We start from the raw sequence: 48,924 nt of genomic DNA, 5'->3' as shown, positions 1-48,924 counted from the left end.
GACTTTCAAGCGCGGAGCATGCGCTCCGCTCTATTATTCGGTATTAGCACCGATTTCTCGGTGTTATCCCCATCTATGAGGCAGGTTGCCCACGTGTTACTCACCCGTCCGCCGCTAACTTCCAGAGAGCAAGCTCTCCTTCCGTCCGCTCGACTTGCATGTATTAGGCACGCCGCCAGCGTTCGTCCTGAGCCAGGATCAAACTCTCCAATAAAGTTTGTCTTGCTCATCATTTAAAGTAATTAACGGGATTTTATTATCCCTGACTTACCTGGCTTTTGTTTAGTTTTCAAAGAACATTTAAAGATGTTTTTTGTCCCGTCGCTCGTTTTGGCGACTTTTATAGGATAACATCTTACAAAGAAGATGTCAACCACTTTTTTTAATTCGTTTTTCGCTGTTGTTTTAGCGACAAGTAGTAATATAACATGAATAAAATAGATGGTCAACATCTTTTTTGAAAAAATATGATTGTTTTTTTATCCTATTTCGTAAAACCCATTAAAAGTTAACTGTATAATGCCGATGATAAAGGTTTTTTCCTTTTGTCTCCCGGCGAATAACATGAACTATTCCTTTTTCAATTAAATGCTCTAATAGTACGGTCAGATCAATCGCATACTCAGCAATATCTTCGTGATCCATAAGTTCTGAAAACGTCCATTCTTCTCTCGTTTTTAAAACAGATAATAAATGACTTGCCCCAAGCTTCGTTTTAGAGGCAATGGAAAATTCGCTGGCGAGGAGAATTAATTCAATCCGTTTTTCAATCGATTCATTTCCTGTAATTAATTCTTCATATAACTTATATACTTGTGGTTCAATTAGTTTTACTTGATTCCAAACCGTTACCTCAGGATAATAACCATGTTCGATCACAGCTAACCGTGCCAGATGATGTAAGGCATGAAGAATATTATTAAAAGCATCAAGATATTGCTCAGTTGAAAAAAGCTCTTTCCCCTCGAAAAATCGGCGCAGTAACTTTCCATATTCGATACAAATTTTCTTCGTCCGTTCATGAACCGGGAATTCATTCAATCGTTCGCGCAAGTTTGTAATATATTCGTTACGATTAAATAGAACTTTTCCATTAATGACCCAATCTGCAGCCCTGCGGTTCGTCCCGAGCAACAGCCATTCGTTCAGTTGGAATTCCGTTACAATATGCAATGCCGCAATTTTATCAGCAAATTCATAATGCTTTATGGTCCACGGCTTTTCCTTGCTGTTTTTAACAATGACGAACAAGACACAATCAAAGTTGTCCGTTAAAGGGCTTACCGGTTTATGCTTTTCAATTAGAAGCACACCAAGGGTGTCTTCATTGCTCGCTCTTTCCTGATATAGTGAGCGTAATAAGTCTTCCATGACGTCATCTCCCGTTTTCAAAATCCACTGTCATACATTTCAACGCCAATACATAAAATCCTTTCTTTTTTTCGAAATCCTTTCTTATGATATACTGAAAAAAATAGGAGGGACAGACAAATGATAAGGAATTCGAATAAAATAAATAAAATACGGACGTTTGCACTAAGTCTTGTATTTATCGGAATTATCATTATGTATGCAGGACTTTATTTTAGAACGCATTTTATTATTATGTCACTATTTATGATTATCGGGTTTCTAGCAACCCTTGCAAGTGCCGGCGTTTATCTTTGGATCGGAATGATTTCGATGAAAGCCGTTCAAGTGGTCTGTCCAAACTGCAATAAAGTCACAAAAGTACTTGGACGAGTGGACGCCTGCATGTCATGTAACCAGCCTCTTACATTGGATCAAAGTCTTGATGGGCTCGAATTTGACGAAAAATATAATAAAAAAAGAGCAAAAAAATAAGCTGATCCAGTTCCTACTGGCCCAGCTTATTTACTGTTTCTTGTTTTTTTGGCAATCGGGACACAGGCCGTAGATCTCCATCCGATGATGAGCAATATCAAACCCCGTTACCGATTCGGCCAGTGCCTCCACTTCGTCAAGACCGGGATAGTGGAAGTCAACAATCTTTCCGCAGTTGTCACAAATAATATGATAATGTTCCGTTGTGACACAATCAAACCGGCTTGAAGAATCACCATAAGTTAATTCCTTCACAAGACCTACTTCTTTAAACACACGTAAATTATTATATACGGTCGCAACACTCATATTAGGAAATTTCCCTTCAAGTGCTTTATATATTTCATCAGCCGTCGGATGTGACATTGATTGTATTAAATGTTCCAAAATCGCATGACGTTGTGGCGTTATGCGAACCCCGTACTGCTTTAATGTATCGATTGCTTCATTAATACGCGCGGTAGACATCGCCATGCACCTCTCTTCTAAAAAAAATTCTTACATTATAATATTTATAAATAGTGTACACGTTAAATGCTTATTTTGTCAATAATAGTATGTGATATGTCGCTTTTAATAACCTCTCTCAAGCGGAATAATGTTAATGAAATTTTGTTCTCCATTCCGATATTTTTTCAAATTTTCCTCGAACAATGTTATAGCTCTTTCTTGATACTGAGGAGAGATGCCTGATAGATGTGGTGTCACTGTTACATTTTCCATTTTCCAAAATGGATGATCGAAATGAAGTGGCTCTTTTTTGAACACATCCAGGACGGCGTGAGCAATCATTCCATCCTTTAAAGCTTTTAATAAATCTTCTTCATTTATCGTTGTTCCTCTTCCGATGTTAATAAAAACGGATGAAGCTTTCATTTGCCGGAAATGATCCATTGTTAAAAAGTTGTACGTTTCAGGTGTTGCTGGTAAAACCGAAATTAAAAAATCGCTTTCTTTCAAAAGCTCCGAAAGGGTTTCTTTGTCATAGATTTCATCGATAAAATCCGCTTGATGACCGCTTCTGTTAAATCCGAGAGTTCGCATATGAAACGCTTTAGCAAGCCTGGCGATTTCGCACCCAATCGCACCAGTACCCAATATTCCAATGGTTTTTCCCGAGATTTCTGTCATTTTCACACGCCGATCCCAGATTCTTTCTTGTTCATGCGCGATCAAGACTTTCGTTTGCCGGGCGACTTGAAGCATCATCGCAATCGTATATTCCGCCATCGGCGTTTTATGTATGCCTCTTGCATTTGTTACAAGAATACCTTTTTTACGAATAGCTTCAAAAGGCATTCGATCAAGTCCAGCAGAAATGACCATAATCCATTTTAAGTTGGCCGCTTTTTCAATTAATTCATCTGTTAAGTCTTCCCCATATGTAATTAAAATTTCGGCAGTTAGTAAATGTTCCTCCGCTTCATTCATGCCATTGCAAAATATAAATGTCTCATCAGGGAACTTTTCCGAAAGTTTGTGTCTGATGTCTCTCCTGATTTTTGCAGATGAAAGAATCATTATTTCACCCCATTACGAAATTGTTTTATTTGTATTGTACACCCTTTTGTCCATTTAAAGCATAAAAAAAGAGCAGGAGGAATATCCCGCTCAATTGATTGGAAGAGTTATTGGTACTTTTAAGTTATGCATTTTTTAACCATTCCGTATAGTCATGCGCCTTTGTCGTAAAAAATTTCGTTTAGATCAAAGTATAAGAATTTATGCATGTTTCATACTAAGACGGAATAAAAAAAAGGAGCGAAAGAAATGAATACTGCTAGAGCACAACAGATTATTGAATCACCGAAAGAAATTGAAGTTTTATATAACGGAACTCCCGTTTGGCTGCAATCAGTAGATGAAGCAAAAGAAACAGCGAGAGTATATACAGCAGATCAACCCGATAATGAAATGGATGTACCTGTAAGAGAACTTGTTGAGCATTAAAAAGCCCGGCATAAGCCGGTTTTTTTATTGTAAATTTTCTTTAATGTATTCCAACGCATTGGCAACATGGTCTTTCACTCTTACTTTACGGTATTCCTTCACAAGGTTACCTTCTTTATCAATAATAAACGTAGAACGTTCAATCCCCATATATTCCTTGCCAAAGTTTTTCTTCAATTTCCAAACCCCATACATTTCAGCCAGATGATGGTCTTCATCCGCTAAAAGTAAAAACGGCAACCCATGTTTTGCAATGAATTTTTCATGTGAGCTTAGCGGATCCGGACTAACACCGAGAATAACCGTATCAAGATGTTCAAATTCTTCATGCCGATCTCTAAAATCACAGGCCTCTGTTGTACAACCCGGGGTCATATCTTTCGGGTAAAAATATAGGACAACATTTTTCCCTTTAAAATCAGATAAGGAAACTTCTTTCCCATTACTTGCCTTTGCCGTAAAGCCAGGTGCTTTTTTTCCGGTTTCAACACTCATTTGTATCCCTCCTGCTATTTTTATTGCCTATCATAAGGGTAACCAAACAAGCGGTTTCCTACAACTATTTCATCTTACGGTGGTCAATAACCGATGTAATGACGAAGGCAGCAGGAAGCAAATAGCCTATTAACGCTTCCGTAATGGAAATCCATCGACCAACCCCAAGCGGCGTAATATCTCCATAACCAACGGAAAGCATCGTGACCGCACTAAAATACATCGCCCCCTCCATCATTTTAATTAGCCCACCTTCGAGCATAAAGCCTTTTTCACTTAATACATGGTAATTCATAAACAATAATGAACAATACATTAAACCAAAACCAAGAATGATGTTAATATAAACTAACAGAAGTACAAAAAGATGGTTTAAAGACATCATTTGCTGTTTAATTCCCGGGTGCTGAAATAAGGCATGCAAGCTTTTTACGACAATAAAACCAGAAAAAATGAATAGCATGCTGTAAAAAAAATTGCCCACCGAACCACCTCATTAAAATGCTGTCCAATTGTCCTAACAGTAGTTTATGTTCGATTTCATTGAATTAAGACAGGTCTTGCTCTCACCAGTTCATCAAATAGTGCTACAATACTGATAAAGATAGGAGGAGTTTTATATGAATCGAAAACGGTCAGAAATCTTATATAAAGAAGCATTAGAGCATATTGTTGGCGGAGTGAACAGTCCTTCCCGCTCGTATAAAGCGGTTGGCGGAGGAGCTCCCACATTTATGGAACGGGCTGAAGGGGCTTACTTTTGGGATGTAGATGGGAACAAATACATAGATTATTTAGCGGCGTATGGGCCAATCATTACGGGCCATGCGCATCCTCACATCACAAAAGCAATCACTAAAGCGGCTGAGAATGGCACATTATACGGAACACCGACGGACCTTGAAATTAAATTTGCCAAAATGTTAAAAGAAGCCATTCCTTCGATGGATAAAGTGCGCTTTGTAAACTCAGGAACCGAAGCGGTCATGACGACCATTCGTGTGGCGCGTGCCTATACTGGGAGAGATAAAATCATTAAGTTTGCGGGATGTTATCACGGCCATTCCGATCTTGTTCTCGTTGCCGCAGGTTCTGGTCCTTCTACACTTGGAACACCGGATTCTGCAGGCGTTCCAAAAAGCATCGCCCAGGAAGTTATTACTGTTCCTTTTAACGATATTGATGCTTACCGCGCTGCAATGGAAAAATGGGGCGACCAAGTAGCAGCCGTGCTTGTTGAACCGATTGTCGGCAACTTCGGAATTGTGGAGCCGAAAGAAGGATTTTTAGAAGCCGTTAACGAAATTACCCACAACGCTGGCGCTCTCGTCATTTATGATGAAGTCATTACCGCGTTTCGTTTTACGTACGGCGGAGCCCAGGATCTGCTTGGCATAAAGCCTGATATGACGGCTCTTGGAAAAATTATCGGTGGTGGTCTCCCGATCGGGGCATACGGCGGTCGAAAAGAAATTATGGAAAAGGTTGCACCGCTAGGTCCTGCCTATCAAGCAGGGACAATGGCGGGAAACCCGGCGTCGATCTCTGCGGGAATTGCCTGTCTTGAAGTATTGCAAGAAAAAGGAGTGTATGACCGGCTCGATGCACTTGGCAAAATGTTAGAAGAAGGGATTTTAAATCACGCGAAAAACTATAACATACCGATTACGATCAATCGCTTAAAAGGAGCCTTAACCGTTTATTTTACAAATCAGCCAATTGAAAATTATGAGCAGGCAGAAAACACGGACGGCGAAATGTTCGGTAAATACTTTATGGCAATGCTTGAAGAGGGGATTAACCTTGCCCCTTCTAAGTATGAAGCAATGTTTTTAACGACTGCACATACGGAAAAAGATATCCAGGATACAATTGATGCTGTCGGACGAGCCTTTCAGAAACTTGTATAAACGATTCTTAAAAAGCCGCATGATATTGTGCGGTTTTTTTTCTATATATTACTTGATAATAAACGTAAATCATTGTATATTGTTTCGAGATTATTTAAAAAAGAGGGGAAATCGATTCCTTTATGAAACTTGGAGCTCGAATCATTAAAACGGGAGTAGCAATCGCATTATCGATTTATCTGGCTGTATTTTTCCACCTTCAGCCGCCGGTCTATGCCGCCATTTCGGCAACGTTTGCGATCCAACCTTCTATTTACCGTTCGTATCAAACGATTTTAGACCAGGCACAGGGGAATATCATCGGTGCGGTTTGTGCCATTCTTTTTGTATTGGTGCTTGGCAACCATCCGTTAGTTATCGCTTTAGTCGTCATTGTTGTCATTGTTGTCAACTTAAAGCTTAAACTTGAAAAAACAATTTCATTATCCGTTGTGACCGCGATTGTCATTATGGAAAGCCATACAGGCAGCTTTATATCATTTGCCATCGACCGATTTTTGTTGATTATGCTTGGAGTGGCGGCCGCGTTTTTAGTCAATTTAATTTTCATTCCGCCTAAATATGAAACAAAATTGTTCTACAGCATTTCTGATCAAACCGACGAAATTATCAAATGGATAAGGATCATGATGCGGCATGCGCCCGAACATAGCGTAATTAAGGATGAAATCGGGACTTTTAAAGAAAACAGCATTAAAATCGATCAATTTTATTTGCTGTATAAAGAAGACAGAACTTATTTCAGGAAAAATCAACATAAAAAAGGCCGTAAACTCGTCATTTACCGGCAAATGATTTATACAACAAGAAAAGCATTTGAACTGCTAAAAAGTTTGCATCGGCATGAAAATGAACTGTATCAGATGCCTGATGAACTTCAGCAATTCATCCAAAGCCAGTTGGATTGTTTAACAAATTACCATGAACAAACGTTATTAAAATACACAAATAAAATTCGGATCGATTCTGAACTCCATAAAACCGAGGACTTTTGTGAAAATAAGCATGAGTTGATGGAAGTCTTTATGAAACATTATCATATGCCAAAAAACGAATTGTGGATCCAGCTCTTCCCTGTCTTTGCTTTAATCATTGATTATAGTGACCAGATTGACCATTTAAATCGATTGATCGAAAGCTTTAAAACTTACCATACGTCAGAAAACAAAGTGAAATTAACAAACGCGGAATAATCCAAAAAGCAGCCTCTCCAGGCTGCTTTTTTTAATTTTTCATTCGCGGATCAAGTGCATCACGCAAGCCGTCACCTATTAAGTTAAAGCCAAGAACCGTAAGCATAATGGCTAAACCGGGAAAAAACAACGTCCACGGAGCGTCTGTAAGAAAATCTTTCGAATCAGCCAGCATTTTCCCCCATTCGGGAGTTGGCGCCTGTGCACCGAGACCAAGGAACCCGAGGGCGGCTGCCTCAATAATCGCTGTCGCAATTGCAAGGGAACCCTGGACAATAATGGGCGCCATGCTGTTCGGCAGGACATGGTGAAATAAAATGCGCATATCACTCATCCCAATCGCTCTTGCCGCTGTAATATATTCTTCCTCCTTTACAGATAGGACTCTTGAGCGAATGAGCCGCCCGAAAGTCGGTACGTTAATAATCGCAATGGCAATGAGTGCGTTTTGCAAAGATGGACCGAGTATCGCCACAACGGCAATGGCTAATAAAATGCTCGGAAAGGCTAATAAAATATCAAATATTCGAGAGATGATGCCATCGATCCAACGTCCATAATATCCAGCTACAATTCCTAACAAAGATCCGATGATGATGGAACCTGAAACGGATACAAACCCAACCCATAATGAGATGCGGGCACCATAAATGACACGGGTCAAAATATCCCGGCCAAAGTCATCCGTACCAAACCAATGCTCGCTCGATGGGGCTAAATGTTTGTCCGCTAATTTTTGCCCGTTCATTTCATAAGGAGCGATGCTATCTGCAAATATCGCTAATAAAATAAAAAATACTACAATGCCGAGGCCGAAAAGGGCGATTTTATTTTTCCTAAACGTTTTCCAGGCTTCTTTCCATGGCGAAATCACTTTTTCATTTTCCGGTGTCACTTCCGGGCTGCTAGGAGGGGTATTTGTCGCTAATTCTGCCATCTATCATCTCTCCTATCGATATTTAATACGTGGATCAATGGCTGCATATAACAGGTCCACCACGAGATTAATTAATACAAAAATAGATGCAATAACGAGTATCCCAGATTGAATAACAGGATAATCCCGATTTTGGATGGCCTCATAAATATAACTGCCGATACCGGGCCAACCGAAAATCGTTTCCGTTAAAATCGCTCCGCCAAGAAGCAATCCCGTTTGTAGGCCAATGACTGTAATGACAGGTATAAGGGCATTTTTCAACGAATGCTTGTACACCACCCAAAAGGAACCTAAACCTTTTGCCCGTGCTGTACGGATATAATCAGAACGCATTACCTCAAGCATACTGGAACGTGTAATCCGGGCAATAATCGCCATCGGTATTGTTCCGAGGGCAAAACCAGGCAAAATCAAATGTTTAATCACTTCAATAAATTGATCAAATCGACCTTGAAGTAACGTATCTAACAAATAGAGATGAGTGATCGCTTCAACCGGATCCCGTATATTATCCCTTCCGGTCGTCGGGAGCAGATCCCAATGAATCGCGAACGTATATTGTTCCATTAAGCCGAGCCAAAAAATTGGCATCGAAACGCCAATTAAAGCAAGAAGCATCGCAATATAGTCAAACCATGAATTTTGAAACCAGGCCGAAATAATGCCTGCATTTACACCAATAACTATTGCAATAATCATCGCAACGATTGACAGCTCAATCGTTGCCGCCAAATATGGCCATATTTCCTCACTAATCGGTGCTTTCGTCCGAATGGATTCACCTAAATCACCGTGAAGTAATTGCTTAATGTAATCAATAAATTGTATATGTATTGGTTTGTCCAGTCCTAAGTCCTTAGAGAGTGCCGCTACCGCTTCTTTTGTTGCTTGCTGTCCTAAAATGACTTTCGCCGGATTCCCAGGAATGGCATGAATTAAAGAAAAAACGATTAAAATCATGCCAAACAACACAGGAATGAGCGTGACCAGCCTCCGGATCGTGTATGTCAACATCTCCATCACCTCTTTCTTGGTGTAAGAACAATTATGATTTAAATTTACAAAGGGGAGTTTCAGAAACTCCCCTTTGTAACCTTATTCAATCGTGACGTCAGCAAAAGATTGTGTACCTGTAGGATGCGGGAAGAATCCTTTAATTGTGCTTTTGCCTGCCAACTGAGGTTTTGAGTGGGCAAGCGGAACCCACGGTGCGTCATCATGAATGATTTCTTGAACTTTTTTATAAATGTCATTTCGTTTTGCTTCATCCGTTTCCGTTTGCGCTTGAAGCAATAGCTTATGGACTTCTTCGTTTTTGTAACGGGAATAGTTATTTGAACCGATGCTGTCTTTATCTAGTAGTGCATATAAGAAGTTATCCGCATCCCCGTTATCACCTGTCCAGCCGAGCATAAACATTGGCGCTTGACCATCTTGAAGCTTATCTAAATAAGTCGCCCATTCCATTGTAACGATCTTTGCTTTTACGCCAATTTTGGCGAAATCGCTTTGAATCGCTTCAGCCACTTTTTGCCCGTTTGGCATATAGGGGCGCGGTACAGGCATCGCCCAGAGATCCATTTTAAATCCATTCGGGTAGCCAGCTTCTTTAAGTAGTTTTTTCGCTTTATCAAGATCAAGATCGTAATCCTGGATGCTGTCATTGTATCCGGCAATTGTTGGCGGCATTGGATTTTTTGCAGGCTCTGCCGTGCCTTCATAGAAGTTTTTAACGATTTCTTTCTTGTTTATTGCATAACTAAGCGCCTGGCGAACTTTTTTGTTGTTAAACGGTTTCTTTTCCACATTAAAGCCGAGATAGCCAATGTTCATTGGCGGGCGCTCAAAAAGTTGAAGCTTGCTATTGGATTTTACCTTATCGACTTCGCTCGGGTTCACGCCATCAATTAAATCAACTTCTCCTTTAACTAAAGCGTTTAAGCGTGCAGAGTTATCTTTGATTACTTTAATGATCACTTTATCAAGTTTTGGAAGGCCTTTTTTCCAGTAATCTTTATTTTTCTCTAATGTAATCGTGTCGTTTCGCTTCCATTCTTTAAAAACGAATGGACCTGTGCCGACAGGATGTTCAATATACTTATCGCCGTATTTTTTAATAGCCGCTGGAGAGGATATAGCAAATGGCGACATCGCCAAATTTTTCAAGAATGGCGCTTGCGGACGATTTAACGTAAATTGAACGGTATTGTCATCGATTGCTTTAACTTCTTTAATAACAGCTTCTTTTTCTCCTTCAAAGCCGCTAAATTGAGATTTAAAATAAGCAAATGTTTTTGCATCTTTACTTTTAAACCAGCGGTTAAAATTATAGACAACCGCATCTGCATTAAATGGCGTTCCATCATGGAATTTTACGCCTTTTTCTAAATGGAACGTATACGTCTTTCCATCTTTCGACATTTCCCATGACTTCGCAAGGCCCGGGACAACTTTTGTACTCTCTTTGTCATAGTCAACAAGCGTCTCCGTTACTTGAGCAGTTGCGATAAACGACTCTCCATCGGTTACTGTCGCCGGATCCAGTTTCACAGAGTCACCGCCGCGGGCATAAATGAGTGTTCCACCACCGCCATCGTCATTGCCGCCGCTTGCTCCATTCTTTTTCGAAGAGCTGCAGCCGGTAAGCGCTAACGAAAGAGTGAGAATGATAACAAAAGCGATTGACCAGGTTTTCTTCATGCTTTTTCCCCCTTAGTACTGCTTTTTGAAAAAATAACATTTGCCATATGTATTGAACGTGCTGTCATTTATAAAGATGACAGGCTACGTAATGGCCTTTCTCCACTTCTTTAAATAAAGGTTGCTTATTTGCACATTCTTCCATTGCCTGAGGGCAACGGGTATGGAATGGACAGCCTTTTGGCGGATTCGAAGGACTTGGAACATCTCCTTGAAGAATGACACGCTCCGACTGATGTTCCACATCAGGAATTGGCACTGCAGATAGCAACGCTTTCGTGTACGGATGTTTCGGATTTTCATACAATGGTTCACTATCAGAGAGTTCAACAATTCTTCCTAAATACATGACACCGACCCGATCACTGATATGGCGGACGACGCCAAGGTCATGGGCGATAAATAAATAAGTAAGGTCAAATTCTTCTTGCAAATCTTGTAGTAAATTTAAAACTTGTGATTGAATCGAAACGTCAAGTGCAGAGACCGGTTCATCAGCAATAATCAGCTTCGGATTGACAGCAAGCGCTCTTGCAATGCCGATCCGCTGGCGCTGTCCTCCACTAAATTGGTGTGGATAACGTTTCGCATGATAACTGTTTAATCCGACAATCTCTAGCAGTTCGCGAACCCTTTTCTTTCGTTCGGCTGAGCTTTTCATTCCATGAACAATAAGCGGCTCCTCAAGAATTTTCTCAACCGTATGCCGGGGATTAAGCGATGCAAACGGATCTTGAAACACCATTTGCATTTCGCGCCGGATTTTGCGCAGTTCCCCTTTTGACAGCTTCGTAATGTCTCTTCCTTCAAAGTAAATGCTTCCTTCACTCGGTTCTAAAAGCCGAAGCAACATCCGGCCGGTGGTTGATTTTCCGCAACCACTTTCTCCAACAAGCCCCAGCGTTTCCCCTTTATTGATAAAAAATGAAACGCCGTCTACTGCTTTCACTTCCCCAATTTTTTTACCAAAAATCCCGCCGTTTACCGGGAAATGTTTTTTTAAATTTTCAACCTTTACCAACGGCTCTGCCAATGGCTTCGACCCCCTTTCCTTCCTGGTAAAGCCAGCATCGTACTTTCTGGCCGGTTTCCAACGTATCTAAAGGGGGCGTTTCGGCCAGACATCGCTCATTTCTATGTGGGCACCGGGGAGCAAACTGGCATCCTGTTTTGGTGGAACCCGGCTTTGGCACATTTCCCGGAATGGAATATAGCCGGTCCTTCTTCAAACGCATATCCGGAACCGATTGAATTAAGCCAACGGTATAAGGATGTTTCGGATGTTTGAAAATAGTTTTAACATCCGCTTCTTCGACCACTTCCCCCGCATACATGACGACAATCCGCTCGCACATCTGGGCAACTACACCGAGATCATGGGTGATCATCATAATAGCTGTATCAGTTTCCTTATTGAGCCGTTTCATAAGATCGAGGATTTGCGCTTGAATCGTCACATCAAGAGCTGTCGTCGGTTCATCTGCAATGAGCAATTTCGGCTCGCAAACCATGGCCATTGCGATCATGACCCGTTGTCTCATTCCGCCTGAAAGTTGATGCGGATATTCATTCATTAATTCTTCCGCCCTGGGCAGGCCGACTTGTTTTAATATTTCGATCGCGCGCATTTTCGCTTTATTTTTTGGCCATTTTTTATGTATTCGTATTGCTTCTATTAATTGATTTCCTATTGTGAAAACAGGGTTTAAGCTTGTCATTGGCTCTTGAAAGATCATCGCTATGTCATTGCCGCGAATTTGACGCATTCTTTTTTCTGAAGCACGTATAAGATTTTCGTTGTTATACAAAATTTCCCCTTGTATTTTGCCAGGAGGTGTTGGAACAAGTCCCATGATAGATAAAGAGGTAACGCTTTTTCCACAACCTGATTCACCGACAATGCCAAGCACTTCACCAGGGTTCACTTCAAAACTTATCCCATTGACAGCAGGGATTTCGCCGTCGTCTGTTAAAAAGGACGTTCGCAGGTCTTTCACCTTTAATACAGGATTCCTCACCCTCCTACTCACTCCTTTCCTCTCATGATGATAAATGACAACTCTATGGGAATTATGACATTATTTTTGTCGATTGACAATAAAAAATTTTGCAAATATTTTAATAATAGTTAAAAAGGCCTATTCAATTAGTCCTTGATTAAAAAAGACCGGAAAGAAATCATTCTTTCCGGTCTGCTTAAACTTGATCTAATTGCTGTACAGAGAATAAGTTATAATAGGTTCCCTTTTTTTGCATTAATTGTTGATGTGTTCCCGTTTCGACGATTTTACCATGTTCAATGACGACAATCCGGTCAGCATGTGTAATGGTCGCCAGCCGATGCGCGACGATGAATGTCGTTCTATTTTTCGCTAATTTTTCAAGTGACTCTTGAATAAGATGTTCACTTTCTAAATCAAGTGCCGATGTTGCCTCATCCAATATAAGAATGGGAGGGTTTTTTAAAAACACGCGGCTAATAGCAAGACGTTGCTTTTGCCCGCCGGAAAGCTTTACGCCGCGCTCTCCAATTTGCGTATCATACCCTTGCGGCAATCCCATTATAAAGTCATGCGCATTCGCCGCTTTGGCAGCCTCGATCATTTCTTCTTCACTCGCAGAAGGTTTCCCCATTAATATATTGGACCGTACTGATTCACTAAACAAAATATTATCCTGCAGCACCATCCCTATATGATTGCGCAGGCTTCTTGCTTTAAAGTTGCGAATATCTTTGCCATCAAGCAATATTCTTCCTTCGGTTACATCGTAAAAGCGAGGTATGAGTCCGACAAGTGACGATTTCCCCCCGCCGCTCATTCCGACAAGCGCGATCGTTTCGCCCTGCCTGGCCGTTAAATTGATATGTTCAAGAACGTTGGCTTCAGATTCGTTGTAACGAAACGAGACGTTTTCAAACGTAATTTCACCTTTCACCGATTCTAATGTTTCCGCATTCGGCTTATCGACAATGTCATATTTTTCATCCATAAATTCAAACACGCGATCCATTGATGCGATTGACTGGGTTAATGTCGTTGATGAAGTAGCTAGCCTTCTAAGCGGATTATAGAGCCGGTCTAAATAACCGACAAAAGCGACGAGCGACCCGAGCGTAATCGCGCCTTCAATTGCTCGAAACCCGGCAAACCCGATTACGAGAAGCGGAGAAATGTCGGTGACCGTATTAATAACGGAAAATGTCTTTGCGTTCCAGGCGGTTTGCGTTAACGCCTTTTTTAAAAAATTCGAGTTCCGCTTATCAAATTGATGTTGCTCATGCTCCTCTAATGCGAAGCTGCGGATGACAGAAATTCCGTTCACTCTCTCATGCAGGTGCCCTTGAACTTCTGCAAGCGCCTGTGATCGTTCCCTCGTTAATTTCCGCAGGCCACCGTAAAAGACTTTAACACAAACCGCATAGACCGGAAGCATTAAAAGCGCAACAACCGTCAGCCAGAAATCCATTGACCACATAATGATGATGGTGATGGCGACCGTAAACATATCGAGCCAAATGTTCATTAATCCATCAATGACAAAACTCTTTGTTTGTTCAACGTCATTAATAACCCTTGAAATCACTTCACCTGATTTATGGTTAGCGTAATATTTTAAGCTTAATTTTTGAATATGATCAAATAGCTTATCCCGTATGTCATATAAAATTTTGTTTCCGACCCATTGGGCAAAATATTGGCGGAAATATTCGATTGGCGGCCTGAGCACAACAAAAATAAAAAATGCACCGGCCATGACATATAAAAGCCTATGAATTCGTTCACCCGTCGTTAAATCCGCCGGGGTCACAATATGATCGACGACATATTTTAAAATAAGCGGGATCAATAATGGGATCCCAAATTTTATAACTCCTATAATAACCGTTAAAATAATTTGCTTTATGTACGGTTTAACAAATGTAAGATATCTTCTTATGCTGCTCATAGTTGTTCACCTGTCTTTCTAAGACGCCATAGTAGAAGAGAGAAATAGTCAAACTGGCGAAATTGCCAATTTGACTATCCGGGCGTATAAGCAAAACCTGTTGAAGGCGCTTATCCAACAGGTTTACATTTTAAGTATTGTTCAAAAAGGAGGACAAACAGGGCCAAGAAGTTCAAGGAAGCGTAGCCTACGAGCAAGGCTACCACGAAGAAATTACTTCTATCCAGCCTTGTGCCGAGGAAGCCTACTACAGAGCAATGCTCGTAGACGCAGGCACAGCGGAACACACTCGCATAATACGTGAGGAGCTAGAGCCGCGCTGACGCAGAAATTCGTAGGCAATGTTTCCCGGACTTTTTGAACATCCTCTTTTCTATCTGTATTCTAAATAACGCTCGTACCACTGCTCAATAAAACCGGGTTCAAACGGCCCTTTCCTCTGGGTAATCATGGAGATTAACTCTTTTAAATTTTTGCGGATAATTGAATCCAGTTCCGGTGGATATTTCATCAATCGACTATGCAAATTATATTCATCTTCGTCTAATAAGATATAAGACATGTCAGGAAAAACTTTGACATCCAGGTCGTAATCAATGTATTTCAATGCTTCTTCATCCCACATAAAAGGGGAACCGAGATTGCAATAATAATATATGCCGTCTTCCCGAAGCATACCAAGTATATTAAACCACTGATGGGCATTAAAATAACAGATGGCAGGTTCCCTCGTTCGCCATTGTCGGCCGTCCGCTTCAGTGACAATGATTCGATCATTTCCGGCGATTACCACATTAGAGGTCCCTTTTAACACTACTGTATCTTCCCAGTTACGATGGATTAATCCGTTATGTTTATAACTTTGGATGTTAATGACACTTCCGGTTTTAGGAAAACTCATACGCCTCTCCTTTCTTTAGAATTCCGGAAGCCAGGCTTACCAATATTAACTGATCTCCTTTCATTAATTATTTTACTTATAGGTTCACCAGCTTCGTAGATCTAATTAAAATTTGTTGTGTCATTCCTGCCGACAATAACCCAACCTTCATCCAAATTTATTTTCTCTCCTATATTATATCGTTTTAAGAATTGTTTGGAAATGATAGTGTCCCTGTTTCTGAAAAAAGCTGCCGCCTATTTTTTATCCTTATGTAGTATGCCCGTCTGTGCTTAATGGGTAAAGCAATTTTGTTGAGGTGAGAATCACGAAGCTTGGGAACCATTAAAATTGGCGAATTGCCAATTTTCTCGTTCTATACAAACCAAAATGCCCCCTGCCGCGTTTGGCAAGGGACATCGATAGATAGAGGTTATTGTTGTGTTTTCTTTTGTTGAGACTGTGCGTTTTGTTGACGAACTTTTTGAACGTTTGTTTCGCTCGCAAATTCAGTACCGAACGCACCAGCTCCAGCACCCGCTTGTTGAGATTGAGCATTTTGTTGGCGAACTTGTTGTGCGTTAGTTCCAGCAGCGTTTTTAGCTTGTTGCTTTTTGTCCATTAGAATCACCTCCACGACAATTAATGTAACCCGATTTAGGCGAAAGGATACATTTATTTTTCCGGAATAATATTAATAAAATTTGGAATAAGATTCTTCCTTTTGTTGAAAAATAGGACTCACGAGGAGGTTCTTTCGAATGGATAACAAAAGAGACATGACCGAATTAGGCATGATATCAATCAAAGATTGGACAGACGATGAGCTTCGCTTTTACCATCATTCGCTACAACAAATGACTCCCTTTTTAAACGCTGAAGGAACAACCATCCGTAATGACATTATTGAAGAAATTAAATCCCGCGGAGGATTGAAGTCATTAGAGAAACGTTAAGGCGTTTCTTTAACGACTTCAATCGCGAGTTTTCTGATTTTTTGATGCGAGACAGGGAATGGATAAGCCTCCATTTCCTCAAGTGTCACAAGCTTTGTCCGTTCATTGCTCTCAAAAGAACTTAACAATTCCCCTTCAAAAATTTGAATGTTCCACTTCAAATGAGAAAAGACATGGTCGAGATTGCTAATATAATCCCCGATTTTCGCCTGTATTCCCCACTCTTTTTCAAGGAAACGGGCAATTTCCTCCTTCGATCCTTTCCCTCTTTTTAAAAGCGGGGTATTGGGAAATTCCCAGAGGTTAGCAAGCAAGCCTTCATTAGGCCGTTTATGAATTAAATATTGCCCTTGTTTGTTTCGCAATATAATTGCGCCAATATCTATTTCTTTTATTTTTAATTTCTTTTTCTTAATTGGCAGATCATTTTGCAATCCTTCAGAAAAAGCTCTACAATAATGTTGAACAGGACATATGAGACAGGCAGGGGACTTCGGTGTACAAATTAAAGCCCCGAGCTCCATTAACGCCTGGTTAAATGACGAAGGATCACTTATAGAAATCATCTCACTTGCCGCTTCCTCAAAAATCGTTCTTGTTTTCGCTTTCGCAATATCCTCTTTAATGAATAAAATACGAGAGAGAACCCGCATAACATTTCCATCAACCGCAGGAGCCGGCACATTGTATGCGATACTTAATATGGCACCCGCCGTATAAGGTCCAACACCTTTTAATTTTGAAATTTCCTTAGATGTATTGGGTACCTGGCCATTATAGTTTTCACACACTTCTTTTACTGCCGTTTGTAAATTTCGAATACGGGAATAATAACCAAGACCCTCCCATGCTTTTAATACTTTTTCTTCATCTGCTTCGGCGAGAGAACGAAGAGTCGGAAATTGATCGATAAAGTGATTAAAATAAGGGATGACTGTATCTACACGGGTTTGTTGAAGCATTACTTCTGAAACCCAGATTTTATATGGGTCACGCGTCTTACGCCATGGAAGCTTTCGATGATTTTCTTTATACCAATCAATTAAATCTGACTGAAAACGTTCGATTTCGAAATCGTTTAAATATGGTGAACGGACTTGTTGTTTCAATGTATTTCCTCCACATTTAATGGTTCGAATGCCCAGCAATGTAACTTTTTCAAACCGCCTTCAATGCATTCTTCAAGCATTCCGAAGATGGGGTGACTCGGATTCGTTCTTTTTTCTTTAATCGACTGATATAAAGATATAGAATGAACAGTAAAGCTTTCAACATATAAATTTTCTTGATCGGCTGCTTTTAGCCAGGACAGGTGAGTGGCACCTAGATTTTGTAATTCACGAATCACAACTTTCATATTTTTCTCATAAAGTTTTATAATGTCTTTATTTATTTTATACTCAATAAAAACAGTAACAGGTTGTTTCATATCGTCCTCCAATTAGTTGTTATCTTTTTTCATCCATTAGTAAGGAGGTTTTCCCACTTGGATACTGGAACTCACATCGTCATGGGCCTTGGATTAGGCGGTTTGGCCATGCTCGACCCGGTTGTTGCTTCAGACCCTATAATGGTTCATAGTGTGCTCATTGGTACAATAATCGGTTCCCAGGCTCCTGATTTCGATACTATATTAAAATTAAAAAATAATGCCCTTTATTTGCGCCACCATCGTGGCATTACTCATTCTGTTCCAGCCTTGTTTTTTTGGCCCGCCATTATTTCATTAATTATTTATTTATTCGTTCCGGAAATTAACGGTTTTCATTTATGGCTGTGGACACAGATCGCCGTGTTCATCCATGTTTTTGTCGATATTTTTAATGCATACGGAACACAGGCGCTTTCCCCTTTTTCAAAAAGGTGGGTAGCATTAGGGGTAATTAATATATTCGACCCGTTCATTTTTCTTATGCACTGCATCGGGCTCGTTCTCTGGTACTTTAGGTTTAATCCTGGAGTAACATTTTTAGTCATTTATATTATTTTAGCGGGCTATTATATTTGGCGCATCTATCATCGCCATACCGTCAACTTATTGGTTAAAAAAGCAATACCAGATGTTACTGAAATTATCGCTTCACCGACGATGAGCTGGGACCGGTACCATTTGGCTTTAAAAACCGATCATCAATTTATTGTAGGAAACATAAAAAAAGGACAGGTTCATATTCTTGATACGTTTGATCGCATTCCTGTTCCCGATTCGGAAATTATTGAGGCAGCCAAACGCGATAAAAACATATCAGCCTTTCTTTCCTTCTCTCCAATATACCGTTGGGAAATGAAAAAAAACCGGTATGGATACGAAGTGCGGTTTATCGATTTGCGTTACCGGAGTAAAGGACATTACCCATTTTCCGCGATTGTCCAATTGGATGAGGACCTCAATATTATAACATCCTTTACTGGCTGGGTTTATAATAAAGAACGGTTAAAGAAAAAAATGGATTTTAATCCCGGAAATATTTAAGCGATGAATAAGCTGCCGAGACGTCTCTGGCAGCTTAAAAATTGATTAGCAAATTTGTTCATGTACAGCCATTATTTTGCTCATTTCCCTTCACATAAAGGTATTTTTCCGAACTCATACTAAAAGAGAACCGATTTAAAGGAGGTTACTTATGCGCAATAAAGCAAAAAACTTTCCGAATCGGATCTCCTTCTCAGGTGAGCCGAGAGCAAAAGAAGAATTTTCTTCGAAACGGCCAGATGGAACAATTCGCGACCATCCAATGGAGCGAATGTTTATGTCCAATCAACACCGAGATGAACAGTAACTCTTACGGTTATCAATTTTCTACTGGGGGGTAATGAAATGAATAAAAAGGATTATTTTAAGCCGAACCTTTACAATGCACATTACCAGGACCCGTTTCACTCGCCGCGGGCGAATCCAAAGCATGCCTATAATCAAGTGTGCGGGGAAACCCAGCAAGCGCTAAACAACTATGTGCTTGAAATTGAAACACGTAAGCGTTCTTAGTGCCGGATAGAGAAGCGGGTTTCGCTTCTCTATTCAATTTACTCAGGCTTTAATAATGAAATCGGGAAAGCTTCTAGTTCGGTTGAATGATTGCGGTAGCCCCAGGCAAAAATGCCATTCATATAAAGAATTTCAAACGTTGAACCAGGGTCCCCTTCGATCGTATACGTTTGACCTGGTTTAAAATTTTTAGGATCGAGCAAATAGGATTTAGCAACCGCCATTTTCCTTTCATATACTGCAAATTCATTTACCATTCCCATTTGCTCGGCTTTTTGCATTTTTTGCTGCAATGCAGAAATTTCTATATTCAATTCGTAATTCGTCATTTCACTATAACGTTTTTCCACTCTATTCACCTTTTTCTATAATTGCACTTCCATTACAAGTATACAACAATGATGATAAGTTCACAGGCATTTCATTTTTTATTGCTCGAGATCTTCTGAATGCATAATTTCCTCAATTAATGAAAAAGAAAATCCTTTTGCATATAAATATTGTTTCATCCGTCTTTCATAATCAAAGCCGGCATATTTTTTATATTTCCGATGAGCTTTTCGCGCCTGGTGAATAAGCGCATCCCTTTCTTCCTCTTCACTACTGCTAAAAGATACTTCACGGAGTGCTTCCTCAATAACTTCTTTTGAAAACCCCTTTTGCATTAATTGGGTTGCTATCTTTTGTTTTTGTTCTTTTTGCGATGCGCGATTTTTATGCATTGCTTTTTTTTCTGCAAATTTCTTTGCCGCCTCAATTTGTTCCTGCAGCGGATATTCGTTAAGACCTTTTTGAATGTCACCAGAACTTACACCTTTTGCGTGCAGTTCCTGACGGATGACGAGCGGTCCCTTTGTTGTGGTATTTTTTCGGCTCCGTACAAACATTTTAGCGAATTCTGTATCATCAACATAGCCGTAACTGGATAATTTATCGATAACGCTATCAATTACCTCACTGGGATACTCATTTTTCTTTAAATAATCTTTTATTTCTTTAACTGCCCTCATTCGATAAGAGAGGTAGTTTAACGCTTTATTAAATGCCTGTTTTTTATGATCTTCAGAAAGAATGGCAGCTTGCTCATCCTCGGGTAGCTGACGTCCTTTTTTTAATTGAAATGCAATAAGTACATCGGCGTCCACACTGGCCCAAAACTCTTCCCCTGAACCCTTATCGATATATATATTAAAACGATCCTTATTCTTTTTTTGCGTTGTGATTTTCGTAATGACAGCCACCTGCATCACCTCATTTTAATCATAACAAAAAGAGAGATGGGCGTAAAAAGTACGCTCATCTCTGTATTAAAGTGCAACCTGTACTTTTTATCGGTTAACAACATCGCTGTGCTGACGCACCATATTTCTTTTCCAAATACTCCTTGAAAAATTCCTTTTCCGAAGGTGGCGTGATTTCAGGATGATGTGTCTTCAAATGATTCACATACGCTTCATAATCAGGCAAGTTGGAGACCCCTTTTCCGATTTTTCGTAAAATCATGATCCCATTTGCAATTTTTTCAAACCATTCATTCATGAATTTACACCTCGCCAAGGGTTGTCTGGACAAACGGCTCCTCAAACGTCGCTACTTGTTTTTTCTTCACAAGAGTTTTATGCCAGATTCTTAGAGCATCGATTAATACCCCGATAATAATTAGCATAAAAATAGCGGTCAAGGCAGCATCTAGCTGGTTGTTAAAAATGATTTGCTTTGCCGCTTCAGGCGAAGGAATCGTAGGCGGCAAATTCCCGCTTTCTAATGCCTGTTTGGTCACTTCCGCCTGCTTTAAAAATCCAATTTTCGGGACATTTGAAAAGATTTTTTGCCAGGCAGCTGAAAAGGTTACGATAAGCAGCCAGGCAAGAGGAATGAGCGTAACAAAGGAAAGTTTCGCTTTCCCCATTTTGATAATGACCGTTGTCGCCACTATTAAAGCGATTGCCGATAGCATCTGGTTAACGATCCCAAACAGCGGCCATAGCGTGTTAATGCCACCTAGCGGATCGGTAACACCGACGACAAGGAAATAACCCCAGCCAGCAACTACAAGTGCACTTGTAAAGACTCCGGCAGGTATTGATTCCGTTTTCCCGAGCGGTTTCCAAATATGGCCGAGCAAATCTTGCAGCATAAACCGCCCAACCCGTGTTCCCGCATCGATTGTTGTTAAAATGAACACAGCCTCAAAAAGAATAGCAAAATGATACCAGAAGGCCATTAACTCTGGACCGCCAATTATTTTTGAAAAAATATGAGCCATTCCAACAGCAAGCGATGGCGCTCCCCCCCGTACGCGATAAAATCGTTTGTTCGTTAACATTTTGGGCAATCTGATTAATTTCGTTTGCGGAAACCGTAAAGCCCCATGAGCTGATCGTTTGTGCTGCCGCATGAACGTCCACGCCAATGGCAGCTGCCGGGGAATTAATGGCAAAATAAATGCCCGGTGAGAGCAATGTGGCGGCAACCATCGCCATGATTGCGACAAATGATTCCGTTAACATCCCTGCATAACCAATCATTGGCGCATGTGTTTCGTTGGCAATGAGTTTCGGCGTCGTTCCCGAAGAAATTAAGGCATGGAACCCGGAAACTGCCCCACAGGCGATCGTAATAAATAAAAACGGAAATAAGTTCCCCGAGAAAACCGGGCCTGTTCCATCCACAAATTTTGTTAAAGCGGGCATTTGAATTTGTGGCAATACGATTAAAATACCAATAGCTAAAAGACCGATGACACCGACTTTTAAAAACGTACTTAAATAATCGCGCGGCGCTAAAAGCAGCCAGACCGGCAATACCGATGCAAGAAAACCGTAAACGATCATCATAATCGCAATCGTTTTTGCTTCAAATGTAAAGAGCGGCGCAAGCGTCTCTGAATCCGCAACCCACTGCCCAGCAATCAATGAAATGACTAAAAGGGCGAATCCGATGATGGATGCTTCCCCTACTCGTCCCGGGCGAATAAAGCGCATATAAATCCCCATGAATAGGGCGATAGGAATCGTCATGGCAATCGTAAACGTTCCCCACGGGCTTCCTTTTAACGCATTGACGACAACCATTCCCAGTACGGCAATTAAAATAATCATAATGGCAAAAATGCCGACAAGCGCTAAAAAACCGCCAACTGGCCCGATTTCTTCTTTCGCAATTTCTCCTAATGACTTTCCTTTCCGGCGCATGGATATAATAAGAATGACAAAATCTTGAACCGCCCCGGCAAGAACGGCACCGGCAATTAACCAGATCGTCCCCGGCAAATAACCCATTTGTGCAGCAAGTACCGGTCCTACAAGCGGACCTGCTCCTGCGATCGCCGCAAAATGGTGTCCGTATAATACCCATTTATTTGTCGGAACAAAATCTTTCCCATCATTGTACCGTTCTGCGGGAGTCGCCCGCATCTTGTCCAATTTAAAGATTTTATTGGCGATAAAACGGGAATAAAAGCGGTAACCTACTGCATATGTAGCTAAAGATGCTACAATGAACCAGACCGCATTAATTTGTTCATCCCTTTGTAAGGCGATGATTGACAGGCTGATTCCACCGGCTAAAGCTACAACAATCCAAATGAGTGTTTTTAAAATAGGATTGCGGCTTTTCACCGGAAGATTCGTCTTTGCCTCCATGTTACCCCCTCCTAAATGATGTATACTATATTTTGTTGGAACAATATCATTATATCAAATATTCTCAATTTTTAGGATAAGCATTTCTATTATAAAGGAGATCACTTGATGAATATTGCTATTGCAGGCGGTACAGGCTTTGTCGGATCAGCGTTAACAAAATATTTACTTGCTCAAAATCATCACGTCTACATATTGACCCGGAATATACTAACTAAAGAAAATCGTTCAAACGTTACGTATGTCGAATGGCTGACGCCCAAAAGCCAGCCGGAACATCATTTAAAAGACATTGATGCTTTAATTAATCTAGCCGGTGAAACGATTAACGGCCGCTGGACAAAAAAGAAGAAGACTGCCATTTTAAACAGCCGGTTATTAGCCACGCGTGAGATTTTCCGACTTCTTACTCACTTAAATAAAAAGCCGTCCGTGTATATAAACGCCTCGGCGATCGGCATATATGGAACTTCCGGAATAGAACGGTTTACTGAGCGCTCTAAAACAAATGGTCACGATTTTTTAGCAACGGTCGTAAAACGATGGGAGAATGAGGCAGCCAAAATAAAAGAATTAGAAATTCGGACTGTTTTTGCCCGATTTGGTGTCATATTAGGAAGGGAAGAAGGAGCACTTCCGAGAATCGTTCTCCCGTATCGCTTTTATGCCGGCGGCCGGATTGGAAGCGGCAAGCAATGGGTATCCTGGATTCATATTGACGATGCTGTCCGAATGCTTGACTGGGCGCTTTCAAATAGCGAAATTGCAGGGCCAATAAACCTTACAGCGCCTGAGCCTGTTCAAATGGACCAATTCGGACAAGAAATAAGTACGGTTATCCATCGGCCCCATTGGCTTATAGTCCCTTCTTTCCCTTTAAAAATGTTACTCGGGGAAATGAGCATGCTAATACTAAAAGGGCAGCATGTCTATCCTGAAAAAGCGATGCAGCTAGGATTTGACTTCTCCTATCCTCGCCTTCATCATGCGTTACAAGATTTATTAACAGGTGAGAAAAATGAAAACATTACTAACCGGAGCGAAAATCTATCCGATCACTTCACCGATTCTCAAAAAAGGTGACTTGCTGATAGTAAATGGGAAAATTGAAAAAGTGGAGGCTAAAATCGAGCCTCCTTCTGATGCGGAAATTATAAATGTGAATGGACTTCATCTTCTTCCGGGGTTCATCGATGTGCATACCCATCTCGGCCTTTATGATGAAGGAACCGGCTGGGCGGGCAATGACGCGAACGAAACACACGGAGTGCTGACGCCACACATCCGTGCGCTTGATGGCTGCAATCCGCTTGATATGGCATTTCGTGATGCTGTAAAGTACGGCATTACAACGGTTCATATTATGCCCGGAAGCTCCAATGTCATTGGGGGAACGACTTCCGTTATTAAAACGCACGGGAAAAACATCCAAAAAATGTTAGTAAAAGAAATGGCCGCATTGAAAATCGCCCTTGGCGAAAATCCGAAACGCATTCATAGCGCAAATTCAAATGATTCCATTACCCGGATGGGCATTATGGGAATGCTTAGAGAAGCTTTTTATCATGCAAAACAGTCGCCAATGGCGAACCTGCGAATCTATCCATTAAAGGCTGCTTTGGAACGGAAAATTCCGGTCCGAATTCATGCCCACCGTGCAGACGATATTTTATCGGCGATCAGGCTCGCGGATGAATTTAACCTTGACCTCCGCATTGAACATTGCACGGAAGGACATCTCATTGCAGACGAACTTTCCGGTCGAAATTTAAAAGTTTGTGTCGGGCCTACATTAACCCGGAAATCGAAAATAGAGCTTACGAATAAAACATGGGAGACGTATAAAATTCTTACTGAACACGGAGTTGAAGTTTCCATTACGACCGATCATCCTTATACGCCCATTCAATATTTAAATATATGCGCTGCACTGGCTGTAAGAGAAGGCTTGAGTGAGGAAAAAGCATTGGAAGGAATTACGATCAACCCCGCCAGGAGCCTCGGCATTGATCATCTTGTCGGTAGCCTTGAATCCGGGAAAGATGCGGATCTTACATTATGGAGCGGCCATCCTTTTCACTTTACCTCCAGACCCGTAATGACTTTCATAAATGGCGACATCATCTACAAAAATTAGACAAAAAAATCCTGTTTTCAATTTAAAAAAAATGTCTTATTATATAACTATAAAGTATAAGCTATGCATTTTATTCGTTGATAAAAATCTTATAAAAACGCTAGGGAAGGCAACTGGTGCGCCACCGGAGTTAATCCGGTCTTAGTGGGTTCGATTCCCACCCCGAATTAATGTTTCTTTACTTAATTCGAGGGTGGGTGTTCCCCTGCCCTCAAGGAGGGATTAAATTGTTAAAAAAACGTGATTTGAACGATTGTCATGTTCTTTTCAATTTAATGGTGCACCCGGATGTCTTCCCTTTTGTGCGCCAAAAAGCATACTCTTTAGAAGAGTACATGTTTTTGACGAAGCAAACAATGGAAGAAGAAGAACGGGGCAATATTATTTCGAGAACGATACTTGATGAGTGGAATAACCCAATCGGAACGATCAATTTATACGATGTCCAGGATGGAAACGGCTTTCTTGGTACATGGCTTGGCCAGCCCTATTTTGGCAAAGGCTACAATAAATTAGCCAAAGAAGCATTTCTTTCTGAACTTTTTTTTGAAAAAGATATTCATACCGTCTTTATGCGCATTCGAAAGGAAAATATTCGATCGCAAAAAGCGGCGGAAAAGATTCCTTATGTCACCCTTGCCAATGAAACGAGAAAGGACGTCTTTGACCGTTTAAATAAAGACGGCCATGTTTATAACCTTTATCATGTTGAAAAAGACAATTATATGCTTTATCAATTACGAGCCAAGCAAGAATTGCAAGAAGAAGATCAATTAAAAGAAGCATAATTGCGCAAAATAAAAACATCCGGCGAAACGGGTGTTTTTATTTTTGGTAAAATCCCTGGAGGTGTAAACGTGAAAAGCAAAAAGCAGCAGTCTAAAGAGCGGTTTGGTGGATTAACGAAAATGCAGGAATTTTTATATCAAAAAGAGTTTAATGCAGTTAACGATAAACAACATTCTTATCGAGAAAAATAATAAAACCTAAGGGAGGCATCCATCAATGACAAAAAAACAAGACATGGACAAACTTTTGAAGCGTGCAATTAATTATAAAGGTCTTTCTGACGGACTTGATGTCGAATATTCAGAAGAACTTGCCGACGAAGATGATTTAGAAGCAAAAGGACGTGCAGAAGCGGCTGATCAACGGCAAAAATCCTCTAAAAAACACTAATATTTTTTACAAAATTATGACAAAAGACCTGTAGCCCGAGCTTCAGGTCTTTTACCGGAATAACGTTAATATCCTGTGGATAAAAATTTCCACACAGTGTGAGTAATGTGGATATTTTGTCGAAACGGCAGGTAATTTGTCATAGTTCACTTATTTTTATAGGACTTATTAATGGTATATTTACAAATATATTCACAAATTTGTGGATAACATTGTGGATAGTGTGAATATATCTGAATTTTTTCATTGAAAATTATTTTATTAACATTTCTTATTTCTCATTCACCAATGAACAAACCACTTCAACATGCGCCGTATGCGGGAACATATCCACAGGGGTAATCAATTCGAGCTTAAATCCTTTTGTTATCAACATGTGGACATCTTTTGCGAGGGTTGACGGGTTGCATGATACATAAACCATTCGTTTTGGTTTGATCTGTAAAACCGTTTTTAAAAAAGATTCCTCGCATCCGGTTCTTGGTGGATCGACAATGATACAGTCCGGGCGCCAGCCTTCCTTTACCCATTTTGGCAGCCATTTTTCTGCTTTTCCCGTTTCATAAACCGCGTTGTGGATGCCATGTTTTTTTGCATTTTCTCTCGCATCTATTATCGCCTCTTCAATAACGTCCATGCCACGGATTTCAGCCGCATCAGGGGCGAGCCAGAGGCCGATTGTGCCTACTCCGCAATAGGCATCAACAATTTTTTCTTTCCCTGTTAATCGGGCTGCTTTTTTCACTTCATCATATAGTTTCACCGTTTGCTTTGGATTCAATTGAAAAAAGGCTCTCGCCGAAAGCTCAAATGACAATTCCCCTAGCCTTTCCGTAATCGTTTCCCGTCCTTCAAGCGGAATTGTTTTATCCCCAAAAATTAATGATGTTTTTTTCTCATTGACGTTTTGCAAAATCGAAGTAACTTCCGGGAGGCGCTTTTTGATTTCAGAAATGACCAGCTCTTTACGCGGAATTTTTTCTTGAGTGGTAATCAGCACTAATTGGATGTCTCCCGTTTCAAAAGCGGTTCGAACGACGATCGTCCGTACGATTCCGCTTCGTTTTCGCTCATTATAAATCGGAATATTTAAATCCTGTAGAATTTGTTTTACAACATTGGTTACACGGATTGTCTCTGGATGCTGCACCTTACAGTTTGCCAGGTCAATTAATTGATGGGAACCAATTCCATATAGCCCGGCAATGACTTTTTCCTTTTGTTTGGCCACCTGAAGCTGGCTTTTGTTTCGGTACTCCCACGGATCATCCATTCCGATCGTGGGCTTTAACGGCAATTGATCGTGCTCCATATTTGTATACCGTTCAAATGCCTGCCGGACAATATCTTGTTTTTCTTTTAATTGGGCAGCGTAATTTAAATGCTGCAATTGGCAGCCGCCGCACTGTTCATAGATGGGGCACGGCGGAGCCACTCTATCTTTTGAGCGCTTGCGGATTTTTTTCACTTTTGCTTCCGCGCGGTTCGGATAAACTTTTTGAATTTCAGCGACAACTTCTTCTCCAGGAAGCGCACCCGGTATAAAAACAATTTTTCGTTTAAAAAACCCGACGCCTTCTCCATTAATGCCAAGCCGTTTGATCGTTACAGGAATGGTTTGACCTGTCTTTAGTTCAACCTCGTTTGCCATATAAACACTCATTTCTTCCTTTTTCTTCGTCACATTATAGCATGTGCAGCAACGAATCAGCTAATGACCTGTTTATAAAAAAAGAAAACGCCCAATGAAAAGACGCTTTCTTATGGATTGATCAGAACCGGCGGAATAGTTTGCCCCGCCCTTAAGTCGTCCAGGCTTTTAAACGTATACCCTTTTTTTCGCAAATCATCGATGATCTTGCCAAGCGCTTCACTATTGTCCCGGGAAACCGAATGAAGCAATAAAATGCAGCCCGGATGAATTTGTTTCATAACGTTTTTATAGGCATATTCCCAGCCACGCTGGCGGTCTCTTTCCCAGTCCAAAAACGCTAATGACCAAAAGACGTGCGTATATCCTAATTTCTTTGCCTCGGCGACCGTCCGTTCACTAAATACGCCTCTTGGCGGACGCAAATAGTGCATATCGGTCTTGCCTGTGATTTTCGTATAATCTTCCTTTACTTTCTCTAATTCTTCTTTCAATCGTTCATTGCTGACCGTCGTCATATCCGGGTGATGGTAAGAATGATTACCGACAATGTGGCCTTCCTTCACCATCCGCTTTATTAAATCCGGATTTGTTTTTAAATAATGTCCGGTAACGAAAAACGTAGCCGGCACTTTTTTTGCCTTTAATGTATTAAGAACGTCATCGGTATAGCCATTTTCATATCCGTTATCAAATGTAAGGTAAATGTCTTTTTTTGACGTATCGCCGATAAACAAACTGTCATATTTCTTGATCAAGCTCAAATATTTTTTATCCGTCGTCGGCGGCACTTCATTTCCTTTTCGTTCAAAATACCATTCGAATCGTTTATTGGAAACGCCATTAGCGGATGCAGTATTGATCGATAGCGGAAACGCAAGAATGAAAACAAATAAAAGAATGACCCATTTTTTCACGATTACTATCACTCCTCTTCTATTTAACCTGCATTTCTTATTTTTCTTTACCGGGTAAAAAGAATTCGAGGGAAAAACTAACATGAGCACCAGTTTATTTTTAAATAATATCAGTTTTTTCAGTACGGAAATCGGTCAATCATTAGCGTATATCGAGCAATTTAAGAAAGGTATCATTCATTTTTTGTATCAATCCATTTTTCCATATGTATCAGTCAATTCGATCTGCATATCAATCAATTTTTTCATAAAAAAACTCGGCGCCTCTCAAACGCCGAGTTTTTCACCATTATTTAAATACTGGTTCTTTAAATTGGGCAAGTTTTTCTAGTGAGGATTTTTCCACATCTTCATGCAAGCTGTTTCCGTGGGAATCCATCGTGACAACGGCAGTAAATCCTTTTACTTTAAGGTGCCACATCGCTTCCGGAATGCCGAATTCCATAAAGTCGACACCTTCTACTTTTTCAAGGCACTCTGCATAATATTGGGCGGCACCGCCAATCGCATTTAAATAAACGCCGCCGTGCTCTTTTAATGCTTGGAGTGTCTTCTTGCCCATTCCGCCTTTTCCGATAACGGCGCGAATGCCAAACTTTTTCATGATATCGCCTTGATAAGGCTCTTCACGAATGCTTGTTGTCGGGCCCGCCGCTTTAACTACCCAGTTGCCTTCTTCGTCTTTCGCCATGACCGGACCGCAGTGGTAAATGATGTGGCCATTTAAGTCAACCGGTGCATCGTGATCCATTAAATATTTATGAATCGCATCACGGCCTGTGTGCATAGCGCCATTAATTGTAACTACATCGCCAACGCGGAGTTCGCGGATTTGTTCTTCTGTAATCGGTGCTTCAAGCACAACAGTGCGCGTTTTTTCTTTTGCTTGTTGTTCTCCGGCTGTGTGATCCTCATTTGAGAAATCAACATCTTCACCTTCTTGATAAAGCCATTCAGCAATGTCTCCCGTATTCGGATCGACTTTTACACCGAGACGGCGGAATGCCCAGCAGTTATAGGCTACGGATACGAAGAAGCTTGCCGGAATCCGGTTCATGACGCCGATTTTACAGCCAAGAAGCGTTGTTTCGCCGCCGAATCCCATTGTTCCGATGCCAAGCTTGTTTGCGTTTTCCATTACATATTCTTCTAATTTGCGAAGATCTTCGTTCGGATTGACGTCATCAGCAGAACGGAATAACATATTTTTCGCAAGTTCATAGCCGGATGAACGGTCCCCGCCGATTCCGACACCGATAAAACCTGCGCTGCAGCCCTGTCCCTGCGCCTGGTAAACAGAATGCATAATGCATTTGCGAATGCCGTCCAAATCACGACCGGCACGGCCAAGTCCTTCTAATTCACAAGGAAGGCTGTATTGAATATTTTTGTTTTCACAGCCTCCACCTTTTAAAATAAGGCGTACATCAATGTAATCTTCTTCCCATTGTTCAAATTTAATGACAGGTGTTCCCTCCCCGAGGTTATCCCCGCTGTTTGCCCCTGTTAATGAGTCAACAGAGTTCGGGCGTAATTTCGCATTTTTCGTCGCTTCGGCAATCGCGGCAAAAATCGCCTTTTTCATTTGGATTTGATTCACATTCACAGGAACCTTAATTTTAAACGTCGGTAGCCCTGTATCCTGGCAAATTGGTGAAACGTTTTCATCCGCCATTTTAATATTGTTTGTGATCGTACTTAATGACATCGCCGCACGCGTTCCCGCATTCTCTTTCGCTTTAGCGCGAGCGATGGCTCGTCTGACGTCTTTTGGCAGCTTAGTAGACGTTTCAACGATTAACTTATACATGCTCTCTTGAAACTTGTCCATTTCTCCATAACTCCCTTGATTTCGTTATCTAAACCTTTTCTATTATAACAAAAAAATCCGACTTCTTGACAAAGAACGGATTTGGAAATGTATGTATAAACTTCTGGCATCTGGTTTAGCAAGAAATGCGTGTTTTAACGCATTTCTTGCTGAGCTGCCTCTCCCCAATTAATTCGGAATTGCTTGCATTTTGTTTCAAGTTCATCCAGCATCCCGATAATTCTGTCGATTTCCTCGACTCCGGCAGTTTCCGCATCAATCGAATCAAGTACTTTAAGAAGCATATCGACCCGATTTTTAATATATTCCTTTTGCATTACTTTATCTTCAATCGATTTACCCAAACTGTTCTCTCCTTTCATTGTACCTGTTATAGCGTAACAAACCATGTTACCCTTGCCAACCGTAACTTTTCTCTTGCCAACGGCCACTTTTTCTTTTGTCTAACTTGTATTATGATAAGCTATGGTCTTTAAAAACTGCCAGCAAGAATAAAATAAAACACGTCAATCTTTTTAAAGGAGTTCTTAACATGCAAGTAAAAACACCGATTTCGCCTGCGTATGACCCGTGGGAAGCATATATGGATGTTGAGCAATTCGGATCGATGCAATTAACGAATATTGAAGTGACGACGACAACTTTGTGCAATATGCGATGCGCCCATTGTGCCGTAGGCTATACATTGCAAGTAAAAGATCCTGAACCGCTTCCACTTGAATTATTGATCAAAAGGCTTGATGAAATTCCTTTGCTTCGCGCTTTTAGTATTACCGGAGGAGAGCCGATGTTGTCAAAAAAATCGGTTGAATCTTACGTTTTGCCTCTTTTGAAATATGCACGGGAGCGCGGGGCACGCACACAGATCAATTCAAATTTAACATTAGAATTGTCACGCTATGAGCAAATTATTCCTTACCTTGATGTATTACATATTTCCCATAATTGGGGAACGGTCGAAGAATTTGCGAATGTTGGGTTTGCTGTTATGGAGAAGAAGCCTTCTTTTGAGCAGCGTGCCGCTCTTTTTGAGCGGATGACAACAAACGCCCGTGAGCTTTCTAAGCGGGGCGTGGCCATTTCGGCTGAAACGATGCTAAATAAAAGCACCGTTCCGTATTTGGAAAAAATACATCAGCACATCATTGAAATGGGCTGTATAAGACATGAAGTTCATCCGATGTACCCGAGCGATTTCGCAAGCGGCTTAGAAGTTTTAACGTTAGAGGAAATGAGGGAGGCCATTCACCGTCTTCTTGATGTTCGCAACAAAGATGTATGGATGCTTTTTGGAACATTGCCGTTTTACGCATGCTCGTCGAATCAAGAAGATTTAAAGCTTTTACAACGATTGTTTAAAGAACCCAATATTACGGTTCGCAACGATCCTGATGGGCGTTCAAGACTGAATATCAATATATTTGACGGTGAAATTATCGTAACCGACTTTGGCGATACCCCTTCACTTGGCAATATTCGAGATACCTCTTTGATGGATGCGTATGCGAAATGGTCAGAAAGCAAGACCGCCAAAAGCTTAAACTGCCATTGTCCAAACGTAAAATGTCTTGGCCCGAATTTACTAGTGAAAGATACGTACTATAAAGATGTTGATTTTTCCAAATTGTCATCCCATCTTTAAATGATTTTAATATCACTTTACAAAAGTAAGTTTAAAGAGTATCATCATAGGAAAGACTACCTATAATTAAAAACGTTCATGCAATAAAGTTTTTATCGTAGCAATTTGAGGTGATCATGATGGATTACAATTGCATGTGTCCCAAATATGAAGCAACCGTTGAAATTCTCGGAAAAAAATGGACAGGATTAATCATCCGTGTATTGCTTGGCGGAGCGAAACGATTTAAAGATATAAAAAAACAAATTCCAGAGATGAGTGACCGAATGTTAACGGAGCGAATGAAGGAATTAGAAGCTGAAGGAATTGTAGCACGCAACGTCTATCCGGAAACTCCCGTCCGTATTGAGTACGTGTTGACGGAAAAAGGAAGTTCCCTTAAACCGGTCATCGATGCCATTCAGCAATGGGGCGAAAATTGGATAGAATGCAAAGAATAAACCAGAGTCGGACTTGTCCACTCTGGTTTATTTTTCACATGCTCGAAGGATGGTATTTAAATGAAATATGTTCCTGGATCGGAATATAAGCTCCGATTCCCTGTTGCGTTACGTTCTGAACTTCAATTTTTCGCTTGCTTCCTTTTAAAACGATGTAAACTTCTCCATACGTTACCCGCCCTCTTTCATTTACAGCAGGGACGTACGCATATAGATATCCGACTTGTTTTGGCGAAACATGATAACTATTATTTTTTTTCGTTCCTCCCCCGACCGTTGTTTGGAAGGAAAGAGGCAGTTTCGTTTTTTCTGCGGCAGCAATCATCATCATCTTTTTCACCGCATCACTGTTTGGAATGTTAGCCGTTAGGCCTCCTGATATACGCTTATGGGCTTGCTGAACATAGTGCAGTTTTCCAGCCGTTTTTCCGCCGCGGTTGTCCAGACGATTCACATTGATTTGTTGATATTCCCAATTCGCACTCGTTTCCGTCGATTGATAAGATAGCGGCCATTGCCCAAGATAAATTTTCGCACGATATCCGATAGCAATCTTTGAAGGAGAGATGCTTGACTCGTTTAAAATTCGGATTAAGTCCGGGTTGGTGATCGGAACATTCGATGTTTTCAACATTTCCTTTGCCAATTTGCTCGGCTCGAGATACGGCAAATCTTGAGCGGAATTAGGATACGTATTTTCCTTTGAAATGCTTACAACCGAATTCGGAATTTTTATTACAGTATTTGTCTTTACAGCATCTTTCTTTGCAAAAGCTTCCATAGGAAAAATGATAAACAAAATCAAACATAAACTTACGCTTAACTTTTTCATGTGCTCCTCCTTTCATATTCCTATTTTTTTCACTGTGAAAAAATTTATCCATTCTAAAATCTTGTAAGTCATAAATGTCACCGATAAACTGGTTAGTAGATATCTTTCGCCTGAGGAGAAAAAAATGATCAATTCTCAATTACAACATCAACCTTCCGTTAAAAAAGAATATTTTCGGTTTTGGATTTTAATTAGTATTGTGGCAATTTCCGGTTTTTCACAAGGAATGCTTCTTCCGCTTATTGCCGTAATTTTTGAAAAAAGCGGCATCTCTTCGTCTTTGAATGGTTTAAATGCAACTGGACTGTACGTCGGCATCCTGCTGATTTCCCCATTTATGGAACAGCCATTAAGGAAATATGGGTATAAGCCTGTCATTATAGCTGGAGGATTCCTTGTTTTTTTAGCTCTTGCTCTTTTTCCATTTTGGAAATCATTTTTATTCTGGTTTGTCTTGCGCCTTTTGATCGGCATAGGCGATCATGCCCTTCATTTTAGCACCCAAACATGGATTACGTCATTTTCACCTGAAAACAAAAGAGGTCGGAATCTTTCGCTATATGGATTGTTTTTTGGGATCGGTTTCGCGACAGGGCCACTGTTGACACCACTTGTCAAGATTAACGAATCGCTTCCTTTTATTTTATCCTCCGTACTCTGTTTTTTAGGATGGCTGTTATTATTCACATTGAAAAACGATTATCCCGAGCAAGAGGTTGCCGTCCATTCCTTAAAGGAGACGATAAAGCGTTTTTCAAACGCATGGAAATATAGTTGGGTCGCTTTTTTGCCACCATTAGGCTACGGATTTTTAGAGTCGTCTTTAAATGGGAACTTTCCTGTTTATGGGCTAAGAATAGGGTTTGACGTCGGGCAGATTTCAATCCTGCTCACCGCCTTTTCAATTGGAGGCATTATCTTTCAGCTCCCACTTGGCATACTTAGTGATAAATTGGGCAGGCGTACGATTCTGTCTTCTATCCTTTTTCTTGGCTTTGTAACCTTTACCATCGCAAGCTTTTTAGAACATTCGCAAACCGGGTTGACCATTTGCCTTTTTGCCTCCGGAATGCTTGTCGGTTCTACGTTTTCACTCGGGATCAGCTATATGGCAGATTTAATGCCAAAATCTTTATTGCCGACCGGAAATTTAATGTGCGGCATATTTTTCAGCATCGGAAGCCTGGGTGGTCCTTTTATCGGCGGCTTATTTATCCAGTTTTTTAAAAGCATTAGCTTTTTCCATATTATCGGCGCCATTCTTTTCCTTCTTTTTGTCGCCATGATCTCATTTCGGCAAAAACGTTTGTATCAGGCAGTCGAGTGATAAAATAAGCTCTTATTGATTAAGCTAAGCATGTCCATTGACTTTTTCCTATTGCTTTCCTATAATTAGAATAGACTTTAGTTAATAATAATTATAAATAACTTTTCAGATAAAAAGGAGAGATAGTTGTGAAATTGCGCGATCAAATGCCTGAATTAAATGGAGCAACAAAATGGTTAAATGGAGAGGTAACGAAAAGCGATTTAATTGGAGAAAAGCCGACTCTCATTCATTTTTGGTCCGTCAGCTGCGGTTTATGTAAAGAAGCAATGCCAAACATCAATGCTTTCCGAGATGATTATAAAGATGAATTAAATGTGGTTGCCATTCATATGCCTCGTTCGGAAAAAGATCTTGATATCGACCAGGTCGTTGAAGTTGCGAAAGAACATGGCATCACCCAGCCGATTGCCGTTGATAATGAACACAACATTGTTGACGCTTTTCAAAACGAATATGTGCCTGCCTATTATGTATTTGATAAAGACGGTATGCTCCGTCACTTCCAGGCTGGCGGAGAAGGGATGAAAATGCTCACGAAACGCGTCAACCGCGTACTTGGAAAAGAAACGAAATAATAAGAAAAGCGTAAGCGACTCGAGGGGCTGGGCGCACGCTCACCATTACCCGCTTTCTTACCTTTCAATAGTAAAAGGCTGCAGAATTGCAGCCTTTTACTATTATTTTTTATAAGCAATTGGATCTTTGGCGCCCGCCTCTTGAAACCCTTTCAATCTGAGCAGGCAGCTGTCACATTTGCCGCACGCTTCTTCCTCTCCGTTATAGCATGACGTCGTCAGCTCGTACGGGACATTTAAACGAAGGCCGGTTTCAATCGTTTCCTTCTTTGTCATAGAAATAAGCGGCGCTTTAATGGCTATCTTCTCCCCAGTCGTTCCTGCTTTCGTCGCCAGGTTAATAGTTTCATTCATGCTCTGAATGAATTCTGGCCGGCAGTCAGGATAGCCGCTATAGTCAACGGCCGATACGCCAATATAAATCGCCTCCGCACCGATGACTTCCGCATAGGCGCTGGCAAGTGCGAGAAAAATCATATTTCTTGCCGGAACGTACGTTACTGGAATTTCGTCACTTACTCCCTCAGTGGGGACTTCCAACGTTTCATCCGTTAAGGCACTTCCGCCAATTTGATTCAAGAAATTGATATTAACAATTATATGATCTTTAACATTGTAATACTGTGCGATTTTCTGCGCCTGGATCACTTCACGGTTGTGGCGCTGACCGTAATGAAACGTAATCGGATAAAGATCATATCCTTCTTCCTGCGCAATTCCCATACATGTTGTGCTATCTAAACCACCGCTTAAAACAATGACAGCTTTTTTCATACGTCAAACTCCTCTCTCATCGGGATGCCAGATAACTTTATGCAGCTGCATGCTTACTTTCACGTCCGGAAGCGGCTCTCTCAGAACTTTTTCCACAAGTTTTCTCGGAGGCATCGTTTCCCAGACCGGGCTAAAGAGCACCTGGCCATACTCATGGTAATTCCGGACAACATTTACTGCAATTTCGAAGTCTTCATCGCTTCCGATGACAAACTTTATTTCATCCTGAGGCAATAATTCTTTAAAATTTCCTATGATCATTTTTTCCATTTCACCGGATGCCGGCAATTTATAATCCATTACAAAACGCATTTTTTCAGAAAGCTTTTTATGATTGGACCTGAGTTTCTGAAACGGCTTAATGTCAATCGCCCCATTCGTTTCAATATGGATATCGATGATCGAATCTAGATCAGCCATCGCAAGCAATAGAGCCGCCGATTTTTCCCGGTGAATTAACGGTTCGCCACCTGTAAAACAGATTCGTTTCGCGTTATATTGCTTGATTTGATCTACAATTTCCTCAATTGATGCTTCAAATTCCGGTTTTGCCGGGGCATAACTGTATGTCGTATCACACCAGGTACACCGCAAATTACAGTGGAATACCCTCACGAATATGGTAGGGAATCCGGCTGCCATCCCTTCTCCTTCGACCGTTTCAAAGATTTCAACCATCGGAAGGCTCCATTTCATGTATGTTTCTTTTGCCGGGAGAGTAAAGTTACGATTCATTTTCTTCCATCCACTCCCGTTTTAATGTTGCATAGCTTGTAGGTGTTTCATATAAAACAAGTTCTTCCAGCCTGAGACCGGTTTTATCCAACCCTTCTTCAGCCAATTTTCGATCAAGTTCCTCCCACATCCAGACAATCATATTCTCGGCTGTTGTGTTCATTTTCGGCAATACTTCGTTTAAATAACGATGATCCAATCTGCTCTCAATCACCTCTTTATATATTCGCTTTACGTCGGTGAAATCAATCACAAGCCCTCTTTCATCGACAAAGCCGCTGATTGTTATAATAAGCTTATACGTATGTCCGTGAAGGCTTTTGCATTTTCCTTCATAACAGTGAAGATGGTGGGCAGCGTCAAACGTGAATTCTTTTGTCACTGCTACCCGTTTACGGTGATATTTTAATTCGTTGCGTCTTATGTCCTGACCTAATTGTTGAACTTTTTTCGGAATTTCAAAGTTCATTGAAACACGTCCTTTCGAAAGAACGTGAAAAATAAAAAAACTCCCAAATACATCAATGTACCTGAGAGAGTGAAAGAAAAATAAAAGGTGGTTCTAAATAAAGATGTCCGCCTTTATCTGCAATTATTATTTTTCACGCTCCCTAGTTTTGTTTAAAGAGGGGTGGGAATTTCGAACCCTCCGTTTCAATTGCTTTATTATAATAACAAAAATAAAAAAGAAATAGAAGCATAAATTTATTTCCGTTTATATTTGAATAAATTCCGCTCGACTACTCGATAAATAAAACGGCAAACTTTAAACAACATAAGTCCAACTAACGTCCCTAGCCCATTTAATAAAATGTCATCAATATCAAAAATTCTCTCGAAATATTTATATTGCAAAATTTCAATTATAGAACTTGTACCGAAACCGATAACGATCATCACTTGCCAATTTGCAAACCATCTACTGATGAGAGGGAGTAAAAAACCTAATGGGAAAAAGAGAAGAATATTGCCAATTATATTTTTAAAAATCAACCAATAGCTGCCGCTTCGCCACATCAGCCGAATGCTATCAAATAAAACAAGGTTGAATGATTTACCGTAAACGTAATGGTTGAATGTAAACAGGGTCGTATAAATTAAAATTGAAAAATAAATAAAAAATACGAAAAAACTGTAGTTTCTCCATTGCAAGCGAACTTTCTTCCCATTATATGATGTATTTCCTGCACCCATTCATTAAACCCCATTCCAAAACGCATGTCCGATTTAAAAATTTTTTGCACAACAAAAACGCTTTTCAATGTGTGCTATTATAACATATTGAAAAGCGTCCACAAATAGTAGAAAAAAATTATGTTATTGTAATTTTTTCAAGCGCTCGCTTAACCGGAAATTTTCTTTATAGTCATAGGGACACTCAATAATGACTGGTCCTTCATGGGAAAGCGCTTTTTGTAAAGTCGGTTTGAATTCATCAGCTTTTGAAATTTTATACCCTGTAGCACCATAAGCTTTTGCAAGCGCTGCAAAGTCCGGATCGCCAAATTCAATATTTGAAGCTCGATGAAATTCATTCATTTGCTTCCACTCAATTAAGCCATATCTTCCATCACGCCAGACTAAAATGACGATCGGCAGGTTAAGCCTTACCGCCGTTTCAATTTCAGGTGAAGACATGACGAATGAACCATCCCCGCAAACTGCCACTACTTTTCTATCCGGATTTGCCAATTTGGCCCCAATCGCACCTGGAAGCGCAATTCCCATCGTTGCAAGTCCATTTGAAATGATGCACGTGTTCGGTTTAAATGCGTTATAATGCCTTCCAATCCAAACTTTATGGGCACCAACATCGGAAAGTAAAATATCGTCTTCGGCAAGAACTGATCGAATATCTGCTATAATTCGTTCAGGAACCATTGGAAACGCATCACTTTCGACATGCAAGCGGGCATCTTCATCGATTCTTTTTTTTAAGTTGTCATAGAAGGGATCTTTCTTTTCTTTTCGCTTCACCATTTGGGCAAGACGATCTAAATTGGATTTTATATTTCCTAAAAGGCTCGCTTTTATAGGATAATATCGATCTTTTTCGGCTTCCATTGTATGAATGTGCACAACGGGAGTAAACGTGCTGTTCCATTTTTTCGGACCGTATTCAACCATATCATAGCCAATCGTAATGATAAGATCCGCATGTTCAAACGCTAAATGGATAAAATCTTTTTGCGGAATTCCAGTCGTTTGCAAATGGAACGGATGATCCGCCCGCATTACCCCTTTTGCCATGAATGTTTCGGTAAACGGCGCATTGATTTTTTCAAGCAATGAAGCAATTTCCGTGCTAACGTCTTCCCTTACGACATTTTTTCCAATTAAAACGAGCGGGCACTTTGCCTCATCTATCGCTTTGGCCGCCTCCCGGATACCTACTTCATCCGCAACCGTTGTTACGGATGGAACAATTGCTTTCGGCAGTGGATCCGCTTGAACGGGCATAGCTGCAACGTCTTTTGGCAATTCAATATGCGCCGCTCCCGTTCGTCCGCTTAACGCTTTTAAAAATGCATTTCCAATAATCTCAGGTATTCCTTCAGCCGTTTTTACCGATGAACTCCATTTTGTTACTGGCTTATAAAGTTCGACTAAATCAAAATATTGGTGATACTCTTCGTGCATATTGCTCAATTCAGCCTGGCCAGTAATGGCGACGAGCGGCATTCCGTCCATATTAGCCGTTGCAACACCGGTTACCATATTGGTTGCCCCCGGGCCCAGTGTAGCTAAACAAACCCCAGGTGTACCAGTGAAATAGCCCATCACACCAGCGATAAAAGCACCCCCCGTCTCATGCCTTGTCACAATAAACTGGATAGGTGAATCTTTTATCGCATCCATAAGTTCAAGATTTTCCTCCCCCGGAACTCCGAACATATACTTCACTCCTTGTTTTTCCAAACAACGAAGGAATAAATCAGCTGCTTTCATTTTGCACCTCTCCTTTCATTAACAGTTCATCTTATCTTTCCCTTTTTTACAGACAAAAAACAAGCTGCTTTTATGAGCAGCTTGTTCGTATGTCAATGAAATTTATTCTTTTTGTTTGCGCTTCCGCTTGTTTTATGTTTACTATCGTTTTTATTGTTTTTATTATTATGAGAATGCTTTTTTTGTGGCATTGTTTTTCCCCCTTGCCTTAGGATAACATTAGTATTTCCCTATTTTTTTATTTCAATAAGCCCTTTTTTATAAGCCCGGTCCACTTTAAATTTATGAAAGGTTGCATTAATGACACCGCCCGTAATAATCACAAAAGCCGTTAAATAAAACCAGATCATTAAAACAATGACAGCACCTAAACTTCCATAAGTGGCAGAATAATTAGCAAAATGATCTACATAAAAAGCAAAACCTAATGAAACTAATTGCCAGGCAAGCGTTGCAAAAACAGCGCCGTACCAGACTTCAGTAAATTTCACTTTTTTACATGGAGCAAAAAAATAAAGAATTGTAAAAATAAAGGAAATAACGACAAAGCTAATAACCCATCGAAAAATTCTCCAATTGTACAGCAGATGGTTTTTCAAATTTAAATGGCCTAACACAAATTGTTCAATCGCTTTCCCGAAAACCGGGAGGGCGAGGGCGATAATGATTGCTAAAATGATGCCAAATGTCAAAAATATTGCTAAAAGCCTCGTTGTGATAAATGAGCGGCATTCTTCAACTCCATACGCGCTATTTATGGCACGGATCATACTGTTAAGCCCAGTTGAAGTTGACCAGATAGTTGCAATAATCCCAAATGATAGCAGACCGCCTTTTCTTTCCGCTAAAATATTTTTTATGTTTTCATAAATAAGATCCATTGAAATACCTGGAAGAAATTGCTTTAAAAAAGCAAAAGCTTCTTGAGGAGTAATAAGAAAACCGGTAAGAGTTAATAAAAAAATAAGAAATGGAAATAAAGACAATAAAAAGTAATAGGCAAGCTGTGCCGATAAATTCGTCACATCTCCGCGTTTCATGCCATGAGTAAACTCAATAAAGAAAGCACGTGGTGAAAGGAAATTTAATTCTTTAAAGACGTTCATTCCATCTCCTCCGAATAAATACGCGTTTTTCGTTAATTTCCCCGCTAATTACATCCTTAAACATTTTCTAGTTCGTTTATTAATGGATTATTTTTTTTCACTTTGGGAAAGTTAACAGTAAACAAATGAACTATTACCATTTGCTAAGCATTTTGATGATTTCAAGGATTTCCCTTGAAATGTGAACATTAATAAAGGAGGAAAATAGTATGACATTTCTTTGGTCATTAATTATCGGAGGTATTATTGGCTGGATCGCAGGTGCTATCATCGGCCGTGATGTACCAGGAGGCATTATCGGAAATATCATCGCCGGGTTCGTGGGTGCATGGCTAGGAACACTAATTCTTGGAGATTGGGGACCACATGTTGCCGGTTTTGCCATTATACCTGCTATCATCGGTGCGATTGTCGTCGTATTTATTGTTTCTGCCATCATGCGTGGTATGAGAACTCGTGGAACTGCGGCAAAATAATCCAAAAGATAAGGCTTCCGTTATTTAACTAACGGCGGCCTTTTACAATTTTTCACGGGCAACAATATCGTTTAAAAGATGATGGCAGCCTTCAGAAACAAGGTCATACACTTCATTAAAATCACCTGTAAAATACGGATCTGGTACATCTTCCTGTGAACATTCAGGTACATAATCAAGAAGCCTTGCGATATGACCTGTAGATTTTGCCCCCGCCATCCGGCGCAAATTTCCGATATTTTCAGCATCCATCCCAATAATATAATCAAAATTCGATAAATCGCTTTGTGAAATTTGGCGTGCTTTTTTTCCCTCAATTGAAATATTTTTTTTCGTTAAAATTTCTCTCGTTCCTTTATGCGGCGGCTCTCCAATATGCCAATCCCCGGTTCCCGCAGAGTCAACAAAAATTTTATCTTCCCATCCTCTTTGTTGAACAATCTTTCGAAAAATAGCTTCTGCCATTGGGGAACGGCAAATGTTTCCAAGGCAAACGAAAAGTACTTTTATCATATGCAATCCCTCATTTCTTAACCAATAAGAACAGTATACCGCCATGTAGAGAAAAAATTAAGATTCTTTTTAGCAAGGTTTAAAATTAGTAAAATAGGGAAAATAATTGATGGCATCCTTAAGTATATCCCCCGCCCAGGAGTATTTTCCCCAATATTCAAAAAACTGACATGTGATACAATTGTCATAGGTACATAGTTTGATAAGTTAAAATTTTAGGGGGATACTATGAATTTTGATGGCGCCAATTCCAATTCTTTAATGGGGTTAATCTATTCCTGGTATGATTATATAAGAGCAAATAATATTGAACAATCGGAACAACTAAAAAAACAAATTGATGAACAGATAGACTGTATAGAAGAAAATCAAACACTCACGATTTATTATTTATTGTTCCACTATCGTTATTACTTGATTAAAAAGGAGTTTTTCGAAGCTAAAACACTTCTTCATAAACTTGAAACGTATAAAGAAAAAATGAGTTCGCACCAATTGTTTTATTTTTACTTTTTTAAAGGGCTTTATTGTTATCATAGAAATAAATTTATTGAAGCATTGAACGATTTTAAACAAGCGAATAAAAATCTGCATTCCATTACCGATCCTTTTCAAATTGCTGAATTTCACTATATGATTGCTTCTGTATATTATCAAATGAGACAAACGAATTTATCGCTTACTCATGCAAAACAGGCCCTGGAAATGTATGAAACGGATGAGCGCCATTATCAAAAACGGGCTCACTGCAGTGTATTAATAGCTTTAAATTACGCTGATGTGCGAAAACTTGATCAAGCTAACTTTTATTATATGAACGCCTTAGAGTTTTCAAAACTAAGCGGAGATCGCTCATTAGAAACTTCAATATATTATAATCTTGGGTTATTATATGCCGAACAAAATGAATCCGAAAAGGCACTTTCTTATTTACAATTTGCGCTTAAAGTTGAAAAAGGAAATCCACTTTACCGCTTAAAGACTTATTTTTTAATGTCGCGTGAGCATTTTAAATTAAATCAAAAAATAAAAGCGATTGATTGGTTAAACAAAGGTTTAATGCTTGCGCAAAAATTGAGTAATCAAGAATATCAAATCAAGTTAAGATTATTAGAAACTTTATTTTTAGAAAAAGAAGAAAGCAGACGGGAAAAGATATTTTTGGAAGGCATTGCTTATTTTCAAAGTGAACAACAATGGCTTGACCTGGAAGAATATGCGATATTATTCGCTAGATTTTATAGGAGAAACAAACAGTTCGAAAAAGCGGTGAAGTACTATGAATTTTCACTTCAAGCGAAGGAAAAGCTTATGGAAAAAGAGGTAATCGATTAAAAAGCGCCCCCTTTAGGTGGCGCTTTTTAATCTTTATTATTCAGCAACTTGAACTTCTTCCTTATCTTCATTTGGAACGAATAAATAATGGCCTCTATACGGCTTTTGAATGTTCGGCTCAAGATTAATAACACGATTCATAAATAACGTGAAATTACTAATTTCGTGTCCTATTTCTTTTTCAATTTCTTTTCTTAAATCTGAACTTTTAACAGCGGAAGTATAATTTTTTAAAATTTTCACTGCAGCAAGAGCGGCATCGTTCGAATTTCCTCTTCTTCTTCCTCTTTTCCCTGGTTTAGCCTGCTCGCTAGCCGGTTCATCATTTCTATTATTTTCCGTACGATGGGCTAAAATTTCTTTAGCACCTTCATTCGCTTCCGACTCTTCCCCATATTGCAACCGTTCCATTTGATCTAACTCTCTTAATCGGTTAAAAATAATTTCTCTTTCTTTTTGAAATTCCCTTGCCAGCCGTTCCTCAGCATCATTCATTTGTTCTAATCTTATTTTTAAAGCTATTCTTTCATCAAACAAGATCGTTCACTCCTATAAAATATATTAAATTTATTTTATCAGAAAAAAAGATAACGTAGAATATAAACTCACTTCTTTTTCTAAAATTATCTTTTAACAAGGTAGCGCTATAGTAGAAAAAAAGAAGCAGTAGATCCTGCTTCTTGTTATCGCTTTACAAATATCTATTTGTACCGGAAAGAATCCCTACTTCCGGTGAAAACGGGTTCTGTCCCCCGCAATCTTTTTCCACTTTGATCTTTCCGCTAACGCAGCTTTCTTATCTTCTTTTCTGGCGAGAAACGCTAATTCTCTTTGTAGTTTCACATAACTGTTATATCGGGATTCATCCAGAATGCCGCTTGCGATTGCCTTTCGAACAGCACAACCGGGTTCATTGTTATGGGTGCAATCTCTAAATCTGCACTCTTCAATTAGTTCCTCAACATCAGAAAAGCTATGGCTGAAACTTCCATCAGCTTCCCATAACTGAAGCTCCCGCATTCCAGGAGTATCAATCAATAGACCGCCTTGTTCAAGCACGATTAATTCCCGATGTGTCGTTGTATGCCGGCCTTTGTCATCTTCCTCACGAACGTCCTTCACCTCTTGTCTTGGCTCACCAAGCAGTGTGTTAATTAACGTTGACTTCCCGACACCCGAAGAGCCAAGCAACGCTACCGTCTTCCCGGGTTTAACATATGGTTCGAGTTGCTCTAGCCCCAACCCCTGTTCCGCGCTAATTGCGTGGATGGGAACACCAAACGCTATCGATTCCACTTCACGAATTTTCTCCGGTACATCATCACAAAGATCAGACTTGCTTAATATGATGACTGGATTTGCCCCGCTTTCCCATGCCATTAACAAATACCGCTCAATTCTTCGGACGTTAAAATCGGCATTTAACGCATTGACGAGAAAAACAGTGTTGATATTAGTCGCCACAATTTGTTCTTCCGTCGTTTGCCCCGACACTTTTCGTGAAAATTTACTCTGGCGAGGAAGGATCGCATGAATCGTCGCTTTTTTCTCATGTGGCCTTGCCGAAATGACTACCCAATCACCAACTGCCGGATAATCTTCCCGGCTCTCGGCCAGATGACGTAGTTTCCCGCTGACCTCTGCAAGAAGTTCCCCTTGCTCGGTAAATACCCGGTACATCCTTTTATGTTCAAGGGCTACCCTTCCTGCTGAAAGCCCTTCTTCATGAAACGGTGTAAATGCTTCTTCAAAAAATGAAGTCCATCCAATTGTCTGTAAGTTCATTATTGATTCCTCCAATGATTTTTATAAAAAATAAAAAGAACCGATTAGAAAATTTCGGTTCTACAGGATATAGGCATCAATCAATGCCCAACTAAAAAACCATGAACCGACGCATTTGCACAGCCCATGGTGAATGTATAAATCAAAGGAGAAACAATAATGTAAACTTTTAAATGAACTTATTCCCCGAAGGCTGTGCTATGAAATTAACAATGAGTGATTGATTTTGAATGTATCCCATAATACATACCTCCTTCGGACAATCTGGTAAGTACTTCCACTATACTATAGTATGCAAAAAGTGTAAAGAGGTTATATAAAAAAGATAGAGCCTTTAACCGAAGTAAAGGCTCTAAAAAATTTATTTATGAATCCATACAGCGCCAGCTGAGTTGTCTTTTGCTTCACCAAGAACCTGGAACTTTAAGCCGTATTGAGGGATTTTGCGGCCAGCATCTGGAATGTCTGCATTCATATATGATTTGGAGTCGTCAAATGTCGTTACACCTTTCAGCCCTTTATAATCAAAGATTCCGCGCGAAGGACTGTTCACATACCACGCCGGCGATTTGTCAAAAGAGAAGGCCGCATCTGAAATCTGGTATCTTGTTGAGTTTGCAATGGTCGGTTTGCCGTTTTTCACACCCCAGATCGCTTCCGGATGTGAATCAACGACACCGAGGAATCCTTCTCCAGGGTGAAGTCCTACCCAGTTGTTGTCAAAACTGTCGTCAGCGTACCAAACAACCATTCCTGTATTGTATTTAACACCGCGGGAGGCATTTAACGATTTGTCTGCTCCGGCATAATTTCTCCATTCTAAATAGTAGTAATGTTTTTTATACTCAATGCCATCTGAAACAATCGCTCCGTTTAGCGTCAATGTTGGCGTTCCTTCCGCATCATCAGAATAAACGGTTTTTCCATCTACCGTTAAAGATAAGTTATCCATCGCAAATCCCTTTAACGCTAAACCAGAATCTGTTACATATTCGAATTTCAATTTCACTTTTTTTCCTGCAAATTGGCTTAAGTCATACGTTTTGTCGATCCATTGCCCTTTTGTTGAATCCGCTCCGTTATCCGTATTTTCATCACCGATCACATCGATCGGCACTTCATTTCCATCATTCGTGATGGCACTGACTTTAAGATAGTCGTATCCGTATTCAACCTCGTATTGTGTTTTATAGTTAAATGCAGCTGACTTAGCATTCGTTAAATCAAATTCCGGAGTCATCATCGTCGTATCAAGATTATTGCCCTTCGTGCTATAGTAATATTTTTGTCCGAAGGCCGGTTCAATTCCTTTAACCGCTTTGTCCGGTAGATTAACTTTCACGATTCCTGGATTGTTAGACTTGGTGACGGATTGGTCAATTACTGAAAAAACGCCCTGTTTCTTTAGTTTAGATGAATCTACTTCCGAAATGTTCGCCCAATTCCCTCCAATCGTTTTCTGGAAAAACTCTTTATTTTGAGGCGAGAAAGAAGTAGGCTCTGTTCCGGCGATATTTCCATTCCAGCTACCGCCACTCATGATCGACCAGGATTCAATCGGTTCTCCGTTGCCGGAATATTGCGTATCATATTCATCCGGGAGCCCTAAATCATGTCCGTACTCATGGGCAAACACACCAACAGCTCCGTCTTCAGGTTCCATCGTATAATCAAATGCGGCTACTTTTCCGCCCCAATAAGAAACATCCGTTGAAGACCCCGGAACGGCATATGGCTGGCTGCCGATTACCCAGCGGTGTGACCAGATCGCATCATCTCCTAATCTACCACCGCCAGCCTCCTGGCCAACTCCCGCATGAAGAATCATTAAGTGATCAATGATTCCATCCGGTTCATTCGTATTGCCATCTCCATCAATATCATATGGATCGAGCTTATCGTATTTTGCCAGATTGATCCCGGCATCGACCGCTGCTTTTAAGCTATCTTTGACTAAGTCTCTCGGACCAAGCGGATCTTTGTTATCATGTCCACCTTCCGGTGAATCATCTCCATAATCCTTTGCCTTTCCGGGCACTGTCAGCCAATTGGAAACATAGCCATCAACCGTGTAGCTGCCTCCTGATTGCTCCTCATAATATTGCTTAAATGTTTTAATTTTGTCTCCATTATAAAGCGTAAAGTCATTATCGCCGAATAACATTTTTTGATAATGTTCGCGGTTAAAGTCATCTGCCCACATATAACCATCTTGTTTATCAATATTGTTATGTTTAAAATCGGAATACTCAACTAACAAAACGAGAACTTCATCCTTGCGTACAGAACCATTGTATTTTTTTTGTTTCGCCGGGTTCACATGGACAAATCCATTATTGGAATCTTTTTTTGGAATCACTCCGTGCCCGTTATTGAGTTTCTTTGTTAATTCCTTTTTTTGTTTAGCGAGAAACGCTTTCGTCTTTTTATCCATATTAATTTTATGCTTGTCCTCTTTTTTCAAGCTTTTAACTGTCTTAATCTGTGAACTGTCAGGAACCTTTTCACCTTTCTTTTGAATATACGCCTGAACAGCCTTTTTCACTTCTTTCGCGGTTGCATCCTTCTTAATTAAACCTCGTTCTTTTAAGGCTTTTGCCAGCCGGTCTTGATCAATGATATTTAAATCGATCGGCGCAGAAGCAAGTGTTTTCCCCGAATGCGAGATGGATTCCTTTTCTTTTGTAAATGCTTGAGGGGCCCAGAGACTCATTGACAAACCTGTAGCAAGTATAGAAGTACCTATTCGTTTACTCCATTTCCCCAATACAAACTCCTCCCTTTCCAAATAATAATAATATTCAGTTATTTGTTGCAATATAAAGGTAACATATTCCTTCTTTTTCCGAATTAAACTTTTTTACTATTAATCAAAAATAAAAATAGGCATAAAGTCCTGACTATCGTTCTAGTAAAAAATCCGGAAGAGAAACTCTTCCGGATTGAAGTAATTATTCGTTTGAAAGAAGCACTGATGTTTGAACAGTAACTCCAGCTTCATCAGTTTTAAATGTTTCAACATCTGTTTCTTCGGCTGCGTTTACGGCTGTATCATTCGCATCAACATTCACGCTTTCACTTGAATCATTTGTTACCGCAACGTTTGTCTGATTTACTTCATTTGCGACCTTTTTGACAGCGGAGTTCGCTGCTGCATGGGCTTTTGCCACTTCGCTTGCATGTTCGGCTGCTTCTGAGTTAACTTTGTTTGCAAGAGAAGAATGAGCTTTCTTTGCCTTTTTCTCTAGCTTAACGGCTTTTTTCTTTGCC

53 protein-coding genes, 1 rRNA gene and 1 pseudogene are annotated in these 48,924 nt (G+C 40.3%); 19 read left to right on the top strand and 36 right to left on the bottom strand.

What is annotated here, in order from left to right:
• Both H538_RS0120360 and H538_RS0120355 read right to left on the bottom strand, forming a co-directional pair.
• A 16S ribosomal RNA gene (locus H538_RS0120360) occupies nt 1-214 on the bottom strand; the annotation flags it as partial.
• 287 nt (nt 215-501) lie between these two features.
• Entirely contained in the window at nt 502-1,371 is an 870-nt protein-coding gene (locus H538_RS0120355; protein ID WP_026679136.1) for a nucleotidyltransferase-like protein, read from the bottom strand.
• Nucleotides 1,372-1,491: 120 nt separating this feature from the next.
• Between H538_RS0120355 and H538_RS0120350 the strand changes: the two genes are divergently transcribed.
• Nucleotides 1,492-1,845, top strand: coding sequence for a YgzB family protein (locus tag H538_RS0120350; protein ID WP_026679135.1), 354 nt, complete (start codon nt 1,492-1,494; stop codon nt 1,843-1,845).
• A 30-nt stretch (nt 1,846-1,875) separates the two neighbouring features.
• On the opposite strand, the gene perR is transcribed toward H538_RS0120350, so the two are convergent.
• Together perR and H538_RS0120340 are read right to left on the bottom strand one after the other, a co-directional pair.
• Nucleotides 1,876-2,313 carry a peroxide-responsive transcriptional repressor PerR gene (gene perR / locus H538_RS0120345; RefSeq protein ID WP_245595287.1) on the bottom strand — a complete coding sequence of 146 codons (438 nt, stop codon included), beginning with the start codon at nt 2,311-2,313 and terminating at the stop codon, nt 1,876-1,878.
• Nucleotides 2,314-2,418: 105 nt separating this feature from the next.
• Nucleotides 2,419-3,366, bottom strand: a complete 948-nt coding sequence (locus tag H538_RS0120340) for a D-2-hydroxyacid dehydrogenase (protein ID WP_322786423.1) — start codon at nt 3,364-3,366, stop codon at nt 2,419-2,421.
• 249 nt (nt 3,367-3,615) lie between these two features.
• Here H538_RS0120340 and H538_RS0120335 point away from each other — a divergent pair, with 249 nt between their 5' ends.
• The gene (locus tag H538_RS0120335) at nt 3,616-3,795 is read left to right on the top strand and encodes an H-type small acid-soluble spore protein (RefSeq protein ID WP_026679132.1); all 180 of its coding nucleotides are present in this window, start codon (nt 3,616-3,618) and stop codon (nt 3,793-3,795) included.
• Nucleotides 3,796-3,819: 24 nt separating this feature from the next.
• Here the strand turns inward: H538_RS0120335 and bcp are convergent, their stop codons facing one another.
• Both bcp and H538_RS0120325 read right to left on the bottom strand, forming a co-directional pair.
• A complete protein-coding gene (bcp, locus tag H538_RS0120330; RefSeq protein ID WP_026679131.1) occupies nt 3,820-4,290 on the bottom strand; it encodes a thioredoxin-dependent thiol peroxidase in 471 nt (156 codons plus the stop codon).
• Nucleotides 4,291-4,354: 64 nt separating this feature from the next.
• Nucleotides 4,355-4,774 carry a potassium channel family protein gene (locus H538_RS0120325; protein ID WP_051291596.1) on the bottom strand — a complete coding sequence of 140 codons (420 nt, stop codon included), beginning with the start codon at nt 4,772-4,774 and terminating at the stop codon, nt 4,355-4,357.
• A gap of 136 nt (nt 4,775-4,910) precedes the next feature.
• On the opposite strand from H538_RS0120325, the gene H538_RS0120320 reads away from it, so the two are divergent.
• Together H538_RS0120320 and H538_RS0120315 are read left to right on the top strand one after the other, a co-directional pair.
• Nucleotides 4,911-6,200, top strand: a complete 1,290-nt coding sequence (locus H538_RS0120320) for a glutamate-1-semialdehyde 2,1-aminomutase (RefSeq protein WP_026679129.1) — start codon at nt 4,911-4,913, stop codon at nt 6,198-6,200.
• Between the two features lie 122 nt (nt 6,201-6,322).
• Entirely contained in the window at nt 6,323-7,393 is a 1,071-nt protein-coding gene (locus H538_RS0120315; protein WP_026679128.1) for an FUSC family protein, read from the top strand.
• A 31-nt stretch (nt 7,394-7,424) separates the two neighbouring features.
• On the opposite strand, the gene H538_RS0120310 is transcribed toward H538_RS0120315, so the two are convergent.
• From H538_RS0120310 to H538_RS0120270, 8 genes are all read right to left on the bottom strand, one after another.
• A complete protein-coding gene (locus H538_RS0120310; RefSeq protein WP_026679127.1) occupies nt 7,425-8,330 on the bottom strand; it encodes an ABC transporter permease in 906 nt (301 codons plus the stop codon).
• A 12-nt stretch (nt 8,331-8,342) separates the two neighbouring features.
• Nucleotides 8,343-9,347: an ABC transporter permease gene (locus H538_RS0120305; protein ID WP_026679126.1), complete on the bottom strand. Its 1,005-nt coding sequence runs from the start codon at nt 9,345-9,347 to the stop codon at nt 8,343-8,345.
• An 81-nt stretch (nt 9,348-9,428) separates the two neighbouring features.
• Nucleotides 9,429-11,033 (bottom strand): ABC transporter substrate-binding protein, encoded by a 1,605-nt coding sequence (locus tag H538_RS0120300; RefSeq protein WP_026679125.1) that lies wholly within the window; start codon nt 11,031-11,033, stop codon nt 9,429-9,431.
• Between the two features lie 64 nt (nt 11,034-11,097).
• On the bottom strand, nt 11,098-12,066 hold the full coding sequence (locus tag H538_RS0120295) for an ABC transporter ATP-binding protein (RefSeq protein ID WP_026679124.1): 969 nt from the start codon (nt 12,064-12,066) through the stop codon (nt 11,098-11,100).
• Entirely contained in the window at nt 12,041-13,051 is a 1,011-nt protein-coding gene (locus H538_RS0120290; RefSeq protein WP_026679137.1) for an ABC transporter ATP-binding protein, read from the bottom strand. Before H538_RS0120290 ends, H538_RS0120295 begins: the two co-directional genes overlap by 26 nt.
• A 178-nt stretch (nt 13,052-13,229) precedes the next feature.
• Nucleotides 13,230-14,981 (bottom strand): ABC transporter ATP-binding protein, encoded by a 1,752-nt coding sequence (locus H538_RS0120285; RefSeq protein ID WP_026679123.1) that lies wholly within the window; start codon nt 14,979-14,981, stop codon nt 13,230-13,232.
• 373 nt (nt 14,982-15,354) lie between these two features.
• Nucleotides 15,355-15,882, bottom strand: coding sequence for a nucleoside tri-diphosphate phosphatase (gene ntdP / locus H538_RS0120275; protein ID WP_026679121.1), 528 nt, complete (start codon nt 15,880-15,882; stop codon nt 15,355-15,357).
• A gap of 412 nt (nt 15,883-16,294) precedes the next feature.
• Entirely contained in the window at nt 16,295-16,483 is a 189-nt protein-coding gene (locus H538_RS0120270; protein WP_026679120.1) for a gamma-type small acid-soluble spore protein, read from the bottom strand.
• 139 nt (nt 16,484-16,622) lie between these two features.
• On the opposite strand from H538_RS0120270, the gene H538_RS0120265 reads away from it, so the two are divergent.
• Nucleotides 16,623-16,817, top strand: coding sequence for a hypothetical protein (locus tag H538_RS0120265; RefSeq protein ID WP_026679119.1), 195 nt, complete (start codon nt 16,623-16,625; stop codon nt 16,815-16,817).
• On the opposite strand, the gene mutY is transcribed toward H538_RS0120265, so the two are convergent.
• Together mutY and H538_RS0120255 are read right to left on the bottom strand one after the other, a co-directional pair.
• On the bottom strand, nt 16,814-17,926 hold the full coding sequence (mutY, locus tag H538_RS0120260; RefSeq protein WP_026679118.1) for an A/G-specific adenine glycosylase: 1,113 nt from the start codon (nt 17,924-17,926) through the stop codon (nt 16,814-16,816). The genes H538_RS0120265 and mutY overlap by 4 nt on opposite strands.
• Nucleotides 17,923-18,246, bottom strand: a complete 324-nt coding sequence (locus H538_RS0120255; protein WP_026679117.1) for a hypothetical protein — start codon at nt 18,244-18,246, stop codon at nt 17,923-17,925. The genes mutY and H538_RS0120255 overlap by 4 nt, the downstream gene beginning before the upstream one ends.
• Before the next feature lie 57 nt (nt 18,247-18,303).
• Between H538_RS0120255 and H538_RS0120250 the strand changes: the two genes are divergently transcribed.
• From H538_RS0120250 to H538_RS25830, 3 genes are all read left to right on the top strand, one after another.
• On the top strand, nt 18,304-19,290 hold the full coding sequence (locus H538_RS0120250) for a metal-dependent hydrolase (protein ID WP_026679116.1): 987 nt from the start codon (nt 18,304-18,306) through the stop codon (nt 19,288-19,290).
• Between the two features lie 151 nt (nt 19,291-19,441).
• Entirely contained in the window at nt 19,442-19,597 is a 156-nt protein-coding gene (gene sspK / locus H538_RS0120245) for a small, acid-soluble spore protein K (RefSeq protein ID WP_026679115.1), read from the top strand.
• A 38-nt stretch (nt 19,598-19,635) separates the two neighbouring features.
• Entirely contained in the window at nt 19,636-19,803 is a 168-nt protein-coding gene (locus H538_RS25830) for a YpzG family protein (protein ID WP_081412743.1), read from the top strand.
• 38 nt (nt 19,804-19,841) lie between these two features.
• Here H538_RS25830 and H538_RS0120235 read toward each other — a convergent pair whose 3' ends face one another.
• The 4 genes and pseudogenes from H538_RS0120235 to H538_RS24665 form a co-directional block, all read right to left on the bottom strand.
• Nucleotides 19,842-20,153, bottom strand: coding sequence for a YfhH family protein (locus tag H538_RS0120235; protein WP_026679114.1), 312 nt, complete (start codon nt 20,151-20,153; stop codon nt 19,842-19,844).
• Between the two features lie 78 nt (nt 20,154-20,231).
• Complete coding sequence (gene recX, locus H538_RS0120230) at nt 20,232-21,044, bottom strand: recombination regulator RecX (protein WP_026679113.1); 813 nt, start codon at nt 21,042-21,044, stop codon at nt 20,232-20,234.
• Between the two features lie 94 nt (nt 21,045-21,138).
• Nucleotides 21,139-21,342 carry a YbdD/YjiX family protein gene (locus H538_RS0120225; protein ID WP_051291594.1) on the bottom strand — a complete coding sequence of 68 codons (204 nt, stop codon included), beginning with the start codon at nt 21,340-21,342 and terminating at the stop codon, nt 21,139-21,141.
• Between the two features lie 4 nt (nt 21,343-21,346).
• A pseudogene (locus H538_RS24665) lies at nt 21,347-23,447 on the bottom strand (carbon starvation CstA family protein).
• Between the two features lie 108 nt (nt 23,448-23,555).
• Here H538_RS24665 and H538_RS24660 point away from each other — a divergent pair.
• From H538_RS24660 to H538_RS25825, 5 genes are all read left to right on the top strand, one after another.
• A complete protein-coding gene (locus H538_RS24660; RefSeq protein ID WP_081412742.1) occupies nt 23,556-24,530 on the top strand; it encodes a TIGR01777 family oxidoreductase in 975 nt (324 codons plus the stop codon).
• Nucleotides 24,466-25,584 (top strand): amidohydrolase, encoded by a 1,119-nt coding sequence (locus tag H538_RS0120210; RefSeq protein WP_026679111.1) that lies wholly within the window; start codon nt 24,466-24,468, stop codon nt 25,582-25,584. The genes H538_RS24660 and H538_RS0120210 overlap by 65 nt, the downstream gene beginning before the upstream one ends.
• 227 nt (nt 25,585-25,811) lie before the next feature.
• Nucleotides 25,812-26,372 carry a GNAT family N-acetyltransferase gene (locus tag H538_RS0120205; protein WP_026679110.1) on the top strand — a complete coding sequence of 187 codons (561 nt, stop codon included), beginning with the start codon at nt 25,812-25,814 and terminating at the stop codon, nt 26,370-26,372.
• A 69-nt stretch (nt 26,373-26,441) separates the two neighbouring features.
• Entirely contained in the window at nt 26,442-26,564 is a 123-nt protein-coding gene (locus H538_RS27005) for a hypothetical protein (protein WP_281172207.1), read from the top strand.
• Nucleotides 26,565-26,589: 25 nt separating this feature from the next.
• Nucleotides 26,590-26,763, top strand: coding sequence for a YfhD family protein (locus H538_RS25825; protein WP_154658046.1), 174 nt, complete (start codon nt 26,590-26,592; stop codon nt 26,761-26,763).
• Nucleotides 26,764-27,034: 271 nt separating this feature from the next.
• On the opposite strand, the gene rlmD is transcribed toward H538_RS25825, so the two are convergent.
• The 4 genes from rlmD to H538_RS0120175 all read right to left on the bottom strand — a co-directional run bounded on the left by rlmD (nt 27,035) and on the right by H538_RS0120175 (nt 31,506).
• Nucleotides 27,035-28,426: a 23S rRNA (uracil(1939)-C(5))-methyltransferase RlmD gene (gene rlmD / locus H538_RS0120190; RefSeq protein WP_245595286.1), complete on the bottom strand. Its 1,392-nt coding sequence runs from the start codon at nt 28,424-28,426 to the stop codon at nt 27,035-27,037.
• A gap of 98 nt (nt 28,427-28,524) precedes the next feature.
• Entirely contained in the window at nt 28,525-29,331 is an 807-nt protein-coding gene (pdaA, locus tag H538_RS0120185; protein WP_026679106.1) for a delta-lactam-biosynthetic de-N-acetylase, read from the bottom strand.
• A 289-nt stretch (nt 29,332-29,620) separates the two neighbouring features.
• Nucleotides 29,621-31,162, bottom strand: coding sequence for a fumarate hydratase (locus tag H538_RS0120180; protein ID WP_026679105.1), 1,542 nt, complete (start codon nt 31,160-31,162; stop codon nt 29,621-29,623).
• A gap of 134 nt (nt 31,163-31,296) precedes the next feature.
• On the bottom strand, nt 31,297-31,506 hold the full coding sequence (locus H538_RS0120175; RefSeq protein WP_026679104.1) for an SE1561 family protein: 210 nt from the start codon (nt 31,504-31,506) through the stop codon (nt 31,297-31,299).
• A 188-nt stretch (nt 31,507-31,694) separates the two neighbouring features.
• Here H538_RS0120175 and yfkAB point away from each other — a divergent pair, with 188 nt between their 5' ends.
• Together yfkAB and H538_RS0120165 are read left to right on the top strand one after the other, a co-directional pair.
• Nucleotides 31,695-32,804, top strand: coding sequence for a radical SAM/CxCxxxxC motif protein YfkAB (gene yfkAB / locus H538_RS0120170; protein ID WP_026679103.1), 1,110 nt, complete (start codon nt 31,695-31,697; stop codon nt 32,802-32,804).
• A 119-nt stretch (nt 32,805-32,923) separates the two neighbouring features.
• A complete protein-coding gene (locus H538_RS0120165) occupies nt 32,924-33,244 on the top strand; it encodes a winged helix-turn-helix transcriptional regulator (protein ID WP_026679102.1) in 321 nt (106 codons plus the stop codon).
• A 34-nt stretch (nt 33,245-33,278) separates the two neighbouring features.
• Here H538_RS0120165 and H538_RS0120160 read toward each other — a convergent pair whose 3' ends face one another.
• Complete coding sequence (locus H538_RS0120160) at nt 33,279-34,076, bottom strand: YfkD famly protein (RefSeq protein WP_026679101.1); 798 nt, start codon at nt 34,074-34,076, stop codon at nt 33,279-33,281.
• Nucleotides 34,077-34,200: 124 nt separating this feature from the next.
• On the opposite strand from H538_RS0120160, the gene H538_RS0120155 reads away from it, so the two are divergent.
• Nucleotides 34,201-35,403: an MFS transporter gene (locus H538_RS0120155; protein ID WP_035351768.1), complete on the top strand. Its 1,203-nt coding sequence runs from the start codon at nt 34,201-34,203 to the stop codon at nt 35,401-35,403.
• A gap of 128 nt (nt 35,404-35,531) precedes the next feature.
• Nucleotides 35,532-35,981, top strand: a complete 450-nt coding sequence (locus H538_RS0120150; RefSeq protein WP_026679099.1) for a TlpA disulfide reductase family protein — start codon at nt 35,532-35,534, stop codon at nt 35,979-35,981.
• Between the two features lie 102 nt (nt 35,982-36,083).
• Here H538_RS0120150 and queC read toward each other — a convergent pair whose 3' ends face one another.
• The 6 genes from queC to H538_RS0120115 form a co-directional block, all read right to left on the bottom strand.
• Nucleotides 36,084-36,755 (bottom strand): 7-cyano-7-deazaguanine synthase QueC, encoded by a 672-nt coding sequence (gene queC / locus H538_RS0120145; RefSeq protein WP_026679098.1) that lies wholly within the window; start codon nt 36,753-36,755, stop codon nt 36,084-36,086.
• Between the two features lie 3 nt (nt 36,756-36,758).
• The gene (locus H538_RS0120140) at nt 36,759-37,490 is read right to left on the bottom strand and encodes a 7-carboxy-7-deazaguanine synthase QueE (RefSeq protein WP_026679097.1); all 732 of its coding nucleotides are present in this window, start codon (nt 37,488-37,490) and stop codon (nt 36,759-36,761) included.
• Nucleotides 37,480-37,959: a 6-carboxytetrahydropterin synthase QueD gene (gene queD, locus H538_RS0120135; protein ID WP_026679096.1), complete on the bottom strand. Its 480-nt coding sequence runs from the start codon at nt 37,957-37,959 to the stop codon at nt 37,480-37,482. The genes H538_RS0120140 and queD overlap by 11 nt, the downstream gene beginning before the upstream one ends.
• A 236-nt stretch (nt 37,960-38,195) precedes the next feature.
• On the bottom strand, nt 38,196-38,684 hold the full coding sequence (locus H538_RS24655) for a VanZ family protein (protein WP_081412740.1): 489 nt from the start codon (nt 38,682-38,684) through the stop codon (nt 38,196-38,198).
• A gap of 123 nt (nt 38,685-38,807) precedes the next feature.
• On the bottom strand, nt 38,808-40,439 hold the full coding sequence (locus tag H538_RS0120125; RefSeq protein WP_026679095.1) for an acetolactate synthase large subunit: 1,632 nt from the start codon (nt 40,437-40,439) through the stop codon (nt 38,808-38,810).
• Between the two features lie 230 nt (nt 40,440-40,669).
• Nucleotides 40,670-41,545: a YihY/virulence factor BrkB family protein gene (locus H538_RS0120115; protein ID WP_026679094.1), complete on the bottom strand. Its 876-nt coding sequence runs from the start codon at nt 41,543-41,545 to the stop codon at nt 40,670-40,672.
• 209 nt (nt 41,546-41,754) lie between these two features.
• On the opposite strand from H538_RS0120115, the gene H538_RS0120110 reads away from it, so the two are divergent.
• Nucleotides 41,755-42,021, top strand: coding sequence for a GlsB/YeaQ/YmgE family stress response membrane protein (locus tag H538_RS0120110; protein WP_026679093.1), 267 nt, complete (start codon nt 41,755-41,757; stop codon nt 42,019-42,021).
• Between the two features lie 42 nt (nt 42,022-42,063).
• Here H538_RS0120110 and H538_RS0120105 read toward each other — a convergent pair whose 3' ends face one another.
• Nucleotides 42,064-42,534 carry a low molecular weight protein-tyrosine-phosphatase gene (locus H538_RS0120105; RefSeq protein WP_026679092.1) on the bottom strand — a complete coding sequence of 157 codons (471 nt, stop codon included), beginning with the start codon at nt 42,532-42,534 and terminating at the stop codon, nt 42,064-42,066.
• Nucleotides 42,535-42,762: 228 nt separating this feature from the next.
• Here H538_RS0120105 and H538_RS0120100 point away from each other — a divergent pair, with 228 nt between their 5' ends.
• Complete coding sequence (locus H538_RS0120100) at nt 42,763-43,869, top strand: response regulator aspartate phosphatase (protein ID WP_026679091.1); 1,107 nt, start codon at nt 42,763-42,765, stop codon at nt 43,867-43,869.
• A gap of 36 nt (nt 43,870-43,905) precedes the next feature.
• Here H538_RS0120100 and H538_RS24650 read toward each other — a convergent pair whose 3' ends face one another.
• From H538_RS24650 to H538_RS24645, 4 genes are all read right to left on the bottom strand, one after another.
• Nucleotides 43,906-44,406, bottom strand: a complete 501-nt coding sequence (locus tag H538_RS24650; protein WP_051291593.1) for a Rok-like winged helix domain-containing protein — start codon at nt 44,404-44,406, stop codon at nt 43,906-43,908.
• Nucleotides 44,407-44,592: 186 nt separating this feature from the next.
• Nucleotides 44,593-45,654, bottom strand: coding sequence for a ribosome small subunit-dependent GTPase A (gene rsgA, locus H538_RS0120090; protein WP_026679090.1), 1,062 nt, complete (start codon nt 45,652-45,654; stop codon nt 44,593-44,595).
• 361 nt (nt 45,655-46,015) lie between these two features.
• Entirely contained in the window at nt 46,016-48,367 is a 2,352-nt protein-coding gene (locus tag H538_RS0120085) for an immune inhibitor A domain-containing protein (protein WP_081412747.1), read from the bottom strand.
• Nucleotides 48,368-48,605: 238 nt separating this feature from the next.
• Nucleotides 48,606-48,924, bottom strand: a 319-nt coding sequence (locus H538_RS24645) for a hypothetical protein (protein ID WP_035351753.1), incomplete at its 5' end; no start/stop codon positions are given.

Source organism: Fictibacillus gelatini DSM 15865 (assembly GCF_000430745.1).
In the GTDB taxonomy this organism is placed as follows: domain Bacteria; phylum Bacillota; class Bacilli; order Bacillales; family Fictibacillaceae; genus Fictibacillus_A; species Fictibacillus_A gelatini.
Note: the sequence above shows the minus strand (reverse complement) of the source record. Positions and strands in the feature narration are given on the sequence as shown.

What these genes read in the sequence shown, in the direction of transcription:
- H538_RS0120355 (WP_026679136.1), bottom strand. Translation starts at nt 1,371, where the DNA reads ATGGAAGACTTATTACGCTCACTATATCAGGAAAGAGCGAGCAATGAA.
- H538_RS0120350 (WP_026679135.1), top strand. Translation starts at nt 1,492, where the DNA reads ATGATAAGGAATTCGAATAAAATAAATAAAATACGGACGTTTGCACTA.
- perR (WP_245595287.1), bottom strand. Translation starts at nt 2,313, where the DNA reads ATGTCTACCGCGCGTATTAATGAAGCAATCGATACATTAAAGCAGTAC.
- H538_RS0120340 (WP_322786423.1), bottom strand. Translation starts at nt 3,366, where the DNA reads ATGATTCTTTCATCTGCAAAAATCAGGAGAGACATCAGACACAAACTT.
- H538_RS0120335 (WP_026679132.1), top strand. Translation starts at nt 3,616, where the DNA reads ATGAATACTGCTAGAGCACAACAGATTATTGAATCACCGAAAGAAATT.
- bcp (WP_026679131.1), bottom strand. Translation starts at nt 4,290, where the DNA reads ATGAGTGTTGAAACCGGAAAAAAAGCACCTGGCTTTACGGCAAAGGCA.
- H538_RS0120320 (WP_026679129.1), top strand. Translation starts at nt 4,911, where the DNA reads ATGAATCGAAAACGGTCAGAAATCTTATATAAAGAAGCATTAGAGCAT.
- H538_RS0120315 (WP_026679128.1), top strand. Translation starts at nt 6,323, where the DNA reads ATGAAACTTGGAGCTCGAATCATTAAAACGGGAGTAGCAATCGCATTA.
- H538_RS0120310 (WP_026679127.1), bottom strand. Translation starts at nt 8,330, where the DNA reads ATGGCAGAATTAGCGACAAATACCCCTCCTAGCAGCCCGGAAGTGACA.
- H538_RS0120305 (WP_026679126.1), bottom strand. Translation starts at nt 9,347, where the DNA reads ATGTTGACATACACGATCCGGAGGCTGGTCACGCTCATTCCTGTGTTG.
- H538_RS0120300 (WP_026679125.1), bottom strand. Translation starts at nt 11,033, where the DNA reads ATGAAGAAAACCTGGTCAATCGCTTTTGTTATCATTCTCACTCTTTCG.
- H538_RS0120285 (WP_026679123.1), bottom strand. Translation starts at nt 14,981, where the DNA reads ATGAGCAGCATAAGAAGATATCTTACATTTGTTAAACCGTACATAAAG.
- ntdP (WP_026679121.1), bottom strand. Translation starts at nt 15,882, where the DNA reads ATGAGTTTTCCTAAAACCGGAAGTGTCATTAACATCCAAAGTTATAAA.
- H538_RS0120270 (WP_026679120.1), bottom strand. Translation starts at nt 16,483, where the DNA reads ATGGACAAAAAGCAACAAGCTAAAAACGCTGCTGGAACTAACGCACAA.
- H538_RS0120265 (WP_026679119.1), top strand. Translation starts at nt 16,623, where the DNA reads ATGGATAACAAAAGAGACATGACCGAATTAGGCATGATATCAATCAAA.
- H538_RS0120255 (WP_026679117.1), bottom strand. Translation starts at nt 18,246, where the DNA reads ATGAAACAACCTGTTACTGTTTTTATTGAGTATAAAATAAATAAAGAC.
- sspK (WP_026679115.1), top strand. Translation starts at nt 19,442, where the DNA reads ATGCGCAATAAAGCAAAAAACTTTCCGAATCGGATCTCCTTCTCAGGT.
- H538_RS25830 (WP_081412743.1), top strand. Translation starts at nt 19,636, where the DNA reads ATGAATAAAAAGGATTATTTTAAGCCGAACCTTTACAATGCACATTAC.
- H538_RS0120225 (WP_051291594.1), bottom strand. Translation starts at nt 21,342, where the DNA reads ATGAATGAATGGTTTGAAAAAATTGCAAATGGGATCATGATTTTACGA.
- H538_RS24660 (WP_081412742.1), top strand. Translation starts at nt 23,556, where the DNA reads ATGAATATTGCTATTGCAGGCGGTACAGGCTTTGTCGGATCAGCGTTA.
- H538_RS0120210 (WP_026679111.1), top strand. Translation starts at nt 24,466, where the DNA reads ATGAAAACATTACTAACCGGAGCGAAAATCTATCCGATCACTTCACCG.
- H538_RS25825 (WP_154658046.1), top strand. Translation starts at nt 26,590, where the DNA reads ATGACAAAAAAACAAGACATGGACAAACTTTTGAAGCGTGCAATTAAT.
- rlmD (WP_245595286.1), bottom strand. Translation starts at nt 28,426, where the DNA reads ATGAGTGTTTATATGGCAAACGAGGTTGAACTAAAGACAGGTCAAACC.
- H538_RS0120180 (WP_026679105.1), bottom strand. Translation starts at nt 31,162, where the DNA reads ATGGACAAGTTTCAAGAGAGCATGTATAAGTTAATCGTTGAAACGTCT.
- yfkAB (WP_026679103.1), top strand. Translation starts at nt 31,695, where the DNA reads ATGCAAGTAAAAACACCGATTTCGCCTGCGTATGACCCGTGGGAAGCA.
- H538_RS0120165 (WP_026679102.1), top strand. Translation starts at nt 32,924, where the DNA reads ATGGATTACAATTGCATGTGTCCCAAATATGAAGCAACCGTTGAAATT.
- H538_RS0120160 (WP_026679101.1), bottom strand. Translation starts at nt 34,076, where the DNA reads ATGAAAAAGTTAAGCGTAAGTTTATGTTTGATTTTGTTTATCATTTTT.
- H538_RS0120155 (WP_035351768.1), top strand. Translation starts at nt 34,201, where the DNA reads ATGATCAATTCTCAATTACAACATCAACCTTCCGTTAAAAAAGAATAT.
- queC (WP_026679098.1), bottom strand. Translation starts at nt 36,755, where the DNA reads ATGAAAAAAGCTGTCATTGTTTTAAGCGGTGGTTTAGATAGCACAACA.
- H538_RS0120140 (WP_026679097.1), bottom strand. Translation starts at nt 37,490, where the DNA reads ATGAATCGTAACTTTACTCTCCCGGCAAAAGAAACATACATGAAATGG.
- queD (WP_026679096.1), bottom strand. Translation starts at nt 37,959, where the DNA reads ATGAACTTTGAAATTCCGAAAAAAGTTCAACAATTAGGTCAGGACATA.
- H538_RS24655 (WP_081412740.1), bottom strand. Translation starts at nt 38,684, where the DNA reads ATGGGTGCAGGAAATACATCATATAATGGGAAGAAAGTTCGCTTGCAA.
- H538_RS0120125 (WP_026679095.1), bottom strand. Translation starts at nt 40,439, where the DNA reads ATGAAAGCAGCTGATTTATTCCTTCGTTGTTTGGAAAAACAAGGAGTG.
- H538_RS0120115 (WP_026679094.1), bottom strand. Translation starts at nt 41,545, where the DNA reads ATGAACGTCTTTAAAGAATTAAATTTCCTTTCACCACGTGCTTTCTTT.
- H538_RS0120110 (WP_026679093.1), top strand. Translation starts at nt 41,755, where the DNA reads ATGACATTTCTTTGGTCATTAATTATCGGAGGTATTATTGGCTGGATC.
- H538_RS0120105 (WP_026679092.1), bottom strand. Translation starts at nt 42,534, where the DNA reads ATGATAAAAGTACTTTTCGTTTGCCTTGGAAACATTTGCCGTTCCCCA.
- H538_RS0120100 (WP_026679091.1), top strand. Translation starts at nt 42,763, where the DNA reads ATGAATTTTGATGGCGCCAATTCCAATTCTTTAATGGGGTTAATCTAT.
- rsgA (WP_026679090.1), bottom strand. Translation starts at nt 45,654, where the DNA reads ATGAACTTACAGACAATTGGATGGACTTCATTTTTTGAAGAAGCATTT.
- H538_RS0120085 (WP_081412747.1), bottom strand. Translation starts at nt 48,367, where the DNA reads ATGAGTCTCTGGGCCCCTCAAGCATTTACAAAAGAAAAGGAATCCATC.